38 protein-coding genes and 2 pseudogenes are annotated in these 55,697 nt (G+C 71.7%); 16 read left to right on the top strand and 24 right to left on the bottom strand.

Translation table 11 applies throughout. The features are described 5' to 3' along the window. The first annotated feature begins 201 nt into the window (after positions 1-201). Positions 202-2,565: an AbfB domain-containing protein gene (locus tag ACGFR9_RS34625; RefSeq protein ID WP_393216786.1), complete on the top strand. Its 2,364-nt coding sequence runs from the start codon at positions 202-204 to the stop codon at positions 2,563-2,565. A gap of 314 nt (positions 2,566-2,879) precedes the next feature. On the opposite strand, the gene ACGFR9_RS34630 is transcribed toward ACGFR9_RS34625, so the two are convergent. Further along, the gene (locus ACGFR9_RS34630) at positions 2,880-6,155 is read right to left on the bottom strand and encodes a LamG-like jellyroll fold domain-containing protein (RefSeq protein ID WP_393216788.1); all 3,276 of its coding nucleotides are present in this window, start codon (positions 6,153-6,155) and stop codon (positions 2,880-2,882) included. 294 nt (positions 6,156-6,449) lie between these two features. Between ACGFR9_RS34630 and ACGFR9_RS34635 the strand changes: the two genes are divergently transcribed. Continuing rightward, on the top strand, positions 6,450-7,544 hold the full coding sequence (locus ACGFR9_RS34635; protein WP_393216790.1) for a glycoside hydrolase family 43 protein: 1,095 nt from the start codon (positions 6,450-6,452) through the stop codon (positions 7,542-7,544). Here ACGFR9_RS34635 and ACGFR9_RS34640 read toward each other — a convergent pair. Beyond that, positions 7,528-7,814, bottom strand: a pseudogene (locus ACGFR9_RS34640) (hypothetical protein); the annotation flags it as partial. The gene ACGFR9_RS34635 and the pseudogene ACGFR9_RS34640 overlap by 17 nt on opposite strands. A gap of 34 nt (positions 7,815-7,848) precedes the next feature. Here ACGFR9_RS34640 and ACGFR9_RS34645 point away from each other — a divergent pair. Continuing rightward, positions 7,849-7,986, top strand: a pseudogene (locus tag ACGFR9_RS34645) (lipase); the annotation flags it as partial. 111 nt (positions 7,987-8,097) lie between these two features. Here ACGFR9_RS34645 and ACGFR9_RS34650 read toward each other — a convergent pair. Continuing rightward, positions 8,098-8,676, bottom strand: a complete 579-nt coding sequence (locus tag ACGFR9_RS34650; RefSeq protein WP_393216792.1) for a TetR/AcrR family transcriptional regulator — start codon at positions 8,674-8,676, stop codon at positions 8,098-8,100. A gap of 101 nt (positions 8,677-8,777) precedes the next feature. Between ACGFR9_RS34650 and ligA the strand changes: the two genes are divergently transcribed. The 3 genes from ligA to ACGFR9_RS34665 all read left to right on the top strand — a co-directional run bounded on the left by ligA (position 8,778) and on the right by ACGFR9_RS34665 (position 12,799). Beyond that, a complete protein-coding gene (ligA, locus tag ACGFR9_RS34655; protein WP_393216794.1) occupies positions 8,778-10,850 on the top strand; it encodes an NAD-dependent DNA ligase LigA in 2,073 nt (690 codons plus the stop codon). A 271-nt stretch (positions 10,851-11,121) separates the two neighbouring features. Beyond that, positions 11,122-12,030, top strand: a complete 909-nt coding sequence (locus ACGFR9_RS34660) for an SMP-30/gluconolactonase/LRE family protein (RefSeq protein ID WP_393216796.1) — start codon at positions 11,122-11,124, stop codon at positions 12,028-12,030. Between the two features lie 85 nt (positions 12,031-12,115). Next, positions 12,116-12,799, top strand: a complete 684-nt coding sequence (locus ACGFR9_RS34665) for a phosphoribosyltransferase (RefSeq protein ID WP_393216798.1) — start codon at positions 12,116-12,118, stop codon at positions 12,797-12,799. Here ACGFR9_RS34665 and ACGFR9_RS34670 read toward each other — a convergent pair. The 8 genes from ACGFR9_RS34670 to ACGFR9_RS34705 form a co-directional block, all read right to left on the bottom strand. Beyond that, positions 12,780-13,583: a VOC family protein gene (locus ACGFR9_RS34670; protein ID WP_393216800.1), complete on the bottom strand. Its 804-nt coding sequence runs from the start codon at positions 13,581-13,583 to the stop codon at positions 12,780-12,782. The two genes, ACGFR9_RS34665 and ACGFR9_RS34670, sit on opposite strands and share 20 nt — an antisense overlap. Before the next feature lie 378 nt (positions 13,584-13,961). Continuing rightward, positions 13,962-14,282 carry a hypothetical protein gene (locus ACGFR9_RS34675; protein ID WP_393216802.1) on the bottom strand — a complete coding sequence of 107 codons (321 nt, stop codon included), beginning with the start codon at positions 14,280-14,282 and terminating at the stop codon, positions 13,962-13,964. 64 nt (positions 14,283-14,346) lie between these two features. Then, entirely contained in the window at positions 14,347-17,358 is a 3,012-nt protein-coding gene (locus ACGFR9_RS34680) for a family 16 glycoside hydrolase (protein ID WP_393216804.1), read from the bottom strand. 190 nt (positions 17,359-17,548) lie between these two features. Further along, positions 17,549-18,292 (bottom strand): class I SAM-dependent methyltransferase, encoded by a 744-nt coding sequence (locus tag ACGFR9_RS34685; RefSeq protein ID WP_393216806.1) that lies wholly within the window; start codon positions 18,290-18,292, stop codon positions 17,549-17,551. Positions 18,293-18,337: 45 nt separating this feature from the next. Next, complete coding sequence (locus ACGFR9_RS34690; RefSeq protein ID WP_393216808.1) at positions 18,338-19,150, bottom strand: SAM-dependent methyltransferase; 813 nt, start codon at positions 19,148-19,150, stop codon at positions 18,338-18,340. Positions 19,151-19,364: 214 nt separating this feature from the next. Next, the gene (locus tag ACGFR9_RS34695) at positions 19,365-22,739 is read right to left on the bottom strand and encodes a pyruvate carboxylase (RefSeq protein WP_393216810.1); all 3,375 of its coding nucleotides are present in this window, start codon (positions 22,737-22,739) and stop codon (positions 19,365-19,367) included. A gap of 161 nt (positions 22,740-22,900) precedes the next feature. Next, a complete protein-coding gene (locus tag ACGFR9_RS34700) occupies positions 22,901-24,109 on the bottom strand; it encodes a S8 family serine peptidase (RefSeq protein WP_393216811.1) in 1,209 nt (402 codons plus the stop codon). A 749-nt stretch (positions 24,110-24,858) separates the two neighbouring features. After that, positions 24,859-25,185 (bottom strand): nuclear transport factor 2 family protein, encoded by a 327-nt coding sequence (locus tag ACGFR9_RS34705; protein WP_393216813.1) that lies wholly within the window; start codon positions 25,183-25,185, stop codon positions 24,859-24,861. Positions 25,186-25,309: 124 nt separating this feature from the next. On the opposite strand from ACGFR9_RS34705, the gene ACGFR9_RS34710 reads away from it, so the two are divergent. After that, a complete protein-coding gene (locus tag ACGFR9_RS34710; RefSeq protein WP_393216815.1) occupies positions 25,310-25,855 on the top strand; it encodes a DoxX family protein in 546 nt (181 codons plus the stop codon). A gap of 18 nt (positions 25,856-25,873) precedes the next feature. On the opposite strand, the gene ACGFR9_RS34715 is transcribed toward ACGFR9_RS34710, so the two are convergent. Beyond that, on the bottom strand, positions 25,874-26,245 hold the full coding sequence (locus ACGFR9_RS34715; RefSeq protein ID WP_393216817.1) for a winged helix-turn-helix transcriptional regulator: 372 nt from the start codon (positions 26,243-26,245) through the stop codon (positions 25,874-25,876). A 131-nt stretch (positions 26,246-26,376) separates the two neighbouring features. Between ACGFR9_RS34715 and ACGFR9_RS34720 the strand changes: the two genes are divergently transcribed. Beyond that, positions 26,377-27,027 carry an FMN-dependent NADH-azoreductase gene (locus tag ACGFR9_RS34720; protein ID WP_393216819.1) on the top strand — a complete coding sequence of 217 codons (651 nt, stop codon included), beginning with the start codon at positions 26,377-26,379 and terminating at the stop codon, positions 27,025-27,027. Positions 27,028-27,059: 32 nt separating this feature from the next. Here ACGFR9_RS34720 and ACGFR9_RS34725 read toward each other — a convergent pair whose 3' ends face one another. The 4 genes from ACGFR9_RS34725 to ACGFR9_RS34740 all read right to left on the bottom strand — a co-directional run bounded on the left by ACGFR9_RS34725 (position 27,060) and on the right by ACGFR9_RS34740 (position 32,549). Next, entirely contained in the window at positions 27,060-27,719 is a 660-nt protein-coding gene (locus ACGFR9_RS34725; RefSeq protein WP_393216821.1) for a response regulator, read from the bottom strand. Further along, positions 27,707-28,963 carry a sensor histidine kinase gene (locus ACGFR9_RS34730; protein WP_393216854.1) on the bottom strand — a complete coding sequence of 419 codons (1,257 nt, stop codon included), beginning with the start codon at positions 28,961-28,963 and terminating at the stop codon, positions 27,707-27,709. Before ACGFR9_RS34730 ends, ACGFR9_RS34725 begins: the two co-directional genes overlap by 13 nt. Positions 28,964-29,258: 295 nt before the next feature. Further along, positions 29,259-31,781 carry an FtsX-like permease family protein gene (locus tag ACGFR9_RS34735; protein ID WP_393216823.1) on the bottom strand — a complete coding sequence of 841 codons (2,523 nt, stop codon included), beginning with the start codon at positions 31,779-31,781 and terminating at the stop codon, positions 29,259-29,261. Positions 31,782-31,784: 3 nt separating this feature from the next. Beyond that, positions 31,785-32,549, bottom strand: coding sequence for an ABC transporter ATP-binding protein (locus tag ACGFR9_RS34740; RefSeq protein ID WP_393216825.1), 765 nt, complete (start codon positions 32,547-32,549; stop codon positions 31,785-31,787). A 348-nt stretch (positions 32,550-32,897) separates the two neighbouring features. Here ACGFR9_RS34740 and ACGFR9_RS34745 point away from each other — a divergent pair, with 348 nt between their 5' ends. Together ACGFR9_RS34745 and ACGFR9_RS34750 are read left to right on the top strand one after the other, a co-directional pair. Next, positions 32,898-34,466 carry a von Willebrand factor type A domain-containing protein gene (locus ACGFR9_RS34745; protein ID WP_393216827.1) on the top strand — a complete coding sequence of 523 codons (1,569 nt, stop codon included), beginning with the start codon at positions 32,898-32,900 and terminating at the stop codon, positions 34,464-34,466. A 74-nt stretch (positions 34,467-34,540) separates the two neighbouring features. Next, on the top strand, positions 34,541-36,457 hold the full coding sequence (locus ACGFR9_RS34750; RefSeq protein WP_393216829.1) for an AMP-dependent synthetase/ligase: 1,917 nt from the start codon (positions 34,541-34,543) through the stop codon (positions 36,455-36,457). Positions 36,458-36,759: 302 nt separating this feature from the next. Here the strand turns inward: ACGFR9_RS34750 and ACGFR9_RS34755 are convergent, their stop codons facing one another. Together ACGFR9_RS34755 and ACGFR9_RS34760 are read right to left on the bottom strand one after the other, a co-directional pair. Further along, positions 36,760-38,058, bottom strand: a complete 1,299-nt coding sequence (locus ACGFR9_RS34755; RefSeq protein ID WP_393216830.1) for a cysteine desulfurase-like protein — start codon at positions 38,056-38,058, stop codon at positions 36,760-36,762. Between the two features lie 38 nt (positions 38,059-38,096). Next, the gene (locus tag ACGFR9_RS34760) at positions 38,097-39,194 is read right to left on the bottom strand and encodes an AI-2E family transporter (RefSeq protein WP_393216832.1); all 1,098 of its coding nucleotides are present in this window, start codon (positions 39,192-39,194) and stop codon (positions 38,097-38,099) included. A gap of 121 nt (positions 39,195-39,315) precedes the next feature. On the opposite strand from ACGFR9_RS34760, the gene ACGFR9_RS34765 reads away from it, so the two are divergent. Further along, positions 39,316-41,931, top strand: a complete 2,616-nt coding sequence (locus tag ACGFR9_RS34765; protein WP_393216834.1) for a SpoIIE family protein phosphatase — start codon at positions 39,316-39,318, stop codon at positions 41,929-41,931. Positions 41,932-41,990: 59 nt separating this feature from the next. On the opposite strand, the gene ACGFR9_RS34770 is transcribed toward ACGFR9_RS34765, so the two are convergent. Next, positions 41,991-43,196, bottom strand: coding sequence for a glycoside hydrolase family 64 protein (locus ACGFR9_RS34770; protein WP_393216836.1), 1,206 nt, complete (start codon positions 43,194-43,196; stop codon positions 41,991-41,993). 109 nt (positions 43,197-43,305) lie between these two features. Further along, positions 43,306-44,151, bottom strand: a complete 846-nt coding sequence (locus ACGFR9_RS34775; protein ID WP_393216838.1) for a GntR family transcriptional regulator — start codon at positions 44,149-44,151, stop codon at positions 43,306-43,308. 278 nt (positions 44,152-44,429) lie between these two features. On the opposite strand from ACGFR9_RS34775, the gene ACGFR9_RS34780 reads away from it, so the two are divergent. The 4 genes from ACGFR9_RS34780 to ACGFR9_RS34795 all read left to right on the top strand — a co-directional run bounded on the left by ACGFR9_RS34780 (position 44,430) and on the right by ACGFR9_RS34795 (position 48,507). After that, positions 44,430-45,863 (top strand): cellulose binding domain-containing protein, encoded by a 1,434-nt coding sequence (locus ACGFR9_RS34780; protein WP_393216840.1) that lies wholly within the window; start codon positions 44,430-44,432, stop codon positions 45,861-45,863. A 223-nt stretch (positions 45,864-46,086) separates the two neighbouring features. After that, a complete protein-coding gene (locus ACGFR9_RS34785) occupies positions 46,087-46,419 on the top strand; it encodes a hypothetical protein (RefSeq protein WP_393216842.1) in 333 nt (110 codons plus the stop codon). A gap of 85 nt (positions 46,420-46,504) precedes the next feature. Beyond that, positions 46,505-47,257, top strand: coding sequence for an IclR family transcriptional regulator (locus ACGFR9_RS34790; RefSeq protein WP_393216844.1), 753 nt, complete (start codon positions 46,505-46,507; stop codon positions 47,255-47,257). Between the two features lie 101 nt (positions 47,258-47,358). Further along, positions 47,359-48,507, top strand: a complete 1,149-nt coding sequence (locus tag ACGFR9_RS34795) for a PP2C family protein-serine/threonine phosphatase (RefSeq protein WP_393216846.1) — start codon at positions 47,359-47,361, stop codon at positions 48,505-48,507. A 12-nt stretch (positions 48,508-48,519) separates the two neighbouring features. Here the strand turns inward: ACGFR9_RS34795 and ACGFR9_RS34800 are convergent, their stop codons facing one another. The 4 genes from ACGFR9_RS34800 to ACGFR9_RS34815 are packed head-to-tail and all read right to left on the bottom strand — an operon-like array spanning position 48,520 to position 52,987. Next, positions 48,520-49,899: a GH1 family beta-glucosidase gene (locus tag ACGFR9_RS34800; protein WP_393216848.1), complete on the bottom strand. Its 1,380-nt coding sequence runs from the start codon at positions 49,897-49,899 to the stop codon at positions 48,520-48,522. A gap of 31 nt (positions 49,900-49,930) precedes the next feature. Continuing rightward, the gene (locus ACGFR9_RS34805) at positions 49,931-50,758 is read right to left on the bottom strand and encodes a carbohydrate ABC transporter permease (RefSeq protein WP_393216850.1); all 828 of its coding nucleotides are present in this window, start codon (positions 50,756-50,758) and stop codon (positions 49,931-49,933) included. Between the two features lie 5 nt (positions 50,759-50,763). Then, on the bottom strand, positions 50,764-51,717 hold the full coding sequence (locus ACGFR9_RS34810; protein ID WP_030218684.1) for a carbohydrate ABC transporter permease: 954 nt from the start codon (positions 51,715-51,717) through the stop codon (positions 50,764-50,766). Between the two features lie 10 nt (positions 51,718-51,727). Continuing rightward, positions 51,728-52,987, bottom strand: a complete 1,260-nt coding sequence (locus tag ACGFR9_RS34815; protein WP_393216852.1) for an ABC transporter substrate-binding protein — start codon at positions 52,985-52,987, stop codon at positions 51,728-51,730. A gap of 293 nt (positions 52,988-53,280) precedes the next feature. Here ACGFR9_RS34815 and yicI point away from each other — a divergent pair, with 293 nt between their 5' ends. Further along, positions 53,281-55,551: an alpha-xylosidase gene (yicI, locus tag ACGFR9_RS34820; RefSeq protein WP_030218689.1), complete on the top strand. Its 2,271-nt coding sequence runs from the start codon at positions 53,281-53,283 to the stop codon at positions 55,549-55,551. The last annotated feature ends 146 nt before the right edge of the window (positions 55,552-55,697 follow it).

The following is a 55,697-nucleotide window of genomic DNA, read 5'->3' on the forward strand; positions in this document are numbered from 1 at the left end:
GTGGGGGGTGGGGGGGGTGTGCGTGGCTGGGGGGGGGTCCCCCACGCCTGGGTGGGCGCGTCCCTCCTTGTTTTTTGGGGGGGGGGGGGGCGGGGCGGCCCCCCCCCCCACCCGGGTACCAGGCGGCCGGTCACGCTCCATCGCGCGACCGGCCGTTTCCGCACGCGCACGTCTCCCACCCCCACTTCCCTAGGAGTGACGATGCGTCGAACACCCGCACCACCACCGCACCTGCCCCGGTCCGGACGGCGGGCACGCTGGGTCGCCACCGTGCTCGCGGTCCTGGCCCTCGTCGCCGGTACGGTTCTCACCGTCTCCGGTACCGTGGCCGCGGCACCTCAGGCGTGGACCCCGAAGCCCGCGCCGATGACCACCCCCTGGACCGGTCAGGTCGCGGTCGACAACCCGCTGCCCGAGTACCCGCGTCCGCAGCTCACCCGCCCCGACTGGGCCAATCTCAACGGTGTCTGGGACTTCGCCGTCACCTCGGCGGACGCCGGCCGGCCCGCCGCGTTCACCGAGCAGATCCGGGTGCCCTTCGTCGCCGAGTCCGCGCTCTCGGGCATCCAGCGCAGGATCACCCAGAATGACAAACTCTGGTACAAGCGCACCTTCACCGTTCCGTCGAACTGGAACGGCCGCCGCGTCCAGCTCAACTTCGGTGCCAGTGACTGGCGTACGACCGTGTGGGTCAACGACCGGCAGGCCGGCGCCACCCACAGCGGCGGCTACGACTCCTTCTCCTACGACATCACCGACCTGTTGAACGGCGGCACCAACACCGTCGTCGTCTCCGTCTGGGACCCCAGCCAGACCGGCGGCCAGGCGGTCGGCAAGCAGCGCATCAACGAGGTGACACCCCATCCGGGTGGGGGCATCTTCTACACCGCCGCGTCCGGCATCTGGCAGACGGTGTGGCTGGAACCCACGGCGGCCGCGCACATCACCCGCCTCGACATGGTGCCGGACCTCAGCAACAACCGTCTCAAGGTCACCGTGCGGGGCGCGGGGATCAACGGCCACCAGGCCCGTGTCACCGTCTCCGCCGGCGGCACCACGGTCGGCACCGCCACCGGACCGGTCGGCGGCGAGTTCACCGTCCCGGTCCCGACCCCGCACCGCTGGACCCCGGACGACCCCTTCCTCTACGACGTGAAGGCGGACCTGCTGTCCGGCGGCACGGCCGTCGACTCGGTCGGCAGCTACGCCGGTATGCGCACCATCGGCCTCGCCCGTGTCGACGGACTGCTGCGCCCGGTGCTGAACGGCGAGTTCGTCTTCCAGACGGGCACCCTGGACCAGGGCTACTGGCCGGACGGGATCTACACGGCGCCGACCGACGCCGCCCTCCGGTACGACCTGCAGAAGCACAAGGACCTCGGCTTCAACATGGTGCGCAAGCACATCAAGGTCGAGCCGCAGCGCTGGTTCTACTGGGCCGACCGGCTGGGACTGCTGGTGTGGCAGGACATGCCGGCCATGGATACGCGCACCCCCGACTCGGCGGCGCGCACCCAGTGGGAGGCCGAGTACGACCGGATCATCGACCAGCACCGCAGCTCACCGTCCCTGGTGATGTGGGTGAACCAGAACGAGGGCTGGGGCCAGTACGACCAGGCCCGTATCGCCGACGAGGTGAAGGCGTACGACCCGTCCCGGCTGGTGAACAACATGAGCGGCGTCAACTGCTGCGGGGCGGTGGACGGCGGCAACGGTGATGTGGTCGACCACCATGTGTACGTCGGCCCCGGCACCACGGTGCCCAGCGCCACCCGTGCCGCCGTCCTCGGCGAGTTCGGCGGCCTGGGCTTCAAGGTGGCCGGCCACGAGTGGTACCCCGGCGGCGGCTTCAGCTACGAGGACCAGCCCGACCTCGCGCATCTGAACAACCGGTTCATCGGCCTGCTGGACGGAATCCGTGAGGTCCGTATGCCGCGAGGGCTGTCCGCCTCGGTCTACACGGAGATCACCGACGTCGAGAACGAGGCCAACGGCCTGCTCACCTACGACCGTCAGGTGGTCAAGGTCGACGAGGCCCGGGTCAGGGCCGCCAACCGGGCCCTGATCGACGCCTCACGCTCGTCCACCGCACCCGTGACGCTGCCCACCGGCCAGTACAAGTCGCTGCGCGTGACGACGTCCGGCCACACCGACCGCTATGTGCGGCACCAGGACGGTGCCGCGTTCACCGCGGTCGTGAACAGCGGGAGCGACGCGCTGCTGAGGAACGACGCCACCTGGCGGATCGTGCCCGGTCTGGCCGACAGCACCTGCTACTCGTTCGAGTCGCGGAACTACCCCGGCGAGTATCTGCGCCACCGCGCATACCGCGTCTACAAGGAGGGCGGCAGCGGCGACCTGTTCCGCGCCGACGCCACCTTCTGCCCCGTCCGGGGCGCGAACGGCGGAGTGAGGCTGTCGGCCTACAACTTCCCCGAGCAGTATCTGCGCCACTACAACGCCGAGTTGTGGCTGGCGACCCCGGGGGGCACCCACGCCTGGGACGGCCCCGCCCTCTTCACCGAGGACACCACCTGGGCGGTGGAGGCCCCCTGGGCCCCCTGACGCCATGAAAGCGGGGTGGGGGGGGGGGGGCGGGGGGGGGGCCCCCCCCCCCCCCCCCGGCCCCCCGGGGGGGGGGGGGGGGGGCGGGCGCGGGCGGCCGGGCGGGGGGGGGGGGGGGGGGGGGGGGGGGGGGGGGGGGGGGGGGGCGGCGCGGGGGCCGGGCCCCGGCGGCCGCCCCCCGGCCCCCCGGCGGGGGGCCCCCCCCCCCCCCGCCCCCCCCCCCCCCCCCCCCCCCCCCCCCCCCCCCCCCCCCCCCCCCCCCGCGCGCCCCCCCCCCCCCCCCCCCCCCCCCCCCCCCCCCGCCGTCGACAGGGCTACTGCTTCTCCCCGCTGTAGAGCGCGCTCACCTCCTCGGCGGTGAGCGCCTTGTCGTAGGCGTGGACCTCGTCCACCGCGCCGTTCCAGAAGTCGGTGTTCTCACCGTTGTACTTGGCACGGCCCACGGCGAGCGGGCCGGTGGCGACGTAGGCGGGGCCGGCGGTCGCCGTCGACGCGAGCTCGCCGTCGACGTACAACTTGATCTGCTTCGTCGCGTCGTCACGTACCCCGACGAGGTGGTACCAGCGGCCGGTCTCCGGTGTGGTGGCCAGTCGTGCGCGCTGTCCGTCGGGCGTGCTGAAGGCGAACGCGCCCTGCCCGTACTGCAGATAGAAGGGGCTCGCCTGGCGGCGGCCGTCCTGGCTGACGGCGCTGGCGTAGTTGCCGGGCAGGGAGTCGAGGGTGACCCAGGCGGAGACCGTGTAGCTGCCGGTGGTGTCGACCACGGGGCCCTCGGTCTCGGCGTACTGGCCCTGGCCGTCGAACGTCAGGGCGCTGCCGCTGACTCCGGGGGTCCAGCCGGTGCCCTCGCTCAGGGTGAGCGGCTTGCCGTTCGGGCCGTCGTCCTTCGCGGTGCTGCCGGTTCCCTCGTCGAGGGACCAGGACCCGCCGCCCTTGAGCGGCTCGCGGTCGCCCGCGGCGGCGCCGGCCGCGATGACCTCGCGGTTGATCTCACGGACCCGGACCGGGTCGACCTTGATCTCCCTGCGGTCGTAGGTGTACAGGCCGTTGAGTTCGTTCTCCAGGTCGGTGATCTGCGTGTACACCGATCCGGAGAGTTCGGCGCCGGCCTGGTCGAGGTAGAACTTCTCGGTGTTCTCGACGTACTTGCGGGTCAGCGCCTCCTTGTCGCCGACACCGCTGTAGATCACGGTCGGCGTGCCCGGCCACATGTGGCCCGGGGTGCGCAGCGTGAAGCCGCCGTGTTCGCCGTCCATGGCCGCCCGGTGGTCCGGGAAGGGCGCGTCGTCGTTGTTGTAGTCGTGGTGGTCGATGATGTCGCCGGTGCCCGAGTCACCCTTGGAGTTGCAGCAGTTGACGCCGCTGTGGGTGTTGACGACGCGGGACGGGTCGGCGGCCTTCACCGACTCGGCGATCTTGCCGGTCGCCTCGCGGTTCCACTCGCCCCAGCCCTCGTTGAAGACGATCCAGCCGATGACGGAGGGCGAGTTGTGGTGCTGGCGCATCATCTCCCGGCCCTGGTCGACGAAGGCCTTCTGCCCGGTCTCGTTGGTGATGTTCCCGGAGACGAAGTCCTGCCAGACCAGCAGGCCGAGCTTGTCCGCGTGGTAGAACCAGCGCGGCGACTCCACCTTGATGTGCTTGCGGACGGCGTTGAAGCCGAGCTTCTTGTGCGCCTCCAGGTCGAACGCCAGGGCGTCGTCGCTGGGCGCGGTGTAGAGGCCGTCGGGCCAGAAGCCCTGGTCGAGGGTGGCGAGGGAGAAGACCGGCTTGCCGTTGAGCACCAGCTTCTGGAAGCCGCCGACCTCCTCGATGCCGATCTCGCGCATGCCGAAGTAGCTGCCGACCCTGTCGGTGGACCGGCCGTCCTTCAGCTTGATGTCGAGGTCGTAGAGGTAGGGGTCGTCGGGGCTCCACAGGTGCTGCCTGGCGACGCGCAGGTCCAGCTTCCTACCGGCGGGTCCGCTGACCCGGCCGACGACCTTGCCGCGGGCGTCGCGGGCGACGGCCTCGACTCGGGCGTGCTTGGAGGCGTTCTCCGACTCGACGGTCACGGCGAGGGTGCCGGTGTCGATGTCGGGCGTGGTGACGACGTTGTCGATGGCCGCTTCGGCGACGGGCTCCATCCAGACGGTCTGCCAGATGCCGGACGACTGGGTGTAGAAGATGCCGCCGGGGTTGGTGGACTGCTTGCCCATCGGCTGGTCGGCGCCGCCGGTGTCGGTGACGGCGACGACGATCTCCTGCTTGCCCTTGCTCTTGAGGGCGTCGGTGATGTCGGCGGTGAAGGCGTTGTAGCCGCCGGTGTGTTCGGCGACCTTCCTGCCGTTGACGTAGACGGTGGCCTGGTAGTCGACGGCACCGAAGTTGAGCTTGAGCCGGTTGGACCGGCCGTTCTTGCCGACCTTCCAGTTCTTCGGCACGTCCACGAGCTTGCGGTAGAACATGTGGTCCTCGTGCCGCTCGAGCCCGGAGAGCTGCGACTCGACCGGGAACGGCACGATGATCTTCTCGTCCAGGTCCTTGCCGAAGACCGGCTGCTCACCGGCTTCGGCGCCGCTGAACTGCCAGGGCCCGTTGAGGTTCTTCCACTGGGAGCGCACCTGCTGCGGGCGCGGGTACTCCGGCAGCGGGTTCCTCGTGTCGACCTTGTCGCCCCACGGGGTGGTGATGCGGTGGGTGGAGGTGTTCACGGCGTAGCGGACGATACGGGGTACGGTCTTGCCGCCGGCCGTGAGGCCGCCCTCGCCGTCGTAGGTGAAGCGGACCTGCTGGTTCTTCTGGATCGGCTCGGAGAGCGTGATCAGAAGGGAGTTGGGGTCGCCGGGGGCGGCTGCCACCGACTTGACCGGCATGGCGGTCGTGTCGGCTTCCACCTTGAGGTGTCCGGCCACTCCGGCGAGGTCGCCCACGGGGTTCTCGAACCGGGCACGCAGCTTGCGGCCGTCCTCGGTGACGGTCGGCTCCACGGGGAAGACCTCGAAACCGGCGGGCGGGGTGAACGCCGTCGTCGGCACGAGCTGCTTGGGCATCGTGGGCGTCGACCAGCGCAGGAACATGTTGGCGCCGCCGACGTCCTGGAACATCTCCATACGGAAGTCGTGCTTCTCGCCGGCGGCGAGCCTGACCGTCGCGCTGGTCTGTTCCCTGTCCCAGTCGCCCACCCAGTGGTCGATGACGGGTTCGTCGTCGATGAACAGCCGGAATCCGTTGTCGCCGATGGCGTAGAAGGTGTAGTCGCCGGTTTCGGGTGCCTCGATCTGCCCGGTCCAGCGGGCGGTCGTGTGCTCCGTCCGCCCGGTCAGCTCCTCGAAGGTGCTGGTGAGGCCGGAGAAGTTGATCTGCGGCTCCAGCAGGGTGCCGCCGAGTTCGGCGAAGTCCCGGGCGCCCGGTTCCGACATGCTGAAGTACTCGCCCTTGAGGCCGTGCACCACGACGTCGGCGTCGGCGTCGGCGGCGGCCGGGCCGGCGGACAGCCCGGCGATCGGCGCGGCCGCCGACGCGGCGGGGGCCAGGGCGCCCGTGGACAGGGCCAGTGCACCCACGGTCAGCAGGGTCCACCATCGGGATCTGGGGAGTTGTCTTGTCATCGAACCTTTCCTCGCGCAGAGGGCATGGGGCCAGGACGAAACAGGGGTGGCCGTCGGCTCGGCCGGGAAACTATTCCAACGTTGGAAATTCATTGTGCAGCGGAATGACAGCACGCCGCCCGGCGGCTGTCCAGGCCTCGCGCAGAGCTGATGGGCCATCAGCTCGCGCCGCCTGGCGCCGGGATGGCCATCGGCCCGGCCCGACGGCTCTCTTGACAGGCCCGACGCCGGTCACAATCCTGTGAGGGCGTCTTTCATCGATGTAAAACCTCGGCGTGGAGGTGACGGGACACGATGGCCAGGTTCCCCGACGGGGCGAGGAGGCTCTCCCGCCGTCCGGCCGGCGTGGTCGGCTTCGTGCTGTCCGGCGTGCTCGCCGCCGCGCTGACCCTGACGTCCGCCGAACCCGCCCAGGCGGATCAGACCGGTCTGCGGGCCGCCGATCCGAGCGTGCTCCGGGTCGGTGGCACATACGTCTCCGTGCAGTCGACCGGCGGGGGCATCGCCGTACGGCAGGCCTCCTCGACGGCGGCTCTGGACTCGGCGGCCCCGCGGCAGGTCTGGTCGGACACGCGTGGGCGTGGTGAGGTCTGGGCGCCGGAGATCGTGATGGACGGCGGCCGCTATTACATCTACTTCACGGCCGGGCGGGGTGCGGCCCACCGGATGTTCGTGATCAGCTCGGCGAGTCCCGACAGCGGCTACTCCGCCGAGTCGCAACTGGCCCTGCCGGACGACAAGTGGGCGATCGACGGAACGCTGTTCACGTTCAACGGGCAGCGTTGGTTCGTCTGGTCCGGCTGGGCCGGGGACACCGATGTCGAGCAGAACCTGTACATCGCCCGGATGAGCGGCCCGACCACGCCGACGGGCGCCCGGTACGTCATCTCGCAGCCCCGGGAGAGCTGGGAGCGGGTGGTCGGCAACCCGTTCATCAACGAGGGCCCGGAGCCCATCAAGGATCCGAGCGGGCAGCTGCACATCACGTACTCCGCCAACGGCAGCTGGAGCGACCAGTACTGCGTGGCCGACCTGCGGCTGCGGGCGGGCGGCGATCCGACGTACGTATGGGACTGGTACAAGTCCAACGGCTGCCTCTTCGGCTCGAACCGGGCCACCATGATGGCCGGCTGGGACCCGACTCTGCACGTCAACGGCCCCGGCCATCACAGCTTCGTGCTGCTGCGCGGCGACATCGGTACCAGCCCGCCCGCCGGACCGCGATTCCCGCTGATGTTCCACGCGGTGCCGAAGGGCACGCCGTACACGTGGGAGAACCGCTACTGGTACACGGGCACGTTCTGCTGGTGGGGGAACACCACCTACAGCCGCGCCAACGTGCCGGGGCCGAACACGGACACCGGCTGGAGCCTCAAGTTCTTCGAGTAGGCCAGCCGTCGCCGTCGCCGAACGGGCCGTCGGCCGTGAAGGCGTGGGCGGCGAAGCGTTCGCGGACGCCGCCGAGGGTCGGCCTGCCCGCGGCTTGCTCCTCGGGGCGCCCGTGGCGGTGAACAGGAGCCTGCCCTCGGCAAGGTGGCTGAAGTCGTGGGCGGTGGGGCCGGGTGTGTCCTCGTTGACCAGGTCCACACCGCCCGGTGTGGCGGTGCGGGCGGGCCAGGTGCCGGTGGGACTCGCGGCGTCGGAGCCGTGGCTGACGGAGCGCTTCCGCACCCGCGCGACCGCCGTCGAACCCGGTCTGCCCGGCGAGGACAAGACCGTGGAGATCTGGCTGCCGCACAACGAGACCACCGAACTCGTCGCCCTGCGCACCGACGCGCCCGTCGAGCCCGCCTCCGCCCTTGGCCGCCGCACCTGGCTGCACCACGGCAGCCGTGGGTTCCAGCTCCGGGGCGCCGTGTACGAGATCGGCGGTGACGGGTGTGGTGGTCCAGGCGGTGGGCCTTGTCCCTCGTCCGCGGGTCGGGGCGGGCGGGGTCCGCGGTCAGGGTTCGGGCCAGTTGCGCAGGAGGGCGTCCAGCGCGTCGAGGACGCGGGTCCAGGTGTCCTGGGTGTCGGGAGCGCTGTGGCTGAATCCGCCGCCCATCTCCAGGCTGACGTAGCCGTGGAAGACGCTGCCGAGAAGGCGGACGGCGTGGGTCTGGTCCGGTTCCGTGAGGTCGTAGCCGCGCAGCAGGGCGCGGGTCATCTGGGCGTGCCGTACTCCGGCGCTGGCGGCCGCCACTTCCGGGCTGAGCCGGAACTGGGCGGCGGCGTAGCGTCCGGGGTGCTCGCGCGCGTAGTCGCGGTAGACGTTCGCCAGCGCGGTCAGGGCGTCCTTGCCGGCCCGTCCGGCGAGGGCGTCGGCGGCGCGGTCGGCGAGTTCCTCGAGGGCGAGCAGGGCGATCCGTGTCCTGAGGTCGTGGGAGTTCTTCAGGTGGGAGTAGAGGCTCGCCACCTTCACGTCGAAGCGCCGGGCGAGCTCCGAGACGGTGACCTGGTCGAAGCCGACCTCGTCGGCGAGCTCGGCACCCGCTCTGGTCAGGCGTTCGGTGGTCAGTCCCGCACGTGCCGCCACAATCATCCCCTCAATCAACTGATCCGATTATGCATCCTTCCTAAAGCCTTTAGGTGAAGGGGTGCCGTCGGACCCCGTTGTCAGTGGTGGGAGGCAGGATGCTGTGTATGACAACACCCGCAGCAGTGATCGTGGACGCCGCCGCCTATGCCCAGGCGGTCGAGGACGCCGTGCGCGCGGCGGCCGCCTATTACGAGGGCGGCACCTCGGTGCTGGACGACGACGCCTACGACCGGCTGGTACGGGGGATCTCGGCCTGGGAGGCGGAGCATCCGGACGGCATACTGCCCGACTCCCCCACCGGGAAGGTCGCCGGTGGCGCGGTGGAGGGCGACGTTCCGCACACGGTGCCGATGCTCAGCCTGGACAACGTGTTCTCGGCGGAGGAGTTCACGGCCTGGACCGCGTCGCTGTCCCGCCGTACCGGCCGGGACGTCACGCGCTTCGGTGTGGGTCCGAAGCTGGACGGGCTCGCGATCGCCGCCCGGTACAGCGTCGGCCGTCTCACCCGGCTGATCACCCGCGGGGACGGGACGGCCGGGGAGGACGTCTCGCACGCGATCGGCACCGTCGAGGGGCTGCCGGAGCAGCTGAGCGAGCCGGTCACCGTGGAGGTGCGCGGCGAAGTCCTGATGACGGGTGCCCAGTTCGAGCATGCCAACGAGGTGCGCACCTCGCACGGCGGGCAGCCGTTCGCCAACCCGCGCAACGCGGCGGCGGGCACGCTCCGCGCGAAGGAGCGGGTCTACACGGTGCCGATGACGTTCTTCGGCTACGGGCTGCTGCCGCTGCCCGGCACCGACGCCCCGCTCGCCGGGAAGCTGAACGCGCTCGCGCACAGCGAGCTGATGGCGCTGGCCGGCGATCTCGGTGTGCACACCAGTGCCGGTACCGCCGTCCCGGACGTGGTCGCCGAGGGCGCGGAGGAGGCCCTGGAGCGGGTGAGGGAGATCGCCGCGCTCCGTGCCGAACTGCCCTTCGGCATCGACGGGATCGTCATCAAGGCCGACCTGGCCGAGGACCAGCGGGCCGCGGGTTCTGGCACCCGTGCGCCGCGCTGGGCGATCGCCTACAAGCTGCCGGCCGTGGAGAAGATCACCCGGCTGCTGGAGGTGGAGTGGAACGTGGGCCGCACCGGCATCATCGCGCCGCGCGGTGTCCTCGAACCGGTCGTCATCGACGGCTCCACCATCACCTACGCCACGCTGCACAACCCGGCCGACATCACCCGCCGCGACCTGCGCCTGGGCGACCATGTCATGGTCCACCGCGCGGGCGACGTCATCCCCCGCATCGAGGCCCCGGTGGCCCATCTGCGTACGGGTGAGGAGCGGCCGATCGAGTTCCCCGAGTCGTGTCCGCGCTGCGGTTCGGAGATCGACTCCAGTGAGGAGCGCTGGCGCTGCGCCCAGGGCCGCAACTGCCATCTCGTCGCGTCCCTCGCCTACGCCGCGGGGCGCGATCAGCTCGACATCGAGGGCCTGGGCGGCACCCGCGTCGTGCAGCTGGTGGAGGCGGGTCTGGTGACCGATCTCGCCGATCTGTTCGCCCTCCAGCGCGACCAGCTGCTCGCGCTGGAGCGGATGGGCGAGACCAGCACCGACAATCTGCTCGCCGCGCTGGCCAAGGCCAAGGAACAGCCGCTGTCGCGGGTGCTGTGCGCGCTGGGTGTGCGGGGCACGGGGCGGTCCATGTCCCGGCGTATCGCCCGCCACTTCGCCACCATGGACCACATCCGCGCGGCCGACGCGGAGTCGATGCAGCGGGTGGAGGGCATCGGGTCGGAGAAGGCGCCCACGATCGTCGCGGAGCTGGCCGAACTCGCGCCGCTCATCGACAGGCTGGCCGCCGCCGGGGTCAACATGACGGAGCCCGGCGCCACTCCGCCGCCGCCTCCCGGTGCCGAGGACGAGGCTTCGGCGGAGGGCGGCCCGCTGGCCGGGATGACGGTGGTGGTCACCGGCGCGATGACCGGCAGCCTGGAGAAGCTCTCCCGCAACGAGATGAACGAACTGATCGAACGGGCCGGCGGACGTTCCTCCTCCAGCGTCTCCAAGAAGACCGCGCTGGTGGTGGCGGGCGAGGGCGCGGGTTCCAAGCGCGCGAAGGCCGAACAGCTCGGTCTGCGCCTCGCCACCCCGGAGGAGTTCGCGGTACTGGTCGCCGGCCTCCTCGACTGAGCGGCGCGCGGACCGCGGGCCGTCGCCTCGACGGCCCGCGGTGAAGGCGTCCGCGTGCCCGGCGGCCCATCGGGGCAAGGTGCGGGCCGGGGGCGTCCGTGCCGTCGCCGGGGTGTTGCCGTACGCGGGTCTTTCGTCACCGACGCGGACGCCGCGTGGCGGGGGGGGACGGGCAGGCCGACGCCGCGGCCGCGGTGGCACGCCCGTCCGGGAGGCCGTGACGGGGCCCGTGGTTGAATCCCCTTCCGATCGCTCTCCGGGAGAGGACGCCATGCCCGCCGACAGCCCGTACGAGATCCTGGACGACCGTTTCCGTACCGGACGGTGTGTGAACGGGGACAGCAGGCTGGAGGTCCTGTACGACGGCTGCCGCTGGGCGGAGGGGCCGCTGTATCTGCCCGCCTGGCGTCAGCTGATCTGGAGCGACATCCCGAACGACCGCATCCTGCGCTGGGACGAGGCCACCGCGGCCGTGGGGGTCTTCCGCTCCCCGGCCGGTCACAGCAACGGCAACACGGTCGACCGGCGGGGCCGGCTGGTCACCTGTGAGCAGGGCAACCGCCGGGTGACCCGTACCGAAGCGGACGGGAGCCTGACCGTCCTCGCCGACCGGTACGCCGGCAAGCGGCTGAACAGCCCCAACGACTCCGTCGTACGCTCCGACGGCACGATCTGGTTCTCCGACCCCGACTTCGGCATCACCAGCGACTACGAGGGTCATCGCGCCGAGCCGGAGATCGGCGCGTGCAACGTGTACCGGATCGATCCGGCGTCGGGTGAGGTCCACCTCGCCGCGGACGGCTTCGACGGCCCCAACGGGGTGGTCCTGTCCCCCGACGAGAGCCGCCTCCTCGTCTCCGACTCACGGGCCGCCCGGATCCATGTGTTCGACATCCGGGACGACGGCACGCTGTCCGGTGGCCGGGTCTTCGCCGAGGGGCAGGCGGACGTCCGCTTCGACAACATCCGCTTCGACGACGAGGGCCGTCTGTGGGCCGCCGCGCTCGACGACGGCGTGCACTGTTACGACCCGGACGGCACCCTCATCGGACGGCTGCGCGTGCCCGAGCCGGTCTCCAACGTCACGTTCGGCGGGCCGAAGAACAACCGGCTGTTCATCACCGCCACCACCTCCCTGTACTCCCTGGTGATGTCGGTGACGGGGGCCCCGCGCCTCTGACCGGTCCGCTCCCCGGGCCGGTTGGCCCACCGGATTCACGGTTACCCGGACCCCAGGTGGACGTGGCGGAGGAAGGGAGCCGGCCGTGCGATTCCGGAGCCGTGCGCATGCGGGACAGGAACTGGCCGTCAGGATGCTGGAGTGGTCGAGCAGCGGCGATCTCGCCAACGTGACCGTGCTGGCGCTGCCGCGCGGCGGCGTCCCGGTCGGGGCGGAGATCGCCCGGGCGATGCAGGTGCCCCTGGATGTCCTGGTGGTCCGCAGGATCGGGGTCCCCGGGTCCCCCGAGGTGGGGGTCGGGGCGGTCGCCGGCGACGATCCACCGGTGTTCGACCGTACGGGTATGAAGGTCCTGGACCTCTCGGAGGACAAACTCGGCGCCGAGGTGGACCGGGCGCGGGCCGAGCTGCACCGGCAGGAGCGGGTGTACCGGGGTGACCGGCCCGCGCCGGAGGTCGCCGGTCACAGCATCGTGGTCGTGGACGACGGGCTGGCCACCGGCATCACCGCCCGCGCCGCCCTGCGGAGTCTGCGGCGCGGCCGACCGCTGCGGCTGACCCTGGCGGTGCCGGTGTGCGGTCACGAGACCGCGGCGGCGCTGCGGGACGAGGCCGACGACGTGGTGGCCCTGTACCGGCCTCAGCGGCTGCGGTCCGTCGGCGAGTGGTACGAGGACTACCACCGGGTCACCGATCAGGAGGTGCTGGACGCCCTGGGTGCGGGGCGACCGCACCCTGCCGGTCCGGTCCTCAGCTCCGGGCGGGGGTGAGGACCACGAAGTCCGCCCGGTGCGGGTCGAGGCAGACGGCCATCCGGCCGACGCCCTCCGCGTCCACCGGTCCCATCTGTACGCTCCCGCCGTTCCCGTTGACCTCGGCGACCGCGGCGTCGCAGTCGGTGACGTTGAACACCGGATGCCAGTACGGCGGCCCGCCGGCCAGGGCGAGGGCTCCCTCGTCGACCTGCATGAGGCCGCCGTGCATACGCTCCTCGGGCTGCCCGGCCGGGGTGATCAGGAAGTACGTGCCCCCGCCGCCCGGCAGTTCCATGTCGCTGTACCGCCAGCCGAGGACACTGCCGTAGAACTCCTTCGCGGCGGCCGCGTCGCTGGTGTAGAGCTCGGTCCAGGACAGTGAGCCCGGCTCGTCCACGAGGTCGACGCCTTTGCTCTCCCGAGGCTGCCAGACGGCGAACTGGCCGCCCAGCGGGTCGCTGTACTGGGCCATCCGCCCCCACTGCTCGAGGTCCATCGGCGGGACGCGCACGGTGCCGCCGCCGCGCTCCACCGCCCGGGTCGTGGCGTCGGCGTCGGTGACGCTGTAGTAGATCATCCAGGCCGGGCGCGCCCCCTCCTCGGTGAGCTTGCCGAGCCCGGCGACCATCTTGCCGTCCTTGCGGAACATGCCTCCTTCCACGCCCTCCGTCCCGGCCTCCCCCATGGGCTCGAAGTCCCAGCCGAGCACCGCGCCGTAGAAGGCGGCGGCGGTGGGGACGTCGGGGACGCCGAGGTCGAGCATGCAGGGAGCCCCGGGGGCGAAGTCGGTGGTGATCACGCGATGTCCTTTCGCAGATGCCCTTTTGCCCCAGCGTGCCACCGGGCACCGGCACCCGCCCTTCGGCTTCGCCGTCCGGGCCGGTCCGCTACTCCGTCTCCGCCGCGCCGCCCGTGGTGAAGGACGGCAGGAGCCGCGCGGGGTGGGCGGCGTCGCGGTAGATCTTGTGGGTGACGGGGCGGCCCACCGGCAGGTGGAAGGCGTCCGGCGACAGCGGCGGCGCCGTCGGCGAGCGGCGCGTCGCTGGAGAGCTCCACGACCGGCTTGTGGCCCGGAAGGAACGTCGCCGCGCACGGGTGGACGCGCAGCACGTACTCCTCGGTCCTGCCCCCGGCTCGACCGGCACCGCGCGGGTGCGCGGACGGAAGCCGGTGCCGATCAGCAGGGAAGGCGCGAGGCCCCGGGCGGCAGCTCGTCACCACCGCCCGCCTCAAGGCCTCGCACCGCGAAGTCGACGAGGAGCGCACCACCGAGGGCGACCCGTATCGCCCCGACCGTCGGCTCCGTGAAGGCCGTGGCGCTGAACAGCGTGCCTCGGCATCCGGCCGGCCCGGCGAGCGCGCTCGGTCCCGTCGTGGTCAGCGCGGTCGCCCTCGGCGGTGCCGGCTCGGCGTCCACGGCGAACCTGCCCGGCGCGGGCCCGTACGGCGGCCGGACGGCCGCGGCACGCGAGATCACCTCAGCCGGCGGCCCGATCACGGGAGCGATCGGGAGTCCTGCCGTCCTCCTCGGACTGCGGGACTCCCGATCCGGTCACCGCCGGTTAACGCAGCGGTTCGATGCGGATGTTGCGGTAGCGGACCTTGTTGCCGTGGTCCTGCAGCCGGATGGCGCCGGCTGCGGGGCCCTCGGCGGCTCCGCCGCCCGTCGGGCTGTCGATGGTCACGTCGTCGTGGACCTTCTTGCCGTTCCACACCACGGTGACTCGGGCGTCGGCCGTCTTCTCGCCCTCGGCGTCGTAGCGTGCCGCGTGGAAGACGATGTCGTACGACTGCCAGGTCTCGGGTGCCCTGGCGGCGTTCACATCAGGGGCCTTCTTGAGATAGATCGCTCCCGCCTCGTTGGTGTCGGGCGTGGTGTCGCCGTACGAGTCGAGGATCTGGAGCTCGTAGCGGTCCTGGAGGTAGACGCCGCTGTTGGCGCGGTCCTGGCCGGTGACGTCCGGCGGCAGCTCGGGCAGCCAGTACTCGACGTGCAGCTTGAAGTCGTCGTAGCTGTTCTTGGTACGGATGTCCCCGCAGCAGACCTCCATGGCGCCGTCGGTGACGGGCCACTCCACCGGCCGGCCGTCGGTGTGCTGCCACCGGTCCAGACCGTCACCGTCGAACAGCTCGACCGCGCCGCCGTGCCGGTCGACGCTGAGGAGGTCGAGGTTGACGTGTCCGGTGTCGCCCTCGTCGTACCGGTACGCGATGCTGTTGTGCCCGGCACGCAGCCGCAGTGCCTCGGTCTGTGTCGACCAGGTGTCCCAGTCGCCGGTGCTGCGGAACTCGGCCTGCTTCACCTTCTCGCCGTTGACGTAGAGGGAGAGGGACTTGGTGCCCTGGAAGGGGTTCGGTCCGTTGGAGTAGCGCAGCCCGACGTCGTACGTCCCGCTCCTGCGCACCTTGACGTCGAAGGTCGTCGTGGCGCCCTGGGTGCCGTACCGGTCGACGAAGCCGCTGCCGGAGTAGGCCCTGTGGTCGGTGTGGATGCCGGCCGCACCGGTGAGGGACGCCTCCTCGGCCTCGTACAGCGGGCCCTGTTCGGGCTGCTTGCCCGGCATGGCGTTGAGCGTGTACCAGGCCTCGGTGCTCCACAGGGTCTCGCCGGACGCCGAGCTGAACGGGCGCGGGGAGCGGAGGTGGACGACGCGGCCGGGCTTGAGGCCCTCGACGGCCAGGGTCACCTTCTTGCGGTCCCGCGACAGCTTGGCCGACGTCACCTTCAGGGTCTCCTCGGCGATCTTGGGGCCGCCGTAGTCCTGGGTCGGTGTGTAGCGCCACTGCTGGGCCTCGTAGTGGCTGACAAGGTTGTCAGCGGTCTCCTCGGACAGCGGCTGGGTGTACTCCAGCTCGAAGCCGCCCTTCTTCACCCGCATGGCCTGGATGTCGAAGGTGTCGCCGCCGTTCGGCGTCAGCTTCTGAAGGCCGTACCGGAGCTTGCCCTCCTGGCCCCAGTTGCCGTCCGCGCCCAGACCACCGGCGTAGATCGCGCCGTCGGGGCCCATGGTGATCCGGTTGACGCCGGCTTCGAGGCCCTGGGTGTAGCGGAAGACTGCGCCCTGGTACTGGCCCTTGACCTTCTCCAGGTAGGCGCGCTGCAGACCACCGTAGGTGACGTCACCGAAGAGCATCTGCCCCTTGAACCGGCCCTTGGTCAGGTAGAGGGGGGTGCTGGGCGAGTTGGCGATCTCGTTCTGCGGGAGCCAGAGCACGGGCTGGGTCACCGGCTCGGAGTCGAAGGGGCCGGCGGGGTTGGTGTAGTGGTTGAAGAAGCGGTCCTGCTTGATGTGGACCAGCTTCGACGAGGGGAGCCAGCCGCCCTGGTTGTCGGTGGCGAAGATGTCGCCTTCGGGGCCCCAGCCGATGCCGTTCGGGGTGCGCAGGCCGCCGGCCAGGTAACTCACCTTGCCGGTCTTCTTGTTGACCTTGATGGTCGCGCCGCGGCCGGGTGCGGGCTGCGGATCCGTGGTGGCGCCGCCGTAGTTGATGGCGACGGACAGGTTCAGATAGAAGTAGCCCTTGCTGTACAGCAGTCCGAAGGCGAACTCGTGGAAGTTGCCGCCGTACGGCCAGGTGGCGATGGTCTTGAACTCGTCCATGACGCCGTCGCCGTCGCTGTCGCCCAGCTCCGTCAGCTCGTGCTTCTGGGAGACGAAGATGGTGCCGTCGACGACCTTGAGGCCCATCGGTTCCCTGAGGCCCTCGGCGATCTTCGTGGCCCTCACCTTGTCCGGGCCCGTGCTGCCGGTGACCTCGTCCATGACGTAGACCTCGCCGGCGGTGTTGTCGGTACCGCCCCAGGTGCTCACCACCAGCCGGCCGTCGGGCAGCCAGTCCATGCCCGTGACCTGCGGTTCGAAGCCCTCGGGGCGCAGGTCTGTGAGCGTGAGGTCGGGGCGGACCGAGTTCAGCGGAAGGCCGTCGCCCGGCGAGTCACGGAAGCCCTCGCACTCCTTGCGGCCCGGGGCGGTGACCCGGACCACGCCGGCGTCGGTGCTCAGCGCCGAGTTCGGCACCGTCGCGAACCCCTCGACGCCCGGGGGCCGCCAGGCGAGGTTGAGCACCTGATCGCCGCCGCGCTCGAAGTGGTCGATGCGCAACGAGTGCATGCCCTCGGTGAGCTGGACCGTGCCGTCCTTGGGCTCGGCACCGTGCAGCCCGTCGTGGTCGATGACCACCTCACCGTCGATCAGCAGCCGTGAGCCGTCGTCGCTGGACAGCCGGAAGGTGTACGAACCGTCCGCCGGCGCATGGACGTTGCCGGTGACCTGGGTGACGAAGTTGTCGTTGAAGCCGCCGAAGTCGTCGGTCGTGCTCCAGTCGACGGCCGGCATCAGCTTGTCGACGTTCGGGGTCTGTCCGGGCTTGAGTGTGCAGATCTTCTCGAGCGGGACCTGGACGTCGAAGACGCGCAGGGTGACCCCGGGTTCCTGCGGCGGCACGTCCGCCTGGGACGCGGAGGCCGGCCGGGCCGTGGCCAGGGGGGCTCCCCAGAGTCCGCCCGCGACGAACGCGCCGACGACCAGTCCTGTCAGAGATCTTCGGGCGCGCCGGTACAGCCGTGCGTCCATGCTTCCTCCTGCTGAGTCGACCGGAGGGCCGGATAACTCCGGTGCCGAATGGGCGAAACGCCAACGGTTGCGGCGACACGCTAGGAGACTTCTGCTCAACCCGTCCAGACTTTGTACTCGATGAGTTCAAAGTCCTTCCGGTGGGCAGTCTTCATCGATGTAATGAGGCGGCGTCGGGACGGCGGTGCGGTTACGGCGAGACCGGGAGGCGGTAGACCGAGACGTGGGAGCGCGAGTCGGCGGTGAACTCTGCGCCGTCCCAGTCGGCATGCCTGGATTCCCGCTCGAATCCGGCCAGTTGGGCCATGAGGTCGAGTTCGGCCGGCCAGATGTAGCGGTGCGGGGTACGGAAGAGCTCGGCCTGCTTGGTGCCGTCGAAGTGGAAGTGGTGCGAGACGACGTGCTGTTCGAGGGTGTCGTAGGTGTCGAGGAGGATGTATCCGGGCTCGGACAGGCCGACCGTGGCCGGCGCTCCCGGCGGCAGCCTGCGCAGTTCGGGCACCCACAGTTCGATCACGAACCGCCCGCCGGGGCCGAGATGGCGGGCCGCGTTGCGGAAGCACGCGACCTGCTCGGCCTGGGTGAGCAGATTGGCGATGGTGTTGAAGACGAGATAGACGAGGGTGTACTCCCCCGGTGCGGCGGTGGTCGCCATGTCACCCATGATCACGGGGATGGTGGTCTCGTCGGCCTTGGTGCGCAGTCGCTCGACCATCGGCCGGGACAACTCGATCCCGGTGACGGGGACTCCGCGTTCGGCGAGTGGGACGGCCACCCTGCCGGTGCCGATGGCGAACTCGAGCGCCGCCCCGCCCCGGGCGAGCAGGGCGAGACGGTCCACGGTCGGTCCCAGTACCTCGGGGGCGAACATTCCGGTGCCGGGGGTGTCATAGCTCCGGGCGGCGTCGGCGTCCCAGATCTCCTCTTGGTCCATCGGGCCAACGCTGGTCGTCCGCACCGGCGTTGTCCACCGAATAACCTACGGCTTGCGGGCGAGTCCCCCGTGCTCGGCGATGACCTCCGGCGTGGGCGTGTCGCCGTCCGGGCGCCACAGCGGGACCGGGACGACACCCGGCTCGAGCAGTTCCAGGCCCTCGAAGTACGCGGTGATCTGGTCGACGGTGCGCAGGTTGTAGGGGACGGCGCCGCTGTCGTTGTAGGCGTCCTGGGCCCGCTCGAAGACGGGGTCGACGCCACGTGAGCCGTCGTTGACGGACAGGTAGCTGCCGGACGGCAGGGCGGCCATCAGCCGGGTGGCGATGGAACGCGCCTGGTCGTAGTCGGAGATGTGCCCCAGGATGTTACTGAGGATCAGGGCGGTGGGCCGCTTGAAGTCCAGCGTCTCGGCGGCGGCCTCGAGGATGCGGTCCGGGTCGAGGATGTCGGCGTCGATGTACGCGGTCGCGCCCTCCTGGGTGGAGTAGAGCAGGGCGCGGGCGTGGGCCAGGACCATCGGGTCGTTGTCGACGTAGACGATCCGGGAGTCGGGGGCGAGGCGCTGGGCGACCTGGTGGGTGTTGTCGGCGGTCGGCAGGCCGGTGCCGACGTCCAGGAACTGCCGTATGCCGGCCTCGCCGGCCAGGAAGGTGATGTTGCGGCGCAGGAAGGCGCGGCTGCTGCGGGCGATGGTGACGATGCCGGGGAAGACGGCGGTGTAGGCGTCGCCGGCCTCCTCGTCGACGGGGTAGTTGTCCTTCCCTCCCAGCCAGTAGTTCCAGATCCGGGCGGAGTGCGGCACCGAGGTGTCGATCTTCTGCTGCGCTGATCCGGGCGCCGCGGCGGGGTCGGTCATTTTTACCGTCCGTAGTCAATCGTGGGCTGTTCTGGCCAACGCATAATCTACGGTCCCACAGGTCGTCGGCGCAGGCTTGTTCGCCGGACCGGATGCGCCCCCGCCGCCCCTTCCCGTCCCGTCCCTGGGGGCCCCGCCCCCAGAGCCCCTTCGCGCCCACGCGGCGGAGCCGCTATCGGCACAGCCCCGCGCCCCTGAGCGGCGCGGGGAGCCCTCAGCTGAGTTCCACCAGCAGGTCGCCGCCCTCCACCTGCTGGATCCTGTTGATCGCGAGTCGCGCGACCGTCCCGGACTTCGGCGCCGTGATCGCCGCCTCCATCTTCATCGCCTCGATCGTCGCCACCGTCGCCCCGGCCGCCACCTCGTCCCCCTCGGCGACAGCGAGCGTCACCACGCCCGCGAAAGGCGCCGCGACATGCCCGGCGTTCGCGCGGTCCGCCTTCTCCGTGACCGGCACGTCCGACGCCGCCGACCGGTCACGGACCTGGATCGGCCGCAGCTGACCGTTCAGGGAGGACATCACCGTCCGCATCCCCCGCTCGTCCGCCTCCCCCACCGCCTGCAGCTCGATGAGCAGCCGCACACCGGGGTCGAGGTCGACGCCGTACTCCGTGCCGGGCCGCAGCCCGTAGAAGAAGTCCTTGCTGTCCAGGACGCTGGTGTCACCGAAGGACTGGCGGTGTGTGTCGAACTCCCGTGTGGGGCCGGGGAAGAGCAGCCGGTTGAGCGTCGGCCGGCGGTCCTTCGCCAGTCCGGCCCGGTCCTCGGCGCTCAGCTCCTGCACGGGCTTGGGCTCGGCACGCCCTCGCAGGGCCTTGCCGCGGAAGGGCTCGGGCCAGCCCCCGGGGGGTGTGCCCAGCTCGCCGCGCAGGAAGCCGATCACGGAGTCGGGGATGTCGAACCGGTCCGGCTCCCGCTCGAAGTCCTCGGGGGCCACGCCCGCGCCCACCAGGTGCAGCGCGAGGTCGCCGACCACCTTCGACGAGGGGGTCACCTTCACCAGATGCCCGAGCATCCGGTCGGCGGCGGCGTACATGGCCTCGATGTCCTCGAAGCGGTCGCCGAGACCGAGGGCGATGGCCTGGGTACGCAGGTTGGAGAGCTGTCCGCCGGGGATCTCGTGGTGGTAGACGCGTCCGGTCGGCGAGGCGAGGCCCGCCTCGAAGGGGGCGTAGACCTTGCGGACGCTCTCCCAGTACGGCTCCAGGTCGCCGACGGCCTGGAGGTCGAGGCCGGTGGGGCGCTCGGAGTGGTCGGTGGCGGCCACGATCGCCGAGAGGGACGGCTGTGAGGTGGTGCCCGCCATGGAGGCCACGGCCCCGTCGACCGCGTCCGCGCCGGCCTGGACCGCGGCGAGGTAGGTGGCCAGCTGGCCGCCCGCGGTGTCGTGGGTGTGCAGGTGGACCGGCAGGTCGAACTCCCGGCGCAGCGCCGACACCAGCGTCGCCGCCGCGGGCGCCCGCAGCAGGCCCGCCATGTCCTTGACTGCCAGGACGTGGGCGCCGGCCTCTACGATCTGCTCGGCCAGGCGCAGGTAGTAGTCCAGGGTGTAGAGCCGCTCGGCCGGGTCGGAGAGGTCGGCGGTGTAGCACAGGGCCACCTCTGCGACGGCGGTACCGGTCTCGCGCACGGCGTCGATGGCGGGCCGCATCTGGGAGACGTCGTTGAGCGCGTCGAAGATGCGGAAGATGTCGATCCCGGTCGCCGCCGCCTCCTGGACGAAGGCGTCGGTCACCTCGGTGGGGTACGGGGTGTAGCCGACGGTGTTGCGACCGCGCAGCAGCATCTGGAGGCAGATGTTGGGCACGGCCTCCCTCAGGGCCGCCAGGCGCTCCCACGGGTCCTCGGCGAGGAAACGCAGCGCGACGTCGTACGTGGCGCCGCCCCAGCACTCCAGGGAGAGCAGCTCGGGCAGCGTGCGCGCCACGACCGGGGCGACGGCGAGGAGGTCCTTGGTGCGGACCCGGGTGGCGAGCAGCGACTGGTGTGCGTCGCGGAACGTGGTGTCGGTGACGCCGATGGTCGGCGAGGCGCGCAGCCAGCCGGCGAAGCCGGCCGGACCGAGTTCGGCGAGCCGCTGCCGGGAACCGGCCGGCGGTTCCCCGTCGGGCGGTGCGGGCAGCTTGGTCAACGGGTCGATCAGCTGGGGCCGTTCGCCGTGCGGCTTGTTCACCGTGACGTCGGCGAGGTAGGTGAGCAGTTTGGTGCCTCGGTCGGCGGAGTGCCGGGCGGTGAGCAGTTCCGGGCGCCGCTCGATGAACGACGTGGTGACGTGTCCGGCCTGGAAGTCCGGGTCGTCCAGGACCGCTTGCAGGAAGGGGATGTTGGTGGCGACGCCGCGGATGCGGAACTCGGCCACCGCGCGCCGGGCCCGGCCGACCGCGGCGCCGAAGTCCCGGCCCCGGCAGGTGAGTTTCACCAGCATGGAGTCGAAGTGGGCGCTGATCTCCGTACCGGCGTGGGTGGTTCCGCCGTCGAGGCGGATGCCGGAGCCGCCGGGCGAGCGGTAGGCGCTGATCCGGCCGGTGTCCGGGCGGAAGCCGTTGGCGGGGTCCTCGGTGGTGATACGGCACTGGAGCGCGGCGCCGCGCAGGGTGATCGTCTCCTGGGAGAGGCCGAGGTCGGCGAGGGTCTCGCCGGAGGCGATGCGCAGCTGTGCCTGCACCAGGTCGACGTCGGTGACCTCCTCGGTGACGGTGTGCTCGACCTGGATGCGCGGGTTCATCTCGATGAAGACGTGGTTGCCGTCCCGGTCGAGGAGGAACTCCACCGTGCCGGCGTTGCGGTAGCCGATCCGGCGGGCGAAGTTCACGGCGTCGGCGCAGATGCGGTCGCGCAGTCCGGGGTCGAGGTTGGGTGCGGGCGCGAGTTCGATCACCTTCTGGTGGCGGCGCTGCACCGAGCAGTCCCGCTCGAACAGGTGAATGACGTCGCCCTGTCCGTCGGCGAGGATCTGCACCTCGATGTGGCGGGGTTCGACGACGGCCTTCTCCAGGAACACGGTGGGGTCACCGAACGCGGAGGCCGCCTCCCGGGACGCCGCCTCGATGGCCTCCCTGAGCTGGGCGGGCTCCTCGACGCGGCGCATGCCGCGCCCGCCGCCGCCCGCGACGGCCTTGACGAACACGGGGAAACCGACGCCGTCGGCGGCGGCCACGAGTTCGTCGACGTCCGTGGAGGGCGCCGAGGAGCCGAGCACCGGTACGCCCGCCTCGCGGGCGGCGGCCACGGCGCGCGCCTTGTTACCGGTCAGCTCCAGGATGTCGGCGCCGGGTCCGACGAAGGTGATGCCGGCCTCCTCGCACGCCCGGGCCAGCTCGGGATTCTCGGACAGGAATCCGTAGCCCGGGTAGACGGCGTCGGCACCCGCGCGGCGGGCGGCGCTGACGATCTCCTCGACGGAGAGGTAGGCCCGCACCGGATGTCCCGGCTCGCCGATCTCGTACGCCTCGTCGGCCTTCAGGCGGTGCAGGGAGTTGCGGTCCTCGTGCGGGAAGACGGCGACGGTTCGGGCGCCCAGTTCGTAGCCCGCGCGGAACGCCCTGATCGCGATCTCGCCGCGGTTGGCGACCAGCACCTTGCGGAACATTCTCGATCCCTTCAGCCTGCCGGTGACGAAAGACCATCGTGTCGGTGGCAGGTCCGGTACGCCATGTGAGCCGGGCCACTCACCGCCGGCCCGGCCATGTGGTGAGGGGCCACGGAGAGGAACTTTCCTCTCCGTGGCCCCTCATGCGTGCCGGCCGCGTCCTACTCGGTGACCCTCAGCAGCTTGTTCGGTGTGCCGCTGCCCGGGTTGCCGATCCTGTCGGCGGTGGCCGCGCCGGTCAGTGCCGTCGCCACGGCCGCCGGGTCGGCGTCGGGGTGGCCGGCCAGATACACGGCGGCCGCGCCGGCCACGTGGGGGGAGGCCATGGAGGTGCCGGATATGGTCTTCGTGCCCGTGTCGCTCTCGTTCCAGGCCGAGGTGATGTCGGAGCCGGGCGCGTACAGGTCCACGGCCGTGCCGAAGTTGGAGAAGTCGGACTGGGCGTCGTCCTTGGTGCTGGAGGCGACGGTGATGGCCTCCGGTACGCGGGCCGGTGAGCCCTGTCCGGCTTCGGCGGACTCGTTGCCGGCCGCGACGGCGAAGATGACCCCGGAGGCGATGGCCTTCTGGACCGCCGCGTCGAGGGCCGGGTCGGCGCCGCCGCCCAGGCTCATGTTGGCGACGGAGGGTCCCTTGTGGTTCTCGGTGACCCAGTCGATGCCGGCGATGACCTGCTCGGTGGTGCCGGAGCCGTTGTCGTCCAGGACTCTGACGGCCACGACATCGGCCTTCTTGGCGATGCCGTGCGCCGCGCCGGCGACGGTGGCTGCGACGTGCGTCCCGTGGCCGTTGCCGTCGTCCGCGGTGTCGTCGTTGTCGACGGCGTCGTAGCCGTGGCTCGCCCGGCCCTCGAAGTCCTGGTGCGTGACGCGTACGCCGGTGTCGATGACGTAGGCGGTGACGCCCTCGCCGGCCTGGTCCGGGTAGGTGTACTTGCTGTCGCCGGCGGTGTCCTCCTGGTCGACGCGGTCGAGGCCCCAGGACGGGGGGTCGTCCTGGGTGGCGGTGGTGTGGAAGGTGCGGTTGGCGACGACGGCGCCGACGGCCGGGTCCGCGGCGAGGCGCTTCGCCTCGGTCGCGGAGAGGCCGGTGGCGGCGAAGCCGTCGAGGGCCGCGTCGTAGGAGCGGCTGAGTGTGCCGCCGTACTCCTCGGCCAGGTCCTTCTTTTCGGCGGACGCCGTCTTCGTCCGCGTCTTCTCGTCGAGCAGGACGATGTAGCTGCCGGCCACGGTGCCTTCGGCGTTCAGGCCGAGGACGGTGCCTTGTGCGGGCTCGGCGGCGTGGGCGGACGGCGCTCCGAGCATGGCGGCCGAGACCGCGCACGCGGCGGCGGTGACCTTCAGTGCGACGGTACGCATCTGATGCGTCATGAAGAGGGATCTCCTCGTCGGATGTGGGGGGTTGACCTCCGGCGCGGGGTCGCGGGGAGGCTGACGAGAAGAGTGGCCACTTGTCGCGGTCAGATCAATGGGTGGTGCACCGGGTCCGGTCCGGCGCGGCGGCGGATCTGCACAACGTCCGCCCATGCCGGAGCCAACCAACGGGCGAAAGCCGAGCTGAACGGGGTGCTTGAAGCGCCAACCAGGGGCTGGGCGGGATTGGTGACCATCCCCTCACCCGACCCTCACGGGGTGGGAGTTTGGGGCGGTGGGGCGTGTGCGGGGTGCTGCGGCGTGGGTGGGTTGCGCGGGCCGGCGCTTGCGGGTGCCCCGCGCGGGTGTGGGGCTCGGGGGCCGGCGCTTACGGGGTGCCGCGCGCGGGTGTGGGCCGGGGGGCGTTCGCGCGGCCCGGCGCTTGCGGGGTGCCGTCGCGCCCACCCGTGCCGCCCCAGCGGCACGACTGCCCGCGGAGGCGGTGGGATGGCGGCATCACCGCCCGCGCGAGGCGGGGCATGTGGTCGCGGCTGGCCGCGCGGCGCGGGGCGTGTGGTCGTGGCCGGATGCGGAGGGGGTGGGCGGTCACGGCCGGATGCGGAGGGGGTGGGCGGTCACGGCCGGATGCGGAGGGGGGCGGTCACGGCCGGATGCGGAGGGGGGTGGGGTGGGGGTATCACCGGCTGGAGGAGCCGGGAGGGGGCTGAGGTGTGCGGGGCGGGTGCTCGCGGAGGGGGGCGGCCGGCTCAGGCCTGGCCCGTTTCGAAGTGGGAGATGCGGCCGTCGTCGTCGACGGTGAAGTTCCAGCGGGTGCGCATCTCGCCCCAGGTGTCGTTGGAGTAGCGGGCGAGGAGACGGCGGCCGGCGGCGGACTCGTTGTCGACCTCCATATGGCCGTGTGAGGAGAAGATCTCCCGGTCGATCCAGTCGGCGAGGTCACGCTCGTCGCCGTCGTCCGCCATGGTGGCGTCCGGCGTGAGAAGCGCCAGGAAGCCCTCCCGGTCGTGGTTGTTGACGGCCAGGACGAAGGCGCGGACGGCGGGGTCGCTGAGGCGGGTGCTCTGAATCGTCATGTCCGCCAGCGTCGTACCGGCCGCCGGACCGCGCCACCCGCGTCACCCGAACGGCAACCGGTGGCGCGCCGGGCCCGTGCCGGGGGTGGGACGGTGGGACGAAGCCATCGCTCCGGGAGACGACGTGACCTGTGACGACCGACGTGATCTGGGACTGCTGCTGCTCCGCCTCGGGACGGGCGGGGTGCTCGCGGCGCACGGCGCGCAGAAGCTGTTCGGCTGGTTCGGCGGTGGCGGCATCGAGGGCACGGGCCAGTTCATGGAGTCCCTCGGCTATGTGCCCGGCCGGGCCAGTGCCACGGCGGCGGGTCTCGCCGAGGCCGGCGGGGGTGTGCTGCTCGCGCTCGGTCTCGCCACCCCGGCGGCGGGCGCGGCGGCGGCCGGTGCGATGGCGGGCGCGTCCGCCGTACACGCGCCCAACGGCTTCTTCAACCAGGAGGGCGGCTTCGAGTACGCCGCGTCCCTGGGCCTGACGGCCGCCGGGCTCGCCGTCACCGGCCCCGGCCGGCTCTCCCTGGACCACGCCCTCGGCCACGCGGTCAACCGGAGCTGGATGGTCCCGGTGGCCTTCGCGGCGGCCGCGGCGGCCACGACCATGGCGGTCGGCGCGCGGGTCAGACGGCTGCGGAAGGCCAGGGAGGGCGAGCAGGAGGCGTTGTTCGAGGAGTAGTGCGGCGCGCCGTCGGGCTCAGCAGCCCGTCGGGCCCTTGCATGCCTCGCCGTCGGGCAGGTGTGTCTCGGCCCACCTGCCGAGTTCCTGGAGTGCCGGTCCCAGCGCCGCGCCCGACTCGGTCAGCCGGTAGGAGACGCGCAGCGGCGGTCCCTCGTCGACCTCACGGACCAGGAGTCCGGCGGCGCCCAGTTCGGTGAGCCGGTCGGAGAGCATGCGCTCACTGATGCCCGGGACGGCCCGGCGCAGATCGGCGAAGTACGCCGGCTGTTCCACCAGCACGGCCACGATCGGCCCCGTCCAGCGCTTTCCCAGCAGCTGGAAGACACGCGTGATGCCACCGTCCACGCGCTTGCATGCCTCTGCCTCGTGCACCTGCTCGACCGCCATGCCCTCAGGGTACTACCCCCGTGCAAGGGGATGAAAAAAAGTAAGCACCTGTGTTATTCATAGTTGAGTACGAATTCTTAGCGACGGCGCGATGGCGTCTCCGCCCCTTCACCCATGGGAGAAAGCCCCAGATGGCCACCCTTCTGCACATCGACTCCTCCGTCTTCCCGGCGGCCGGTTCCGCGTCCCGCGCCGTGGCGGAGACCTTCCGCAAGGCCTGGGAGGAGCAGCACCCCGAGGGCACGGTGATCTACCGCGACCTCGCCACGGACCCCGTTCCGCACCTCACCGCCGACGCCCACACGGCGGGCTTCGCGGACCCCTCCACCCACACTCCCGAGCAGGCCGCGGTCTTCGCCGAACGCCTGAAGCTGATCGAGGAGCTGGAGGCGGCGGACGCCGTGCTGATCGGCGCCCCGATGTACAACTTCACGATCCCCTCGACGCTCAAGGCGTGGCTGGACAACGTGATCCTGGTGGGCCGCACCGCGGGTGACAGCCCCTCCGTCAAGGGCACCCCGGTCACCGTGGTCGCCAGCCGGGGCGGCTCCTACGCGCCGGGCACCCCGCGCGAGGGCTACGAGTACGTACAGAACTATCTGAGCGCGGTGCTGGGCGACATGCTCGGTCTCGAGGCCGACTTCATCGTCCCGGAGCTGACCATGGCCCCGCAGGTTCCGGCGATGGCCGAGCTGGTCCCGCTCTTCGAGAGCTCCCGCGAGCGCGCGCACCAGGACGCGACCGTCAAGGCCAAGACCCTCGCCGAGCGGCTGGCGGCGTAACCCGGCGGCGCCCGGCGGCGCCCGGTGCCGGGTCAGGCACGGTGCCGGGCGTCCTCCAGGTAGTGCAGCACCGCGGCCACCCGGCGGTCGGTGCGGTCGGTGGGCGCCAGGTCGAGCTTGGCGAAGATGCTGCGGATGTGCTTGTGGACGGCACCGTCGCTGACGACGAGCCGTTCGGCGATGGCCCCGTTGCCCAGCCCCTCGGCCATCAGCGCCAGCACGTCCCGTTCGCGCGGGCTGAGCCGTCCCAGCCGGGCGTCCGGGCGGCTGCGGGTGAGCAGCTGGGCGACCACCTCGGGATCGATGGCGGTACCTCCCCGCACCACCCGGTGCAGGGCGTCGAGGAACTCCTCGACCCGGCCGACCCGTTCCTTCAGCAGATAGCCGAGCCGGGCGCTGCCCTGGGCGAGCAGCTCGGTGGCGAACGCCTGCTCCACGTAGGCGGACAGGACCAGGACGGCGAGGCCGGGCCGGCGTCGGCGGGCCTCCACGGCGGCGGTGATCCCCTCGTCGGTGTGGGTGGGCGGCATCCGGACGTCGACGATGGCGACGTCCGGATCTTCCGCGTCCACGGCGTCCAGGAAGGCGTCGGCGTCCCCGGCCGTGGCCACCACGTCCAGGGACTCGGCGCGCAGCAGCAGGGCGAGCCCCTCGCGCAGCAGGGCGTCGTCCTCGGCGATCACGATCCGCATGGCAGGGTCACCTTCAGGGTGGTGGGGCCGCCGGGCGGGCTGGCCAGTTCCAGTGTTCCGTCGTGCGCCTCGGTGCGGTGGCGGATGCCGGTGAGCCCGGATCCGTTCCGTTCGTCGGCTCCGCCGTGGCCGTCGTCGTGGATCTCCACGTACAGCCGGTCGTCGAGGCGGCGTACGACGACACCGGCCTCCCGGGCGCCGCTGTGTTTGGCGATGTTGCTGAGGGCCTCGGCGACCACGAAGTACGCTGTCGCCTCCACCGACGCCGGGCAGCGGCCGGGCACGTCGGTGTCGATGCCGCAGGGCACCGGGCAGTCGGCGGCCAGGGCGGTGAGGGCGTCGGGCAGGCTGCGGTCGGCGAGGACCGGCGGAAGGATGCTGCGGACGACCGCCCGCAGTTCGGCCAGTGCCTGTTCGGCGGCCTCCTGGGCACGCTCGAGTACGGCGTCGGCCTCGCCGGGATTGCGGGTGAGGGCGCGGCGGGCGGCGCCGAGCAGCACGGTGACGGCGACGATCCGGTTCTGTGTGCCGTCGTGCAGCGCGCGTTCGACGCGACGGAGTTCGGTGGCGTGGGCGTCGAGCGCGGCGGCGCGGGTGGCGGTGAGTTCGGCGACCCGCAGGACGAGGTCGGTTCCGGGGTCGGGGGCGAGCAGGCGTCGTCCCGGCCATGCCTGGAGCCTCGCGAGTGCGGGGGCGCAGAACATGATGGCGGCGACGATGAGCACGCCGGACAGGGTGACGGCGAGGGCGCCGGGCCAGTCGCGTACGGTCCACCAGCCCAGGGCGGCGGTGGCCTCGCTCTCCGGGAGGAAGCGCCAGTACAGGGGGAAGGTGATGTCGTGTGCCGCGCTGAGGGGGAGGGTGGCGCCGATCAGGCCCAGGAGGAGGCCGAAGAGGGCGTGGGCGCAGACCCAGCGGATCTCGCGGCGTACGGCGCGGTCGGAGAGGGCGGCACGCGGTCCCGGCGGGGGATCCGGGGGGCTGATGAGTTGCGGGCCCCAGCGGGAGAGGCGGGTTCGCTCGCGGTCGGCGACGGCTCTGGTCGCGTGCAGGGCGGAGGGGAGCAGCAAGAGGCCTACGCCGGCCAGGCAGGCGACGGTGGTCAGGGCCAGCCACAGTGCGGCGAGCAGGGCGAGCAGGGCGGTCCCCATGCCGGCCAGGAGGTGTTCCAGGGCGTCCAGGGCGGCTCGGGCGCGAGCGGAAGCGGTGCCCGTGCGACCGCCGGACGCCTCGTCGTGAGTCATCACCGTCCGTACCTCCTCCCAGTCGGGGAGAATAGGCCACCCGGGCCTGCGTCCTGTTGGGCCGTCCGGTCGGTGGTACGTGCCGGGTGCGGTCGCGTACGGCGGGAAGGGGGCGGGGCGGGGGTGGCCGCCCGCAGTGGCCGGCGCGTCGACGCCCCGCCCCGATCCGGTCGGCACAGTCACGCCGGTCCGGGGACGGACACCCCCGACCCACCCACCCACGCCCGGGCGCTGCCCGAACCCCCACCGGACCGAAAGCGGCGCCGCAGCCCTCCCCACACCGGCCCGGATGCCTTCACTCGCGGATCGACATGTCCTTGATCGGCGGGGTGCGCAGGAGGTGGTTCGTGGGGAGGATCGTGGCGGTCAGGGACAGGGCCGTCGTGGCGGCGATGATCGTCGCCCAGCCCACGGCGGGGACGTACGGGACGCGTTCGCCCGAGACGGCGTTGACGATCGTCGTCAGGGTGACCGCCGCGATCGCGGTGCCGATCGCCAGGGACACCCCCAGCAGACCGGCCTGTTCCGCGTGCACCATGCGTCTCACCTGACGGCGGGTGACGCCGGCCAGCCGCAGCAGGGACAGCTCCCGCCGCCGCGCCAGGGCCGCCATCACGAGCGTGTTCGCGGCGGCCAGGACCGCGTACCCGGCCAGGACGGCGACGAGCAGCCTGTTGAGCCAGCCGCTGACGGCCAGATCCCGCGCGATGTCACCGGTGAGCGTCTCGGTGTCCACCACGGCGGCGGCCGGATACCGCCGTGCGAGCTCCGCGAGGGCACCGTCCGCACCCGGCGCGGTACGGATCAGCACCTGATCGTCGAGTCCGGTGACCGTGTGACCGGCCAACGTCCCGGTGTGCAGGGTGACATCCCCGAACCCCCACCCGCGTTCGTACAGCGCGACCACCCGCAGAGCGACAGGCGTGCCGTCACCGAGCCACAGCTCGGCCTCGTCCCCGAGCCGCCACCCGGCGGCGTCCGCCTGCGAGGTGGACACGGCCACCGTGTCCGGCCGCAGTGCGGCGAGGCTGCCCGACCGGACCCCGAGGTCCATCGTCCGCTCCACGCCCACAGGGTCGATGCCCTGCGCGACCACGGCCTGCGCCTCGAGGTCGCCCGGTACCACGACGGAGGTGCGGCGCACCCCGGTCGCGGCGAGCACGCCGGGGATGCGGCGGGCCTCGGCCGTCGCGGAGGCCGGCAGCCCCGCGGCGCCGGTCAGGGCGTGCTGGGCGAGCATGCCGTCACGGCTCTGGACGACGGTCTGCCGCTGGAGGTTGTCCTGGAGGAACCAGACGGTGCCGCCGAAACCGACGGAAAGGACCAGCGCGGTGAGGACGGCGACCATGCCGCGTGCGTTGGCCCGCAGATTCGCGGCGGCGAGGTACCCGCTGTCGCCCCAGACACCACGCAGCACGGGCGCGAGCAGCCGGGCCGCGCCCTGGTTGATCCACGGGGCCAGCAGCGCGATCCCGAGCACGAACAGGTAGAGCATGCCGACGGCGGCGCCCATCGCGGTCTGGCCGTCGATGGCACGGGTGAGGCCGATGAGGGACACGGCCGAGGCGAGGCACACCAGCCCGGTGACGGCGCGCGCCCTGCTGCCCAGCCCGGGCTCGACGGCGGCCTCTCCGAGCGCTTCGGTGGGCCGGATCCGGGTGACGCGCAGGGAGGCGATCCACACGGAGAGGAGCGCGACGACGCCGACGGCACCCAGCACGGCCGTCGCGGACAACACCCCTCCCCGGACGATGAAACCGTCGGGCACGAACTCCCGGGACACCAGCTCGTCCCGGATGTATCCCGTGGCGAACAGCCCCGCCGGAACGCCCACCGCGGCGGCGGCCGGCACGAGCAGGCCCACTTCGGCGAGGAGCATCCGCCGCAGCTGGCCCGGGGTGGCCGCGACGGCCCGCAGCAGGGCGAGGTCGCGCCGCCGGTGCCGTACGGACAGACCGACGGTCCCGGCGACGACGAAGACGACGATCATCACCGCGTACCCGGCGAACGCGCCGCCGGCCTGGAGGGTGAACGCCCGTGCGGCGGCGGCCTCGGGCTGTGCGGCCGGCCCGCGCTCGTCACCGGTGTACGTGGTGGAGTCCATGCCGTCCGCCACCCGGCGTACCGCGTCGACGACGGCGGAGCGGTCGGCGTCCGGTTCGGCGAGGACGCCGATGGTGTCGAAGCGGCCGGGGTGGGGGTCGAGCCGGGCCGCCCGCGCGTCGGTGAAGAACACCTCGGCCCGCTCCCCCGTTGCGCCGTCCGCCTCGACGACACCGCTCACCCGGTACGGCCGGCTCTCCCCTCCGGTGATGAGGTCCGTGCGGTCGCCGGGTGCGAGCCCCATGTGGTCGGCGAACCGGGCGTCGACGGCGATCTCCCCGTCCGCGCGCGGGGGTGCACCCGACACGATTCGGTAGGGGGCGAGCGCGGCGCTCGCCCAGCCGTGCCCCGCGGCGGGCAGGTCCGGGGCGGCCGTCGGGGTGACCGTGATCACCCGGTCCCCCACCGCCCGTGCCACCCCCGGCACTTCGGCGAGCTTTGAAGCCAACGCGGCTTCGACACCGCCACGTTCGGGAAGCGTCACGGTGGTGTACTCGGTCTCACCGAACACCGTCGGCCCGGCCACCCGCAGTTCGTGGTCGGCGACAACGGCGGCCGTGGCGCCGAAACGTCCCGGCTCGCCGTGATAGCGCCGGCCGGACTCCACGAGGAGGGCGCAGGTCATCAGAACGGCGGCACCGGCGGCGAGCGCGACGAACGTGGCGGCGAAGCCGCCCTTGCGGAAGCGCAGCATCTGCGCGGCCAGTCGGAGCACGGTTCAGCCCTCCCGGCTCGCGACGGGCTGCCGGCGGCCCAGCAGTGCCAGGTGCTCGGCGATCCGCTCGGCGCCGGGCTGTGCCATGTCCCGTACGATCCGCCCGTCGGCGAGGACCAGCACACGGTCGGCGTACGACGCGGCGACGGGGTCGTGGGTCACCATGACGACCGTCTGCCCGAACTGGTCGACCACGGACCGCAGCAGGGCGAGGACGTCGGCGGCCGTCCGGGTGTCCAGGGCCCCGGTGGGTTCGTCGCAGAAGATCACCTCGGGCCGGGTGACGAGCGCCCGGGCGATGGCGACCCGCTGCTGCTGGCCGCCGGAGAGCTGGGCGGGCCGGTGCCGCAGCCGGTCGCCGAGTCCGACCCGTGCGATCACCTCGGCCACCCAGTCCGGTTCCGGCCGGCGGCCGGACAGCCGGGAGGGCAGCAGGATGTTCTGCTCCACGTTGAGCGCGCCCACCAGGTTGAACGCCTGGAAGACGAACCCGACGCGGCTGCGCCGCAGTTCGGTCAGCCGCTTCTCCGGCATCGACGACAGATCGGTGCCCCCGAGCCGTACCGTTCCCGAGTCCGGCCGGTCCAGTCCGGCCGCACAGTGCAGCAGGGTGCTCTTGCCGGAACCGGAGGGCCCCATCACGGCGGTCGCCGTGCCGCGCATGAACACGGCGCTCACATCGTCCAGCGCCACGACCGGCTGGTCACCGCCGTAGGTCCTGTGTACATGGTCGAGGCCGACGGCGACGTCGGCCGGGGTCAGTGACATGGTGGGGCGCCTTCCGGGCGGATCTCGTTGCTGGTCCACCCCGACGGTACGAAGGGCGCGGCCCGCGGCCCATCCAGCCAGGGCCCCGATCATGGTGGTGCAGGCACTACCCCGCGCCGGTGGCGGTACATCACGGCCGGCCGCGCACCGTTCGCCCTGGTCCCGCGCGGGTTCGCCGGCGGACACGCGCGGCGGCCGCAGGTCAACGGAGGATCACCCACCGGTCTCGGCGGTCCCTTCCCGTGCCCTCTTCGAGACTCACCCGCAACGCTTCGTACCGCACGTTCCCGCCCCCGGCTCCGTCACAGTCACTGAGGTCGGCGTCAACCAGGCGAGGGGACACGGACGATGAAGCGGTACGGGACACGACGGCTGGGCGGAGCACTGCTCGCCCTCACGGCGGCGGGCGGTCTGCTGCTCACCGGATGCGGCGGGGGCGACGACGGCGCCTCCAAGGTGAGCGACTCCTCCTACGACCGGGGGGCCGACGGTCCGCCGCCCGCCCCCGACCGCGGCTCGGGAGGGCGGTACGACGACGAACGACGCGAGGGCGAGCAGGAATCCCGTGAGGTCGCCCCCGAACCCGACCATCTGTCGACGTTCGCGCTGGACGTCGACACCGCCTCGTACGGCTATGCCCGCCGCACCCTCTCCGAGGGCCGGCTGCCCGCCCCGTCGACCGTCCGTCCCGAGGAGTTCGTCAACAGCTTCCGGCAGGACTACGAGCGTCCCGACGGCGACGGTTTCACGGTCACCGTGGACGGCGCCCGCACCGAGGACGAGGACTGGTCGCTGGTCCGGGTGGGTCTGGCGACCCGGGCCGCCGAACCGGACGGTGAACGCCCGCCCGCCGCCCTGACGTTCGTCGTCGACATCTCGGGCTCGATGGCGGAACCGGGCCGTCTCGACCTCGCGCGGGACTCCCTCGCGACCATGACGGACCGACTGCGCGACGACGACTCGGTGGCCATCGTCACCTTCAGCGACGAGGCCGAGACCGTCCTGCCGATGACCCGGCTGGACGGCGGCCGGGGCGAGATCCACGACGCCATCGACAGCCTGGAGCCGACCGACTCCACCAACCTCGAGGCCGGCGTGGACACCGGGTACGAGACCGCCGTCGAGGGACTGCGCGAGGGCGCCACCAACCGGGTCGTGCTGGTCTCGGACGCGCTCGCCAACACCGGTGCGACGGAAGCCGACACGATTCTCGAACGGATCACGGAGGCCCGCCGCGAGCACGGTGTGACCCTGTTCGGGGTCGGTGTCGGCAGCGACTACGGCGACGCGCTCATGGAGCGGCTCGCCGACAAGGGCGACGGCCACACGGTGTATGTGTCCGACGAGGAGGACGCCCGTGAGGTGTTCTGCGAACAGCTGCCGCGCAACATCGAGCTGACGGCCCGTGACGCCAAGGCGCAGGTGGCCTTCGATCCGGAGACGGTGGCCGAGTTCCGGCTCGTCGGCTACGACAACCGACGGGTGGCCGACGAGGACTTCCGGGACGACCGGGTCGACGGCGGCGAGGTCGGCCCCGGCCACACCGTGACCGCCCTGTACGCGGTGCGCACGCGCTCCGGTGCCGGGGGCCGTCTGGCGACGGCCACCGTGCGCTGGCTGGACCCCGACAGCCGCGCTCCGCACGAGGAGACGGGCGACCTGGAGACGACAGGCCTGACCGACTCCGTGTGGGGCGCGCCACGCGGTCTGACGGTGACCGCGACCGCCGCCTACTTCGCCGACGCCCTGCGCTCGTACGATCACCGTCACAGCGCGCTGCCGGGCGCCCCCGCTCTCGGTGAACTCTCCTCACGGGCGGACGACTTGGCGGACCGGACGGAGGACGAGGACATCCGTGGGCTGGCCCGGGCGATCCGCGAGGCGGACCGTCTGGACCGGTCGCGGACCATTGACTGATTCCTACGCACGGGTAAGTTGACTCTCGAGTAAGTAAGCGGATACGACAGCATCAGTCGCGACCGGGAGCCGTCATGGGCGTACACAGGGATCTGAAACGGGCGAGGCGACGCGCGGATCTGGCGGGCCGGGTCCGGGTCGGGACGGTCCTGGACGAACACGGCGTCGTGCGTGAGGCCCGTACGGCGGCTCTCGCCGCGCGGACCTCCACCGGCAGTACCGCCGACATCCCGTTCACCAACGCGGCCGAGGCCCCGGACGCGGTGGTGCTGCGGCGCGAGGAGGGCGACGTCTGGCGTCCGGTGACGGCGGCGGCCTTCGCCCGGGAGGTCACCGCCGTGGCCAAGGGGCTGATCGCCGCCGGCCTCGAGCCGGGCGACCGGGTCGCCGTGATGTCCCGTACGCGCTACGAGTGGACGGTGCTGGACTTCGCGATCTGGTCGGCCGGCGGCCTCACCGTGCCGGTCTACGCCACCTCCTCGGCGGAACAGGTGGAGTGGATCGTCCGTGACTCCGGCGCCCGGTACATCGTCACGGAGACCGCGCGGAACACCGCCACCGTCACCACCGGCACCGCGGCCCACCCCCAGCCGCCGCGCGTGTGGGAACTGGACGCGGACGCCCTCTTGGAACTCACCGCGCTCGGCCGTGACGTACCCGACGAGGAGGTCACCGCACGCCGTACGGCACTGACCCCGGAGACCGTCGCGACCCTCTGCTACACCTCCGGCACCACCGGTCGCCCCAAGGGCTGCGTCCTCACCCACGCCAACCTGCGCGCCGAGGCCGCCAACACGGTCGAACTGCTGCACCCGGTCTTCGAGGAGGTCACCGACCAGGTCGCCTCGACCCTGCTCTTCCTCCCGCTCGCGCACATTCTCGGCCGCACCATCCAGATCGCCTGTCTGCTCGCCCGTATCGAGATCGGCCACTTCCCGAGCATCAAGCCCGCCGAACTGCGGCCCGCGCTCCAGACGTTCCGCCCCACCTTCCTCGTCGGCGTCCCCTATCTCTTCGAGAAGATCCACGACACCGGCCGGGCCACCGCCGAGAAGATCGGCCGGGGCGCCTCCTTCGAGCGGGCCCACCGCGTCGCAGTCCGCTTCGGCGCGGCGCACCTCGACAGGTCCCTGGGCCGCGGCAAGGGTCCGGGCCCCGGGCTGTACGCGGCCTGGGCGCTGTACGACCTGCTCGTCTACCGGCGGGTCCGCAAGGAACTCGGCGGGCGGACGCGGTACGCCATCAGCGGCGGCTCCCCGCTGGAGCGCGACCTCAACCTCTTCTTCTACGCGGCCGGGATCATGATCTACGAAGGGTACGGCCTGACCGAGACCACCGCCGCCGCCACCCTCGTCCCGCCGCTCAGCCCCCGCCCGGGGACGGTCGGTCTCCCGGTCCCCGGTACGGCGGTCCGGATCGCCGGCGACGGCGAGGTGCGGATCAGCGGCGGCATCGTCTTCGGCTCCTACTGGAACGACCCGGACGCCACCGGCGAGGTGCTCGACGACGGCTGGTTCGCCACCGGTGACCTCGGCTCCCTCGACGAGGACGGCTATCTGACCATCACCGGCCGCAAGAAGGACATCCTCGTCACCTCCGGCGGCAAGAACGTCTCCCCCGCCGTCCTGGAGGACCGGCTGCGCAGCCGCCCGCCGGTGGGGCAGTGCCTGGTCGTCGGCGACAACCGGCCGTTCGTGGCCGCGCTGATCACCCTCGATCCCGAGACGGTCGCCCACTGGCTGGCGGTACGCAGCATGCCCGCCGGCACGCCGATGTCCGAGGTCGTGCGCGACCCCCGGATGCGCGCCGATGTCCAGAAGGCCGTCGACTACGCCAACGAGGCCGTCTCCCGCGCGGAGTCCATCCGCGCCTTCACCTTGATCGAGGGGGAGTTCACCGAGGAGAACGGCCTGCTGACACCGTCGCTCAAGGTCAGAAGGCGGGCGGCGCAGGAGGCGTACGCGAAAGAGATCGAGGCGCTGTACTCCTGACCCCGGGGTCCCGCAGGGCAGGGAGGCAGCGGCTGCGGACGTGGAGCCGGGCCGGCAGGAGAACGGGGAAGAGCGGGCGCCGGGGTCCCGCCGGCGCCGCCCGGGTCAGGGAGCGCAGGGTCAGCGGGACCCGGCCGTCGTCCTCCCCTCGCAGCACCGCCTTCCCGGCCGTGTTCCGGGTGTCCTCTCCGCGTCCGATCGGCACGGTCGTCCCGAAGCGGCGGAAGCCTGGCGGGGACTCGGTCCAGTTCGGGGTCTGCGGGGTCGTGGCGCCGCGGGGCGTGTAGGTGAGGTCGGCGCCCTCAGCCATGGGTGCGCGGTCTCTGCTTCAGGAAGTCGGACAGTCCTGTGAGGAGGCGGTCCACGTCCTCGTCGTCGGTGTAGGGGGCGAGGCCGATGCGGAGGCCGCCGGTGTCGCCGAGGCCGAGGTGACGGGAGGCCTCCAGCGCGTAGAAGCTGCCGCTGGGGGCGTGGATATCGCGGTCGGCCAGGTAGCGGTAGGCGTCTGTCGTGCTGTGGCCGTCGAGGGTGAGGAGGAGGGTGGGGGTGCGGTGGGGGGCGCGGGAGTGGATGGTGACGCCGGGGAGTTCCGCCAACTCCCTCTCCAGGCGGGTGCGCAGGGTGGCCTCGTGTTGCTCGATCGCCTCGAATGCCGCGATCAGCCGGTCGCGGCGGTTCTCTCGCGCCTGCCGCCCGTTCCCGTCCCCGTCCCCCGGGGGCTCTGCCCCCGGACCCCCGCTCCTCGAAGGCCGGAGGGGCTGATCGGGAGCGATTGCTGCCAGGAAGTCCACTGCCGCGCTCGTGCCCGCCAGGAACTCGTAGGGCAGGGTGCCCAGTTCGAAGCGTTCGGGGACCTTGTCCGTGGAGGGGAGGAGTTTGTCCGGGTGGAGGGTGGCCAGGAGGTCGGGGGCTGCGGCCAGAACGCCGAGGTGGGGGCCGAGGAATTTGTACGGGGAGCAGACGAAGAAGTCCGCGCCGAGCGCGCCGATGTCGACCGTGGCGTGTGCCGCGTAGTGCACGCCGTCGACGTGGAGAAGGGCTCCCGCCTCGTGGGTGATCCGGGCGATCTCGGCGATCGGGGGGATCGTGCCGAGCAGGTTGGAGGCCGCGGTGACGGCCACCAGCCGGGTCCGGTCGGAGAGCACGGCACGGATGTGGTCGGCGGTCAGCTCACCGGTGGCCGGGTCGAAGTCGGCCCGGCGGACGGTGCAGCCGGCCCGCTCGGCCGCCTGCACCCAGGGACGGATGTTGGCGTCGTGGTCGAGCCGGGTGACCACCACCTCGTCGCCGGGTGACCAGGTCGCGGCGAGGGTGCGGGAGAAGTCGTAGGTGAGCTGGGTGGCGCTGCGGCCGAAGACGATGCCGGCCGGGTCGGCGGCCAGCAGGTCCGCCATGGCGTGCCGGGCCCCGACGACGAGGGCCTCGGCGTGGCGCTCTCCGGGCAGTCCGTCGCCCCGGATGGAGAGCGGCCGGGAGAGCGCGGCGGCGATCGCCTCGATGACGGGCAGCGGCATCTGGGTGCCGCCGGGGCCGTCGAAGTGCGCGGTGCCCGCGGCCAGCGCGGGGATACGGGCGCGCAGTGCGGTGACGTCGTACGTCATGAGGGCCTCCTCGTGGGTGCGGTGGGCTGGCGTGCCGGTCAGGCGGGTGTGCTCTCGGCGAGCGGTTCGCCCGGCGGGTCGGAGAGCTGCTCGCGCAGGTAGTTCCAGACGACCGCGATCAGGGCGGCGACCGGTACGGCGAGCAGGCTGCCGACGATGCCGGACAGGCTGCCGCCGAGGGTCACCGCCAGCAGGACGACCGCCGCGTGGAGTCCGAGCCCCCGGCTCTGGATCAGGGGCTGGAAGACATTGCCCTCGAGCTGCTGCACCGCGACGATGATGGCGAGCACGATCAGCGCGTCCGTCAGGCCGTTGGACACCAGCGCGATCAGCACCGCGACGAAGCCCGCGAACAGGGCGCCCACGATGGGCACGAACGCGGACACGAAGGTGAGGACCGCGAGCGGCAGCACCAGGGGTACGTCGAGGAGCCACAGCCCCAGTCCGATGAACACGGCGTCGAGGAGACCGACGAGGGCCTGCGAGCGTACGAAGGCGCCGAGCACGTTCCAGCAGCGCGCGGCCACGGCCGGCACGTCGGTGGCCAGCCGGCCGGGGAGCTGGCGGCCGAGCCAGGGCAGGAAACGCGGGCCGTCCTTGAGGAAGAAGAACATCAGGAACAGTGCCAGTACGGCCGTGACGACCCCGCTGACCACGGTGCTCACACCGGTGACGGCGGTGGAGGCGATGGCGCCGGCGCTGTCCTGGATACGGGCGGTCGCGCTGTCGAAGGCCCCGGCGATCTGGGCGTCGTCGATGTTCAGGGGCGGCCCGGCGGCCCATTCGCGCAGCCTGTCGACGCCCTCGACCACGCCGTCGGCCAGCTCACCCGACTCCGACGCCACCGGCACCGCGATCAGCGCCACGGTGCCCGCCGCCACCAGCAGGAACAGCACGGTCACCAGGGACGCGGCGAGCGCGGGCGGCATACCGCGCCGGCGCAGACAGCGGGTGGGCGGCCAGGTGAGCGTGGTGAGGAGGAGGCCCACTATCAGCGGCCAGACCACCGACCACATACGGCCGAGGGCCCACAGCACCACCGCCACGGCCACCAGGACCAGCAGCAGCTCACCGGAGACGCGCGCCGACGTGCGCAGCGCGGCGCGGGTTCTCCCCGCGTTCAACGTGGCAGACATGGAGGCACCTTATGGGGCCCGCCGGTTCCGGTGATCGTCCGGGACCGGGTCGGTGCGATGTCCTGCCCGGTGCGACCGTGTCCGCCGGGCCGTCCGGGCCCGGTGAGGGCAGACTGAGGTCATGGGCGATCCCGATGCCCGCGGGGCATCCTCGCGTCGGTTCCCTCAGGCTCCGAAGAGCGCGGCGCAGGCCCGGCGGTTCGTGCGGGCCGCCCTCGGTGATGCCGCGCCGGACCTGATCGACACGGCTCAGCTGCTGGTCAGTGAGCTGGTGACCAATGTGGTGCTGCACGCCCGTACCGAGGTCGAGGTGGCGGCCGGGGTCGACGACGATACGGTCCATGTGCGGGTGAGCGACCGCCGTCCGGAGCGTGGACTCGTGCCGCACGCCTACCCGCCGTACGCCGGTACGGGGCAGGGTCTGCCGCTGGTCGCGAAGCTGTCGTCCCGGCTGGGCGTCGAGACCGGGGACGCGGACAAGACGGTGTGGTTCGAGCTGGCGCCCGGAGGGCCGCCCCGCCGCCCGGCCGACTGGGATCCCGTAGTGGCTCTTGACGGGGCGACGGTGACACTGCTCGACGTACCGACGGCCCTGTACGCGGCGGCTCAGCAGCACCGGCACACCCTGCTGCACGAGCTCGCTCTCGCGGTCGGCGCCGGCCACGTTCCCGGGGTCGGCCCGGAGGACCTCGCCGTGGCCCTGGACATGAGTCATCTGCTGACCGCCTCGGTGACGGCGGCGCTGCGGCTGCGGCCCTCCGAGCAGGCCCTCCGCTCGCTGCCGCTGTCGCTGCCGCCGGACTCCGGTCCGGCGGTGCGGACGTTGCGCGCGGTGCTCGACCGGGCGGAGGAGGCCGCCCGTGAGGAGCTCCTGCTGACCCTGCCGGCTCTGCCCCGGCAGCGCCTCTTCCACCAGTGGCTCTTCGACCAGATCGTGGGGCAGTTCGCCGGTTCGCCCCCGACGGCGTGGACGGTGGTTCCCGGGGACCAGGGGACCAGCCCGTCGGAGCTGGTGGCGTGGGACGCCGGGCAGGTGCTGGCGAGCCGGGTCCCGACGATCGCCGCCGACGAGCGGAACCGGATCATCGCGGCGAACGGGCCGGCCGCGGACATGCTCGGCTGGCACGCGGACGATCTCGTCGGACGGCCCCTCACCACACTGGTTCCGGACCATCTGCGCAGGCGTCATGTCACCGCGTTCACCTCGCTGCTGCTCAGTGGGCAGCCCCGGATCCTGGGCCGGTCGGTGCCGCTGCCCGCGCTGCATCGCGACGGCCGGCTCATTCCGGTACGGCTGTTCGTCCAGCAGCAGGAGACGGCCGACGGCCGCACCGTCTTCGTCGCCCAGCTCTCCCCGCGCGCGTCGATGCCCGGCTCGGTCACGCTCCCGCCCGGCCGCCCCCGGTCCCTGCGACAGCGGGAACCGGAGCGGCCGCCCGCGCGGGCCACGGGTGACCCGCAACGGGACGCGGACCGGTCCGCGCTGGAGCGGCTGTCGCTGCTGGCCGACACCGCGGCCGCGCTGAGCAACGCCCCCGGTCTGCACGAGGGGCTGGAGCAGGTCGGCCGGATCCTCACCGAACGGCTCGCGGACTGGTGCGCGGTGGACCTGTTCACGGAGAACGCGGAGGTGGAGCGGATCTCCATCACCCATCGCCCCTCCCAAGGCCGTCGGCCCGAGGAGTACGAGGGCCGGCTTCCGCCGGTGTCCGACGCCGCCCGTGGCCCGCTGGCCCGCGCGCTGCGCGGGGCGGGCCCGCTGCTGCTCGCCGAGCCGCCGCCGTCCAGCCCGGTCACGAGCGCCCTGGACGCCCACTACCTGGGGCTGTTGCGGACGATGGGCGCGGACAGCGCGGTCGTCGCCCCGCTGCGGGCCCGTCGGCAGATCATCGGTGCCCTGACGGTGGCCCGCCGCGGACGGGGCACGCCGTTCGGCGAGGGGGATCTGCCGCTGGTCCACGATCTGGTGAGCAGTCTCGCGCTGGGCGTGGACAACCTCCGTCTCCACCAGGAGACCCGCAACATCGCCGAACGTCTGCAGCGCTCGCTGCTGCCCAGGCTGCCGGATGTCGCGCATCTGCGGCTGGCCGCCCGGTACGCGGCGTCCTCGGCGACCGCGCAGGTCGGCGGCGACTGGTACGACGCCTTCGTCCTGCCCGGCGGCGACATCTCCATGGTCATCGGTGACGTCAGCGGGCACAACCTGGACGCGGCCATCGCCATGAGCCAGCTGCGCAGCATGCTGCGGGGCATCGCCGTGGACCGCCAGGAGCCGCCCGAGACGGTGCTGCGCCGGCTGGACCTGGCGAACCACAGTCTGTACCACGAGTCCACCGCGACCTGTGTCTACGCGCTGCTGAAGGGCCCCGAGGACGGCCCCTGGGAGCTGGTGCACTCGTCGGCCGGGCATCCGCCGCCGCTGCTCGTCGGCGCGGACGGCGACACCCGCTATCTGGAGGGCGGCGCGGGGCTGATGCTGGGAGTGGACCCCGCCCTCACCCGTCCGCGGGGCCGGGACGCGGTCCCGGCGCACTCGACGGTGCTGCTGTACACGGACGGGCTGATCGAGCGCCGGGGAGAGCATCTGGACGTCGCCCTGGAGCGGCTGCGCCGGCATGCCGGCGCGCTGGCCCGGGAGCCGCTCGACACGCTCTGCGACGAGCTGCTCATCGGACTGGGCGCCGACGGCGACGACGACATCGCCGTACTGGCGGTGCGGCCGGTGCCGCCGCGCTGACCGGTGTCCGCGGGTGGTGCGGTGGCGGCGCGTACGGTTTACGCGCCGCCACCGTGCGCTCAGTTGAAGGAGTCGAGGGTCAGGGACGCCTCGCTCGGGTTGCCGTCGTGGACGAGCGACTCGTGGTTTCCGACGTCGTCGAAGGCGAAGGCGTACGCCTTGCCGTCGGCCATCTGCGCGTGGATGGCGCGCGCGTAGTGGTTGGTGACGGAGTCCTGGTAGAAGCCGCCGGAGCCGGAGTCGGGCTGGTTGGGGTTGGTCAGGAGCGTTGAGCGGTTGAAGCCCGCGCACAGGGTGCGTGAAATGGGGCCGCGCACCTGGTCGTTCGGGGCGTCGAGCTTTCGGTGGCAGCCGAAGACGGAGGAGGCGTCCGGCTTCTGGAAGCTGGTGACGACGGCGCCGGAGCTGTTGGTGAAGTTCATGACGTCACCCGAGACCCGGCCGAAGTACTTGACGCCCGGCTGGTCGGTGAAGGGCGTGACCGTGAGGGTGGAGCCGGAGTACTTCTGCCAGACCCGGTTGATGTAGCCGTCCATGACCGACGCCGGCAGGGCGCCCGTCTCCAGTCCGTACAGCGGGGACAGCGCCCGCAGTACGGTGCCGTCGGAGCGGGTCTGGATCAGGTTGCCCCAGCCCCCGGACTGTCCCCTGAGCGTGTTGAGGACGGCGTTGTAGCCGCCCGCCTTGAGCCTGCCGGTGCTCGTCGTGCCGCCGTCGGCTCGCCGCACGCCCACGGAGTAGGGCGCGGAGAACATGTCGACCTGGGTGCTGTTGAGCCACAGGCCGGCGTCGTTGAGCGTGTACTCGGACCAGTTGAAGAGGATGTTCCGGTTGGGGTCCGACGGGTTCTGCACGGCGGGCTGCACCAGTCCGCCGGTGGTCAGCTTGAACACCAGCTTCTGGCCGTAGGAGAAGTAGATGCGGCCGGAGAACTTGGGGACGCGGATGGTCGTGGACTGTCCGGCGGCCGGGCCCGTGATCGAGGCGTCGGGTGCGGGGGTGGGCGGGTTGCCGCCGGCGGGCCAGGGGTGGAAGGTGCCGCTCGCGTCGGCCCAGCCCTGTCTGCCGGTCGACAGCTGGGTGCCGAGGTTGTAGACGTACACCTGCTCGCCACGGCCGGAGTTGTTGGTGATCTTGAGGGGGATGGTGTCCGGGACCGCCGCGTGGGCGGTGGACGGCACTCCGGCGGCGAGCAGTGAGCCGCCGAGAACCGTGGCGATGCTCAACCCGGCCGCCATGAACCGGCGTTTGAGTGTGCGCAGCATGCTCCCTCTCCGTTCGACTGTGGGGGGAATCGTCCTGAGAGCGCTCTCAGAATCTCGCCCTGGTCTGGACCTGTCAACGGTTGGGAGTCCCCCGGTTCCGGTACGGCCGTCAGCCTCCGTGCTGTACGACACCCCGGGTGGAGAAGGTGACGGGGGCCCCGGAGCCGAGGTCGCCCGGCGGGATGCCCGGGTGATGACCCTCGGGCGGCTTCGGCCGTACGGGGGCCGGGCCGAGCGCGAGCCGGGAGACGATGCGGTAGCGGTCGCCCCGGTAGAGGGAGCGGACGTACTCGACGGGCCGGTCGCCGGTGTCGGTGGTGAGGCGCTCGAACAGCAGGGCCGGGGACAGTTCGGGCACATCGAGCAGCTCCGCCTCCGCGCGGGTCACGACGGTGGGCTCGATGGACTGCACCGCCTCGCTGACCCGCACTCCGTGCCGGTCGCGGAAGTGCTCGTACAGATCGCCCTGTTCGAGTTCGGCGCCGGTCAGATCCGGTACCAGGCCGGCGGGGATGTGCAGATGCTCGATCGCCATGGGCCGGCCGTCGACCAGCCGGAGGCGGGCCACGTAGCGGATACGCGCGGCCGGTGACACGCGCAGCCTGCGGCCGACCCGGGCGCCGGCCGGCAGGGTCCGGGACTCCAGGACCCTGCTGGTCCAGACACCGGCGGCCGGGGGCACCGCGAAGGAGTTCCGTCCGGAGACCAGTTCCTGGGTGATCTTCTCGGCGGCGACGAACATACCGCGCCCGTGCTCGCGCACCAGCAGTCCCGCGAGCACGAGTTCGTCCACGGCGGCGCGCAACGTCGGCCGGGACACCTGGAGCCTGGCGCACAGACTGCGTTCCGAGGGGATGGCGTCACCCGGACGCCGCTCCTCGATGAGCTCGAGGATCGCGTCACGGACCCGTTCACGTTTGAGCACGGCACCCGAGGCCGCGCGATCGATCTCCATACGGACTCCGATTCGTGGTCGGGGGCGGTGCGGCGGGCCGTCGGATCACTGGTATGCCCCAGACACTAACTGGTCCACCGTGAGCGGGAGTTCAGCCCGCGAACATCCGCGAGGAGGGTTGACGGCCACATTGGTCTATGCCACCTTCTCCCCACGTCGACTGGTAAGGCCCGGCGGCAACTGGTCAACCCGACGACGGGCCCGGCCGCCACCGTGCGCCCCCGCGGCTCACCGACCGACGATCCACCGTGCGCCACCCCCACCGCGAAAGGACACGGATGCGTACTCGTCCTCCCACCGGCCGCCGCACTCGCGCGGCGCTCGCGCTGACCGCCCTGCTCGGCAGCGCCGCCCTGGCCGGCCTCCCCGCCACCGCCGTCGCCGCCGACGGCGATGTCAGCGTGCAGTACCGCACCAGCGCGGGCGGTGCCACCGCCGACCAGAGCGAGCCCTGGCTCAAAGTCCGCAACACCGGTTCCACGTCCGTGCAGTTGAGCCAGGTGAAGGTCCGCTACTACTTCAAGGCGGACGCCCCGAACGCCACGTACCGCTTCGCCTGTTCCTGGGCGGTCAGGGGCTGTTCCGCCATCACCGGCACGTTCGGCACGCTCGCGCACCCCACCGCGACCGCCGACCGCTATCTGGAGATCGGGTTCACCGCGTCCGCCGGTTCGCTGGCGCCCGGCGCCGACACCGGCGACATGCAGCTGCGCTTCCATCAGTCCAGCTGGCAGACGCTCAGGCAGAGCGACGACTACTCCTTCGACGGCGCCCGCACCTCGTACGCCGACTGGAACAAGGTCACCGCCCGGCTCGCCGGTGCCACGGTGTGGGGCACGGCGCCCGAGGGCAACGACCCCACCGATCCGACCGACCCCACGGACCCGACCGACCCGCCGGGCGGCGGCCAGACCCTGTTCGACGACTTCGACTACACCTCGCACACCGACCCGGCGATCTCCGCGCACGGCTGGAGCGTGCGGTCCAACTCCGGCGGCCCCGGTGTGCCGGGCGCGGCCTGGGACCCGTCCAAGGTGACGTTCAGCGCCTCGGGCGGCAACTCGGTGATGAACCTGGAGACCTCCACCGCCGGCACCGGCGCCACCACCACCCACACCGAAGTCCTCACCAAGTCCATGAAGTTCAGGAACGGCACCTACGCCGCCCGGGTGCGGTTCTCCGACGCCCCGAAGTACGGTCCCGACGGCGACCGCGTCGTCCAGACCTTCTTCACCATCAACGACCTCAAGGCCCCGATGGCCGACGACTACGCCGAGTACGACTTCGAGTACCTGCCCAACGGGGGCTGGGGCGAACCGGCCAACATCCTGTACACGACCTCCTGGGAGACCTACAATCCCGATCCCTGGCAGGCCGTCAACCAGCACAGCGAGAGCCGGCAGAGCTTCGCCGGCTGGCACGACCTGGTGGTGACGATCGACGACAGCGCCATCACCTACTACATCGACGGCCGGCACTTCGGCACGCACGACGCCGCGTATCTGCCGGAGCGTCCGATGTCGATCAACTTCAACCAGTGGCTGATCGACCTCGACGGCCTGACGTCGACCACGCCCCGCGCCTACGACCAGCAGGTCGACTACGTGCTGCACGTCAAGGACCAGGTGCTCACGCCGGCCCAGGTGACCGCGAGGATCAACGGCTACCGGTCGGCCGGCACGTCCTTCGTGGACGAGGTGCCCGCGTCCTGATCCACTGCCGCCGGGGCCCTGTCACGGGGTCCCGGCGGCCGGACTTCTCCCCGCGTTCCTGTGATCATTCCCGGGGTCTTCCGCCGGCTAGTCCGAGGGGCTGGACTGTAGGGCGCGGCCCGCACCCGGGTCGACCTTCGAGTACCCGGGCAACGGTCCGATCGCCACCCCGGCCGCCGGGGACACCCCCGCCGAGCGTCTACGTGCCGCGTACGAGGCGCACATGGCGAGGGCGCTCACCGAGACGGCGTACCACACCGACTACCAGGGCGTACGGTTCATCTCCCTCCACGCGAGCACGGGTGACGCCCGTTCGCTGATGACACCGGACGACCTCCCGGAGTGCAGCGAGGACTGCCCGGACCCGGAGCAGCTCTGGCTCGGCATGCAGGGCCGCCGGCTGGACCACGTCCTCAAGGGCCATCCCGGCACGTGGGCGGTCAAGGAGCCCGGCGACGTACTGGACTCGTTCGCCATCACCACGTACGACGACGGCACGAAGTACGTGACCGAGGACGGGGTGCCCGTGCCGCCCGCCCCGGTCGCCCGTCACTGACCGCCCGCACGGCAGGCCCCCGTTCCGCCCCCGCGGGACGGGGGCCTCGCTTGCCTGTGGCGGGCGGGCGGCGCAGGCTGGTCCCATGGGTGCGAGCCCGACGCTCATCACCTCGGTGCAGCGGGCCTTCCGGCTGCTGGAGGCGGCGAGCGCCCATCGCAACGGCGCGCCGGCGAAACAGCTGGCACGGGAGACGGGTCTGCCCCTGGCCACGGCCTACCACCTGCTGCGCACGCTGGTGCACGACGGCTATCTGCGCAAGCTGGACGACGGCTGCTTCGTCCTGGGCGAGCGGGTCCAGGGCCTGCACACCGCGGGCAGCGGGCAGGCGCTGCTCAGCAGGGTCCGGCCGGCGCTCTCCGCGCTGCGGGACGAGCTGTCCAGCGCCGCCTACCTCACCTTCTACGAGGACGGCGAGATCCGTGTCGCCGAGATCGTCGACGGCCCCCGCAGCCCGCGCGCCGAGCTGTGGGTGGGGTTCGAGGACGCCGGGCACGCCACCGCGCTCGGCAAGTCGGTGCTCCGGGAACTCGACGAGGAGGCCCGCAGGGAGTACCTCTCCCGGCATCCGCTCAACGATCTCACCCCACGGACGATCACCAGGGCCCCGGAGCTGATCCGCCGGCTGGAGACCAGCAGGCTGGCCCCGGCGGTCACGGACGTGGAGGAGTACGCCCTGGGGATCGTCTGTGTCGCGGTGCCGGTCTACAGCGGGGACACCCTGGGCTCACTCGGTGTCTCCATGCCGAAGGACAGGCTGCACCGGCTCGACGAGGTGCGGGAGCGCCTGCTGCCTGCGGCCGGGCGGGTGACCCGGGGGCTGTCGCTCACTATCTGAAAAGCACGGCCTTGTGACGTCCGCGACGATCATCTTTGCTGAATAAGTCAGACATTACGGACGCGCGTATGCCGCGCAAAGGTGAGGACCCCGGACGACACATGAGTCACGCCCGACAGCGAGGACGCGACCACTGGCCGATACGGCAGTACAGGCGGGGGGTCCGCCGCGCCTGGTCGCCCAGGGCACGGGCCGTCGCCCACTGGGCCGCCGGCACCCCCGCCCTCTCCGTACTGGTCGTCTGCGTCGTCGTGTTCGTCGACCTCGTCCGCGGGACGGGCGAGGTGTGGCTGCCGCTGCTCGCCGCCGGGCCGGCGCTGGCGGCGGCCACCAGCCGCCCGTCCGGTGTCCTCGGGGTGGGGCTTGTCGCGGCGCTGCTCGGCGCGGGTATCGGCATCCGCCACGAGATGGCGGCGTCGGCACTGTTCGTCGTCCTCGCCGCGCTGGTGACCGTGGCCCTGGCCGGCGCGCTCGCCAGCGCCCTGCGCGGTCACCGGGAGCGGGTGCTCGCCGCCGTACGCTCCGTCGCGGAGACCGCGCAGCACGCGCTGCTCACTCCGGTACCGGACACCGTCGGGCCGTTCCAGGCGGCCGTCCACTACAGCGCCGCCGCCGCGGAGGCCCGGATCGGCGGCGACCTCTACGCCCTCGTCCCCACGCCGTACGGGGTCCGGGTGATCGTCGGCGATGTGCGGGGCAAGGGGCTGCCGGCGGTGGGGACGGCCGCGCTGGTGCTCGGTGTCTTCCGTGAGGCAGCCTACGACGAGCCGGATCTGCTGGACGTGGTCCGCCGTATCGAGCGGAGCCTGGCCCGCAACCTCGGCGACGACGACTTCGTCACCGCCGTGGTCGCCGGCTGCCCGGAGCCGGGCCGGCTGGAACTGGTCAACTGCGGCCACGCGCCCCCGCTGCTGATCCGCGGCACCGACGTGACGGCCGTGGACCCCGTCCGTCCGGCGCCGCCGCTGGGGCTGGGGGACCTGTCGGGCGAGACCCCCGGCCTCCAGGTGGTGTCCTTCACCGAGGGGGACCAGTTGCTGTTCTACACCGACGGGGTCACGGAGGCCCGCGACGCCGGCCGTGCCTTCTATCCGCTGGCCGACGGCCTGGCCCGGCACCTGAGCGACGAGCCGGCCCGCACGCTCGCCGCCCTGCACCAGGAACTGCTCGACCATGTGGGCGGCCGCCTGCACGACGACGCGGCCCTCCTCCTGCTGCGCAACCCGGTCACCGCCGGTGGTGCCGCCTGAAACCGGGTCCGGTCAGGCCCGCTGGGCGGCGATCATGCGCCGGTACCAGTGGTAGCTGTCCTTCGGGGTGCGTTCCTGTGTGTCGTAGTCGACGCGGACGATGCCGAAGCGCTTGTCGTAGCCGAAGGCCCACTCGAAGTTGTCGAGCAGCGACCACACGTAGTACCCGCGCACGTCCACGCCGGTGTCGATCGCGGCCCGCAGCGCGATGAGGTGGTCGCGCAGATAGGTCACCCGGTCGGTGTCGTGCACGGCGCCGTCCGGGCTCACCTCGTCGTTCTCGGATGATCCGTTCTCGGTGATGTGGACGGGCGGCAGGGCGTCGCCGTACTGCTCCTTCAGCTCCACCAGGAGGTCGGTGAAGGTGTCCGGGGCGACCGGCCAGCCCATCGCGGTGTGCCGGACGCCCGGCATCGGCGCCTCGGCGTACCGGTTGTCGGTCGCCACGCGCAGCGCGGGGTCGCTCTCGCGGTAGGGGGCGTCGGCGACGACGATCGGGCGGTAGTAGTTGATGCCGAGGAAGTCCAGCGGCTGCGAGATCAGTTCCAGGTCTCCGTCGCGGCGGAAGTCCTGTGCGGTGATCAGCTCGCCCCAGGTGTCCTCCTCGGTGTCCGGGTAGCGCCCGGCGAGGATCGGCTCGGTCCACACCAGGTTGTGCAGGGTGTCGGCGCGTACGACGGCCTGCCGGTCCCCGTCCGAGGCGGCGGCGGGCAGGTGGTGGTCGAGGTTGAGGGTGATGCCGACCTCGCGGACGCCCGCGGACCGGAGTGCCCGGACGGCCAGTCCGTGGCCGACCAGGAGATGGTGGGCGGCGGCCAGCGCGCCCCGGCCCTCGCGGGCTCCCGGCGCGTGACGGCCGACGGAGTAGCCGAGGAAGGCGCTGCACCACGGCTCGTTGAGGGTGATCCAGCGGGGCACCCGGTCGCCCAGGTGCTCGGCGACGACGGCCGTGTACTCGGCGAACCGCTCGGCGGTCTCGCGCACCCGCCAGCCGCCGCGGTCCTCCAGGGCCTGCGGGAGGTCCCAGTGGTAGAGGGTGGCGGCGGGCTCGATGCCGGCGGCGAGGAGTTCGTCGACCAGCCGGGAGTAGAAGTCCAGACCCTTGGGGTTCACCGGCTCCGTGCCGTCGGGCACGACGCGCGGCCAGGCGATGGAGAAGCGGTACGAGGCGACGCCGAGGTCGCGCAGCAGTGCCACGTCCTCGGGATAGCGGTGGTAGTGGTCGCAGGCGACGTCGCCGGTGTCGCCGTTCACGACCAGTCCGGGCGTGTGGCTGTAGGTGTCCCAGATCGACGGGCCTCGGCCGTCCTCGTACGCCGCGCCCTCGATCTGGTACGAGGCGGTCGCGGCGCCGAAGACGAAGCCGGGCGGGAAACCGGGGAACTCACTCATGCGTATCGGTCCATATCGAGACGGGCGGTGTTCACTTGACGGAGCCGCCGGAGATGCCGGCGGCGATGTACTTCTGGGCGAGGACGAGCAGAACGGCGGCCGGGACGGCGGACAGCACGGACGCGGCCATCACGGAGCCCCAGTCGCCGACGTGGGCGCCGATGTACTGGTAGATGCCCAGCGTGATCGGCTTGACGTCGTCGGTGGTGTTCAGGGTGAGCGCGAACATGAAGTCGCTCCACGAGAACAGGAACGCGAACAGGCCGGAGGTGATCAGCGAGTTGCGGCTCATCGGCAGCACCACCCGCAGGAACACCCGTACGGGACCCGCGCCGTCGATCTCGGCGGCCTCGATGACCTCGCCCGGGATGGACACCATGAAGGAGCGCATCAGGACGATGGAGAACGGGATGCCGAGGGAGGCGTCCGCGAGCATCAGGCCGAAGTAGGAGTTCACCAGGCCGAGATCGACGTACGAGTTGTAGAGCGCGTTGGCGATGACGATGCCCGGCACCATCTGGGTGATGAGGGTGCCGAACACGATGGTGCGTGAGCCACGCAGTCCGAACCGGGCCAGTCCGTAGGCCGCCGGTGCGGAGATCGCCAGGCAGACGGCGACGGCCCCGAACGAGACCAGCAGCGAGGTCAGCAGATGACCGCCCTGGTCGCTGAGGGCCTTGGAGAACCCGGACAGGTCCACCCCGGAGGGCACCGGGTCGACCTGGAGCAGGCCCGACTCGGGCTGAAGCGCGGTGTTGAGCATCCAGTACAGCGGGAACAGCATCACGCCCAGGATCAGCACACCGGCGACGGTGGAGCCCCAGCGGCGCCGGGACGCGGTGGGAGTGTGAGCGGCCATCTCGGTCACTTCCCCTCGGTGCGGTTGGCCCGCAGGTAGAACACCGCGAACACCGCGGAGATGAGAATGAGGACGTTGCCGACGACCGCGCCGGCGCCGAAGTCCAGTTCCACGAAGGAGTTCTGGTAGGTGAGGGTGCCCAGGGTCTGGGTGGCGTCGGCGGGCCCGCCGTCGGTGAGGGCGAGGATCAGGTCGAGGATCTTGACCGTCGACATGAAGCCCAGCACCAGGACGACCGTGATCACGGGCTTGAGCATCGGCAGGGTGATGGACCGGAAGGTCCGCCAGGCGGAGGCGCCGTCCAGGGAGGCGGCCTCGTACAGCTCCCTTGGGATCTCCTGGAGGCCGCCGTACAGGATGACCATGTTGAACGGGATGCCGATCCAGATGTTGACCAGGATCACCGAGAGCAGTGCCATGTCGGGGCTGGTCAGCCAGGGGGTGTGACCGCCGAGGCCGAGGGTGTCGAGGAAGGTGTTGAGTACGCCGGTGTCCTGGTCGAGGATGCGGCGCCACACGATGCCGGACACCACCATGGGCACCAGCCAGGGCAGCAGGATCAGTGACCTGAGGACGCCGCCGAGGGGGAACCTGCGGTTGAAGAAGACGGCGAGGGCGAGGCCGACGCAGAACTGGCCGAGCAGGGAGCCGGCGGTGAAGACGAGGGTGTGCCACAGCGCCTGGCCGAAGAGGACGTCCTGGAAGACGGACGACCAGTTGTCGGCACCGTTGAAGGGGGCCTCGCCGGTGAAGAACGTCTTCGGCGTGTAGTGCTGGAAGCTCATCACGATGTTGCGGACGAGCGGGTAGCCGAAGAACAGCAGCATGAAGACGACGGCGGGGGCGACGAAGCCCCACTGCGCCAGTCTGCGGCGCAGGCGCTGCCGGGCCGGGTCCGGTCCGGCGGACTTCCCGGAGGTCTTCGCGGGCACCGGGGCGGTGACGGTGGACGTGGTCATGGCGCGTACCTCAGTTTCCGCTCGTGGCGCGCTGCTGGGCGCGTTGCAGGGCGGTTTCGCTGGACTGGCCGGTGAGGGCGGACTGGAAGGCGCTCTGCAGGGCGAGGGAGACGCCCGACCAGCCGGCACCGAGCTTCGCGGTGCGGGACCGGGCGGCGGCGACCTGGTCGGCCAGCGCGTCGAGTTCGGGCACCTTCGCGCGCCACTTCGCGGCGGCCTTCTCGTTGGCGGGGACCATCCAGCTGTTCAGGGCGTAGGTGAGCTGTTCCTTCTCGCTCGCCAGACAGTCGACGATCCGTCCCGCCGTCCTCTCGCGCCCGGTGTCGCCGGTGTTGGGCACGGTGAGGACGGCGCCGCCCAGCGGGCCCACCGAGTCGGCGCCCGCCTCGGGGACGGGGATCTGCGCGATCTCCCAGTGCAGGGACTTGTCCGTGTTGAGGGTCTCGACCTGCCACGGGCCGTTGATCATCATCGCGGCGTTCCCGGCCATGAACTGGTCGTTCACATCGGCCTGGGTCCAGTTGACCGTGGACTTGGACAGCGACCCGTCCTGCAGCAGCGCCTTCCAGTAGTCGAGCGCCTCCACGACCTGGGGGCCGTCGAGGTCCGACTCGTCGCCGCCGTTGGACCACATGAACGGAGTGAACTGGAAGACGCCGTCCTCGGCTCCGCCCGCGCTGAGCGCCAGGCCGTACCGCTTGCCCTCGGTGAGCTTCTTCGCCGCCGCGCGCATCTCGTCCCAGGTGGTGGGCACCGGTACGCCCGCCTCGTCGAGGATGTCCTTGTTGTAGAAGAGCGCGAGCGTGTTCACGGAGCGGGCCGCGCCGTAGTACGTGCCCTGGTAGGAGCCGAAGTCGACGATGCCCTCGGGTATGTCGTCGGTGGCGAGCCCCAGGGCGCGCAGGTCGACGAGCCCTCCGGCGTCGGCGAAGGTCGGCATCTCGGAGGCGTCGAACTGCACGATGTCCGGCAGCGACTTCGACGACGCCATGCGCAGCGCCTTCGTCATGACCTGTGAGGCGGGGACGCTCTGCTGCTCGATGGTGACGCCCAGCCGCTCGCCGCAGCGGGCCATCGCCTCGGCGTCCCAGCGGTGGTAGGTCTCGTCGGTCGAGGAGTTCATCACGGTGTACACGTCGCTGTCGCGCTGCTCCGCGCAGCCGGTCAGCGCCGCTCCGGCGATGAGGACGGAGACGGCGGCGAACGACGTGACGGCTCCGCGCGAGCGTCCGAGCGCGCGGTGTGCGGCAGCCGGAGGATGTGCTGTCACGGTGGGTGCCCTTGCGTGGGACCGGCTCAGCGGGGCGCTGAGCTGGTGACTCTGTGGGGAGGTGGTGAAGCGCTTCGACTTGTGGCGGCTCTCGCCGAGGTGTTGCCTGGCGCTGCACCGGGTGTAATTTGTTTTGCCTGATTACTAATACGTCAGCGAGAGCCGGTCGCGCTAGCCCCCCGACGGTACGATCTGCTTGCGCCAAGGCGTGACAGGTTCCGCGTCTCCTGCCATAGTTCCTGGTCAGAGGAGTCCTCCCGTACCTCTGCCGCCCTCCCCCTCCGAGGAAGATCATGAAATTCACTGACGGTTTCTGGCGCATCCGCGAGGGCGTCCAGATCTCGTACGCGACCGAAGTGCGTGATGTACGCCCGGAATCGAAGCGCTTCACCGGGTATGCCGCGGTGAAAAAAGTGACCCGCAGGGGCGACACCCTCAACGCGCCGCTGATCACGGTCGAGTGCTTCTCCCCCGCCGAGGGTGTGATCGGCGTCCGGGTCACCCATCACGCGGGCAAGTACCGGCCGGGTCCCGACTTCGTCCTCACCGGGGACGAGGGCGGCGCGGGCGCGGTGAGCGCGGACGGTTCCGTCACCGGGCTGACCAGCGGTCCCCTGACCGTGCGGCTGGACGGGTCCGGTCCCTTCGGGCTCTCCTTCCATGACGCGGACGGGCGGGAACTGACCCGCGCCGGCGCCAAGAGCACCGCCTTCGCCACCACCGACGGGGGCGCCCACCATGTGCTGAGCCGGCTGTCGCTGGGTGTCGGTGAGCAGATCTACGGTCTGGGCGAGCGGTTCACGCCGTTCGTCAAGAACGGCCAGACCGTCGACGTGTGGCAGGCGGACGGCGGCACGAGCAGCGAACAGGCGTACAAGAACGTCCCGTTCTATCTCTCCTCGCGCGGCTACGGCGTCTTCGTCAACCACCCGGGCGCCGTCTCCTTCGAGGTCGGCTCCGAGTCCGTCGGGCAGGTGCAGTTCAGCGTCGAGGACCAGGCGCTCGAGTACTACGTCATCGCCGGGCCGACTCCGAAGGAGGTCCTCGGCCGCTACACGGCCCTGACCGGCCGTCCGGCCCTGCCGCCGGCCTGGTCGTTCGGCCTGTGGCTCAGTACCTCTTTCACCACGTCGTACGACGAGGCGACGGTGACGTCGTTCGTCGACGGCATGGCCGAGCGGGGCATCCCGCTGTCGGTGTTCCACTTCGACTGCTTCTGGATGCGCGAGTACCAGTGGTGCGACTTCCAGTGGGACCCGGACGTCTTCCCCGATCCGGAGGGCATGCTGGCCCGCCTCAAGGAGAAGGGGCTGCGGATCAGCGTCTGGATCAACCCGTACATCGCGCAGAAGTCCCCGCTCTTCGACGAGGCAGCGGCCCTCGGCCACCTGGTGCGCCGGGCGAACGGCGATGTGTGGCAGTGGGACCTGTGGCAGGCGGGCATGGGGCTGGTCGACTTCACCAGCCCGGACGCGCGCGCGTGGTTCCAGTCGAAGCTCAAGCCGCTGCTCGACCAGGGCGTCGACACCTTCAAGACGGACTTCGGCGAGCGCATCCCCACCGATGTCGTCTGGCACGACGGCTCCGACCCGGAGCGGATGCACAACTACTACACCCACCTCTACAACCGGACCGTGTTCGAGCTTCTGGAGAAGGAGCGCGGGCAGGGTGAGGCGGTGCTGTTCGCCCGGTCCGCGACCGCGGGCGGTCAGCAGTACCCGGTGCACTGGGGCGGCGACTGCTGGTCGTCCTTCGAGGCGATGGCCGAGTCGCTGCGCGGCGGTCTGTCGCTGTCGCTGAGCGGGTTCGGCTTCTGGAGCCACGACATCGGCGGCTTCGAGGGCACGCCCGACCCGGCGGTCTTCAAGCGCTGGCTGGCCTTCGGCCTGCTGTCCTCGCACAGCAGGCTGCACGGCTCGACGTCGTACCGGGTGCCGTGGGAGTTCGGCGACGAGGCGGTGGACGTCGCCCGTCGGTTCACCCTGCTCAAGCACCGCCTGATGCCGTACCTGTACGGCGCCGCCGCCGAGGCCCGGCGCACCGGCGTGCCGATGATGCGGCCGATGGTGCTGGAGTTCCCCGGGGACCCGGCGTGCCGCCCGCTCGACCGCCAGTACATGCTGGGCGGGGATCTGCTGGTCGCGCCGGTCTTCGACGAGGACGGCGAGGTGGAGGTGTACCTCCCGGAGGGCACCTGGACGCATCTGCTGAGCGGCGAGCGCGTCACCGGCCCGTGCTGGCGCACCGAACGGCACGGCTACGACAGTCTTCCGCTGTACATCCGTGAGGGCGCCGTACTCGCCCTGTCCGCCGACGACTCCCGCCCCGACGCCGACTGGCTCGCCGCTCCGGTCCTGCTGGTCCACCCCCCGGCCGCGTCCGACTACGCGGCCGAGGTCACGATCCCGGACATGACAGGCCTGCCGGCCGCGACGTTCCGGGTCCGCCGGGACGGCGACAGCCTGCGCGTCACGGCGTCGGACACCGACCGCCCGTTCACGGTGCGGCTCCCCGGCGGGACGGAGGCCCGGGGCACGGGCGAGGTGACCTTGCGGATGGGGTGAGCGGCGGGGCCCGCCGCGGGGGTGGGGGCCGCCCCCCCGGCCCCCCCCCCCGCCCCCGGGGCGGGGGGGGGGGCGCCCCCCCCCCCCAAAACTATAGCGGGAACGCAACCCCGGGCGCCCCCGGGGGGCGTCGCGACAGCCCGGGC

The sequence above is a fragment of the Streptomyces sp. NPDC048584 genome (assembly GCF_043199595.1).
Lineage (GTDB): Bacteria > Actinomycetota > Actinomycetes > Streptomycetales > Streptomycetaceae > Streptomyces > Streptomyces edwardsiae.

Bases quoted from the DNA above. Each gene is read 5' to 3' on its own strand.
- ACGFR9_RS34785 (WP_393216842.1), top strand. From the start codon at position 46,087: ATGGCGAGGGCGCTCACCGAGACGGCGTACCACACCGACTACCAGGGC.
- ACGFR9_RS34690 (WP_393216808.1), bottom strand. From the start codon at position 19,150: ATGACCGACCCCGCCGCGGCGCCCGGATCAGCGCAGCAGAAGATCGAC.
- ACGFR9_RS34770 (WP_393216836.1), bottom strand. From the start codon at position 43,196: ATGCTGCGCACACTCAAACGCCGGTTCATGGCGGCCGGGTTGAGCATC.
- ACGFR9_RS34730 (WP_393216854.1), bottom strand. From the start codon at position 28,963: ATGACTCACGACGAGGCGTCCGGCGGTCGCACGGGCACCGCTTCCGCT.
- ACGFR9_RS34805 (WP_393216850.1), bottom strand. From the start codon at position 50,758: ATGGCCGCTCACACTCCCACCGCGTCCCGGCGCCGCTGGGGCTCCACC.
- ACGFR9_RS34765 (WP_393216834.1), top strand. From the start codon at position 39,316: ATGGGCGATCCCGATGCCCGCGGGGCATCCTCGCGTCGGTTCCCTCAG.
- ligA (WP_393216794.1), top strand. From the start codon at position 8,778: ATGACAACACCCGCAGCAGTGATCGTGGACGCCGCCGCCTATGCCCAG.
- ACGFR9_RS34625 (WP_393216786.1), top strand. From the start codon at position 202: ATGCGTCGAACACCCGCACCACCACCGCACCTGCCCCGGTCCGGACGG.
- ACGFR9_RS34705 (WP_393216813.1), bottom strand. From the start codon at position 25,185: ATGACGATTCAGAGCACCCGCCTCAGCGACCCCGCCGTCCGCGCCTTC.
- ACGFR9_RS34685 (WP_393216806.1), bottom strand. From the start codon at position 18,292: ATGGACCAAGAGGAGATCTGGGACGCCGACGCCGCCCGGAGCTATGAC.
- ACGFR9_RS34780 (WP_393216840.1), top strand. From the start codon at position 44,430: ATGCGTACTCGTCCTCCCACCGGCCGCCGCACTCGCGCGGCGCTCGCG.
- ACGFR9_RS34715 (WP_393216817.1), bottom strand. From the start codon at position 26,245: ATGGCGGTCGAGCAGGTGCACGAGGCAGAGGCATGCAAGCGCGTGGAC.
- ACGFR9_RS34680 (WP_393216804.1), bottom strand. From the start codon at position 17,358: ATGGACGCACGGCTGTACCGGCGCGCCCGAAGATCTCTGACAGGACTG.
- ACGFR9_RS34800 (WP_393216848.1), bottom strand. From the start codon at position 49,899: ATGAGTGAGTTCCCCGGTTTCCCGCCCGGCTTCGTCTTCGGCGCCGCG.
- ACGFR9_RS34775 (WP_393216838.1), bottom strand. From the start codon at position 44,151: ATGGAGATCGATCGCGCGGCCTCGGGTGCCGTGCTCAAACGTGAACGG.
- ACGFR9_RS34810 (WP_030218684.1), bottom strand. From the start codon at position 51,717: ATGACCACGTCCACCGTCACCGCCCCGGTGCCCGCGAAGACCTCCGGG.
- ACGFR9_RS34790 (WP_393216844.1), top strand. From the start codon at position 46,505: ATGGGTGCGAGCCCGACGCTCATCACCTCGGTGCAGCGGGCCTTCCGG.
- yicI (WP_030218689.1), top strand. From the start codon at position 53,281: ATGAAATTCACTGACGGTTTCTGGCGCATCCGCGAGGGCGTCCAGATC.
- ACGFR9_RS34660 (WP_393216796.1), top strand. From the start codon at position 11,122: ATGCCCGCCGACAGCCCGTACGAGATCCTGGACGACCGTTTCCGTACC.
- ACGFR9_RS34695 (WP_393216810.1), bottom strand. From the start codon at position 22,739: ATGTTCCGCAAGGTGCTGGTCGCCAACCGCGGCGAGATCGCGATCAGG.
- ACGFR9_RS34745 (WP_393216827.1), top strand. From the start codon at position 32,898: ATGAAGCGGTACGGGACACGACGGCTGGGCGGAGCACTGCTCGCCCTC.
- ACGFR9_RS34720 (WP_393216819.1), top strand. From the start codon at position 26,377: ATGGCCACCCTTCTGCACATCGACTCCTCCGTCTTCCCGGCGGCCGGT.
- ACGFR9_RS34795 (WP_393216846.1), top strand. From the start codon at position 47,359: ATGAGTCACGCCCGACAGCGAGGACGCGACCACTGGCCGATACGGCAG.
- ACGFR9_RS34635 (WP_393216790.1), top strand. From the start codon at position 6,450: ATGGCCAGGTTCCCCGACGGGGCGAGGAGGCTCTCCCGCCGTCCGGCC.
- ACGFR9_RS34740 (WP_393216825.1), bottom strand. From the start codon at position 32,549: ATGTCACTGACCCCGGCCGACGTCGCCGTCGGCCTCGACCATGTACAC.
- ACGFR9_RS34650 (WP_393216792.1), bottom strand. From the start codon at position 8,676: ATGATTGTGGCGGCACGTGCGGGACTGACCACCGAACGCCTGACCAGA.
- ACGFR9_RS34760 (WP_393216832.1), bottom strand. From the start codon at position 39,194: ATGTCTGCCACGTTGAACGCGGGGAGAACCCGCGCCGCGCTGCGCACG.
- ACGFR9_RS34700 (WP_393216811.1), bottom strand. From the start codon at position 24,109: ATGACGCATCAGATGCGTACCGTCGCACTGAAGGTCACCGCCGCCGCG.
- ACGFR9_RS34750 (WP_393216829.1), top strand. From the start codon at position 34,541: ATGGGCGTACACAGGGATCTGAAACGGGCGAGGCGACGCGCGGATCTG.
- ACGFR9_RS34755 (WP_393216830.1), bottom strand. From the start codon at position 38,058: ATGACGTACGACGTCACCGCACTGCGCGCCCGTATCCCCGCGCTGGCC.
- ACGFR9_RS34725 (WP_393216821.1), bottom strand. From the start codon at position 27,719: ATGCGGATCGTGATCGCCGAGGACGACGCCCTGCTGCGCGAGGGGCTC.
- ACGFR9_RS34630 (WP_393216788.1), bottom strand. From the start codon at position 6,155: ATGACAAGACAACTCCCCAGATCCCGATGGTGGACCCTGCTGACCGTG.